This is a genomic window from Acinetobacter rongchengensis (assembly GCF_003611475.1).
GTDB lineage: Bacteria > Pseudomonadota > Gammaproteobacteria > Pseudomonadales > Moraxellaceae > Acinetobacter > Acinetobacter rongchengensis.
This window is the reverse complement of sequence record NZ_RAXT01000028.1, coordinates 1-42,375: the sequence shown is the minus strand read 5'-3', so window position 1 is coordinate 42,375 and position 42,375 is coordinate 1. Positions and strand designations below refer to the sequence as shown.

Here is a 42,375-nt window from a genome sequence, read left to right as displayed (position 1 = left end):
CGAAAATTAATCAAAAAACTTAATTAACAATGCTGATCAGGTATTACACCTTATTGCAAGATTTTTGTAAAGTGGCGCAGCGGACGGGGCTCGAACCCGCGACCCTCGGCGTGACAGGCCGATATTCTAACCAACTGAACTACCGCTGCACTTCTACAATAAGTATTGCAAACAAACGAAGAATGAATTTAAGTGGCGCAGCGGACGGGGCTCGAACCCGCGACCCTCGGCGTGACAGGCCGATATTCTAACCAACTGAACTACCGCTGCACTAAAATTCAACATTAAAGCTTGGTGGGCGCTGACGGGATCGAACCGCCGACATTCTGCTTGTAAGGCAGACGCTCTACCAACTGAGCTAAGCGCCCTAACGACTTCATCGTTTGTGAGGTGCATTATAGAGAATCTTGACTGTGTGTCAAACGCTTTTATCTATGTTTTAAGGATTTTACGTTTGAGTGATTAAAAAATAGATCATTTTCATTCAATATTGGTTTTTTTGTTTATTATTTATCTATTTATCAATATTTATATCTATTTTCATTTGTGATTTTTGTTTGATGATGAACATATTAACCATCACAGAATCTCAATCATCCTATGTAAAGCCAAACTAAGACCACAACTGGAATAACTTTTCTCAACTGGGATACTTTAGATATATTTATGACTGAGTCACGGGTTCAGGTCTTAACCACAACCAAATCGCAACAATTAACATGGTTAAATCTGTAAAAATTTTGACAGCAACTGGTGCATTGGTAAACAACATCATTACACCACTGACAAGCATCATAATCGTTGCAAACCATTTGGCCTTACGTGGCACAGTGCCATTTTCGCGCCATGCACGTAGCGTTACACCATACTTAGGATGGTTTAGTAACCAGTGATCGACTTCTGGCCATCCTTTTGAAGCTGCCCAAGCCGCTAGAATCAAGAAAACTGTTGTTGGCATTCCAGGTAATATTGCACCAATGATTCCAAGTACAATAAAAATAATCACCAAGGTTCGCCAAAACAAAACTTTCATAGAATAACTCAACTTTTCTCTTGAGGAAGTATAACGTTTTAAAATCAGGCATTCAGTATTGTTTTTGGAAATTTTGAATCCTTCACAATTTTTCTATCTTGTTTGTGTTTTTATCTTCATTTATTAGAACAAGAACTTGACTTACTTTTCGTTCTTGGATAACGATTTTAACTCACACAGATTCACTCAAAATGACCAAAATATGATTGAATAAATCGCATTCAAATATTTTAAGCCTAAATAATGCTGTATGGAGCGCTTAATGAATAACATCGCTTATTTTGAAATCCAATCATCAAATCCTAAAAGAGACGTAAAATTTTACCGTGAAGTCTTTGCTTGAACATTCGCCCAGAACAATCAAATTGCAATGGAAAAGTTCGCTATTCCAAATAAATGCTAACAAGGCGACTGTACTAATCTCAATTATTATACCTTTGGCTTAGTTCAAGTTGATCCAAATGCGCAGTGAGTGAAATCATTCGAACGACTAAACATGTCGCATCACCACACTCTTTATGATGCAACATTGTAAAATATGCTAATTTATACAGGGCATTTCAAACATTTGAGTTCACATGACTGTACGCTTTTTTCATACATCTGACTGGCATTTGGGACAATTTTTTTATCAGCATTCTCGCCAGTATGAACATGAACAATTTCTCGCGTGGTTATTGCAACAAATTCAACAGAAACAGCCTAATGCCCTACTGATCGCAGGTGATATTTTCGATGTCATCAACCCTGCATCATCCGCACAGAAACAGCTCTATCAATTTTTAGCCGATGCCCATGCTATTGCACCACAGATGCAAACTTTAATGATCGCGGGTAATCACGATTCGGGTTATCGCATTGAACAAATTGAACCCTTACTTGAAAAATATAACGCTAAAACAGTGGGTATCATTCACAAAAATAATGAAGGATCGATTGATTTAGAACGTTTACTGGTGCCGATTTATGATGAAAATAAAATCATTGTGGCATGGTGTTTAACTCTGCCGTTCTTACGCCCTGCCGAAATTACAGGTTTTAATGAACAAACTGCCACTAGTCAAAATGCAATTGCTTATTTACATCAACAACTTATTGCCGAAGCTAAAAAAAGAAAAACACCTGAGCAAGCGTTAATTCTGATGTCACATGCACATATGCAAGGTGGAGAAACTTCTGATTCCGAACGCCCGATCATTATTGGCAATGAAGAAGCCCTTTCAACGACACTTTTTGATGAAGTGATTGACTACGTAGCACTCGGGCATTTGCATAAACCGCAAAAGGTTCAAAACGCACATATCCGTTATAGTGGTTCACCGATCCCCTTATCATTTAGCGAAATCAATTATAAACACCAAATTGTTGAAGTGACTCTTGATCCCACACAAAGCAATGAATCAAGATTTCAGTTTGAAGCGATTGCGATACCACGTAGTGTGCAATTGCATAAAATTAAAGGAGAACTCACTGAAGTTTTCAAACAATTAAGCGCTTTGCCGAGTGGTGAAATCGACAATATTGAGCATCGAGAATATGTCGATATTGAATATCATACCCATATTCCACCGCAACCTAATTTACGGCAACAATTTGAAGAGGCGTTGCCTAAAAATCGTTACCGTTTAGTTCGCATCTCTCGACAATATTTAAGCACTGAAAAAAATGCAGATATCTCCACTGCAATCAGTCTAGAACCGCCGACACCTGAAAAACTATTTCAACAAATCTGGGAAAAGAATGGCTATTCGGAAGATGACGCGGTACTCAAAGATTTTTTAAGTTTGGTACAAGAAGCCGAAAAATCACTTGAAGAAGAACAAAGAATTTAAGGGTTTAGCATGAAAATTGTATCCATACGACTTAAAAATTTAGCCTCTCTTTCAGGGGAACACTTTATTGATTTTGCATCTGAACCGTTAGCTTCAGCAGGTTTAGTGGCGATTATCGGTAAAACAGGTGCAGGAAAATCCACGATTTTAGATGCAATGTGTTTGGCGCTGTTTAATAAAATCCCTCGTTTAAAAGACAGCGATGGCAAGCTTACCGATGTAGATGGTTCAGAACTATTGACCAATTCCCCACTAACCGTTTTACGTCGAGGTACAGCACATGGTTTTGCTGAACTTTGTTTTGTTGCACAAGATCAGAAGCATTATTTAGCCCGTTGGGAACTCAAACGTTCACGTGAAAAAGCAGATGGTAAACTACAAAGTGTGCAGCGCTATTTAACCTGTTTAACCGATGGTGTAGTGATTGCAGATAAAGCTAAAGCGGTTGATGCCAGTATTTTAAAAATCACACAGTTAAGCTTTGAACAATTCACTCGAGCAGTATTACTTGCTCAATCGGAAGTGACCGCATTTTTAAAAGCACGTGATAATGAGCGTGGTGAATTACTTGAATATTTAACCAATTCATCGATCTTTGGAAAGATTGGTCAGTTGGCTTTTGAAAAAACCAAATTAGCCGCCAACGCTCGTAAAGAACTCGAAAATTTGCTGGGTCATGTTGAAGTTTTATCTGACACAGAGCTTGCTGAGTTTACAACTCAATTTCAACAGGTTGATGCAGATTATAAAAAGCTTGAACTTGAAAAATCACAGCTAGAAAAACAGCAACAATGGTTTGACCGTAAACATAAATTTGATCGCGATATTATTCTCAAACAACACAATGTAGATCTGCAACTCAAATCTCAACAGAATCTAGCAGCTGAAAAAGCTCAATTAAAGCGATTGGAAATATTTGCAGATATTCGCCCAAATGTATTTCAGCAACAGCAGTTTGTTAAAACAGAACAGCAACTTAGACCTCAAATTCAGCAACAACAAAATTTATTTGATGATTTACACAAACAGTATGAAATTGAAAAATTACAATATCAACAGGCTGAGACTGCTTTAAATAGCATTCAGAACGTTGAAAATACACATCAAGCTGAATTCAATCAGGTTCGAAAATGCGTTCAAGAACGTGACTTTTTGGGTGCTGAATTTAAGAAAGTACAACTCAAATTACAGGATTTAGAACAATTACAGCGCCCTTTACTCACTCAAAAACAAGACGCTGAACAACAGATTCAACAGTTAAATCAGCAACAAGACAAGCTAAAGCAACAGCTTGAAACCAGCCAACAATTTAATCGTTTAGACAAAGGATTATCTGCACATCTGCATCAATTAGGTCAATTTATTCAACAATATCAGAATATTGACAATCAATCCAAAGATTTAAACCAGACAGCCCAACAGCTTGTTGAATACAAACAACAGTTACAACTCAGCGTCGAACAGCATGGCGCTTTTGAACAGATCGAAACTCAGCTTGAACAATTGCGCCAACAGCGTGAACAAAAAATTAAACAGTTGAACCAATTGGATTTTATTCAACAAAAATTAGTTCAATTTTTCCAAATAAAAGATGAATCAAATCAAATTGAGATTAAACTCAAACATTCAACTGAACAATTTTTGCAACTCGAAAAAACCACCTTACAAACGGAACAAGATTATTTAGCTGCACAAAAAGCACGTCAGCAAATACAACTTGTTTTACAGCAACAGCGCTTATTACATGCTGAAAATGTTGAACATTTACGTGCCGAACTCAAAGAGGGTGAAGCTTGCTTAGTCTGCGGAAGTACCACACATCCTTATAAAACTGATGATGCTGTTGTGTCTAAAGCACTATTTGAATTACAACAACAACAAGAACAGCAAGCAACTTTAAAGGAACAAGAAGGTTTTACACTGTGGCAAAATGCTCAAAAAAGTTTAACTCAATTAAATGCACAACTTGACCAATTTAAATCTGCACATCAATCACTTGTAGATAAGACATTCATTTTACAAGATGATTTGATTCAACAATTGAACCATGTGAATATCCAACTGGATTTAAATCAGCCTCAAGCTGAAATTCACTTAAAATTCAAGCAATTTGAGCAACAACAAAAAGGTGAAATTCAACAACTGGAAGCGCAACTGAATACTGCCCTTCAAGCCAATAAACAGCAACAGCAGCTTCAACAAAATATTCAACAGATTGAACACCTACTGCATACTGCTCAAAATTTGCATGGTCAGGTTCAGCACATTACTCAATGTTTATCTGACACAGAACAACAAAATTGGCAACAACACACCACTCAAACAGCGCAACATGTTTACTCAAAATTAAATCAACGTGTTCAGCACCTAGAACAACTTGAGCAACAGGCCAAACAGTTTGATCAAACCACGCAACGCTTGGCTTCTATTCAACTTAAACTTGAAAATGCAACGCAACACATCAGCAATACTCAGCAAGAACTCGAAAAAATTAAACAACAAGGTCAAGAAAATACCGAAATTGCGACCCAACTGATCCGCACGATCTCTGGTTTAAGCGATATAAAACCCAATGAATGGTTGGCTGAACACGATGCAAATCGCCAACATGTGCAAAACCAGTATCAACACCATAAACAAAGCTTTGATCAACAGCGTCATCAGTTTGAACAACAAAAAGGACAACTGGAACAACTCAAAGCACAATTGCAACAATGTCAAAATAATTTGAATCAGGTGAATATTGAAATCCAATATTGGCTCAAGCAACATCCTGATTTTCAACAGCAAGACCTAGATACGCTGTCTCAAATCAGTTCATCTCAAGAGCAACAGATTCGTCAACAACTACAAAATGCTGAACGTTTATTGAATGATGCGACGTCTGCGCTCAAAACTGTGCAAGAACAATTGACTGAACATCTGCATCATCAACCTGAGATTGATTTGGCTCAATTACAGCAATTGATCCTAGATCATGTGAATGCACTCAGAACACAACTTGAAATCAGAGATCAACTCAAACTCAAACTTGAAGTACATCAACAGAATATTGCCAAACAAAAACAGTACTTCGATAAAATTGAGCAAATACAACAAGAAGAACATCGCTGGAATAAGATTTCTAGTTTAATGGGAGACTCTACCGGTAAAAAATTCCGAGACTATGCACAACAGTATAATTTAGATATTTTACTGGAATATGCCAACCAACAACTTGCACTGTTATCTCAACGTTATACCTTGAAACGTCTAGAAAATTCGCTGAGTCTTGCGATTATCGATCATGATATGGATGGTGAAACACGTTCTGTCGCTTCACTTTCAGGGGGAGAATCTTTTTTAACAGCCCTTGCGCTATCTTTAGCGATTGCCAATATGGCTTCAGGCTCAATGAAAATAGAATCTTTATTTATTGATGAAGGCTTTGGCACATTGGATGCATCATCACTACACATGGTGATGAATGCTTTGGATCAATTGCAAAATCAAGGACGTAAAGTGGTTCTGATTTCGCATATCCAAGAAATGCATGAACGAATTCCTGTACAAATTCAGGTACGCCCTTTGGGTGCAGGTGCGAGTACAATTCAAATCGTCAGTTGATGCCGTTAAAAGGGAGGAAAATCCCTTTTACACAGCTTGCGACACTAACATTTAAATATCAATTAAATGGAAATATTTTGGAAATAATATCTTTTGCCTTCTTCACAAAGTTCTTCTTTGTCGCTCAATCCGTGGGTAGCATTGGCTAAAGTTTCATCAAATGTCGTGTTAAATTGCTTATAGTCTTCATCATAATCAGCTTTGAATTTTTGATTATTTTTCAAAGCTGTTATTGCACTTTGCATCGCTACACACATCGGATAAAGTTCAGCTTTATCTTGGGTACGATTTCCACGTTCAGCAATATCTTCAATTTCACCGAGAATAGTGTCAAAGTTTTTTTGAAATTCAGCATAGGTTGGTTGTGGTGCAATCAAAGTCTTAAATTGATCTTGTACTGGATCTGCAAATGTTTGCATGGACAATGTAGCAACAAATACGACTGTAGTTAATTTCAATAATTTCATCATCTGAATTCCGCCATATCCTTTATATTTCTACTGTTTAAATCAAAAAATGATTTACTTATGATCTGCTGGAAATGCATTGGGTGCAGCTGCATAAGTATCATCTGGCTTTTTCATTGGATAATATTTCGGTGCTTCCAATTCATAAACCACTGTACCAATCACGCCAGTATTTTGAATAGAACCACTTGAACTATTTGCAGCATAAGAATCTTGAGGTTTACTAAAAGTAAATGACGCCACCGATGAATTACTTTTTCTAAAACCTTCGATCGCAAATGAACTGTATGGACGAAGCACATAACCACTTTTCGATCTAGACGCTTGGCGACCATCTAGAACATCTAAACCATCTACACTTGCTACAATTTCAAACGTTTGTTGACTGGTGTTGGAATAACGCAATTGATAACTCTGTCCATCATTGGCGGCTAGAAAATAGCGTTGCCCGTCACGATACAACGGCAAAATTCGCCCTCGATCATCAACAATAGAAAAACTAATTTTCCCAGCAGCTAAAGAAATACTGTTGATACTCCGCCCTGAAAATTGCTTATTGGCATAGCGTATTTGAGTTTCATCAACTGGATTTTGACTTAAACGCTTTAAATCGATTTGTGTAACATGGGAACTAATATCATCGCCCCACTTGGTTCCTAAGCGCTCTTCTGAACGCACACGATTTTGAGCCGAAGTCGCTTGAGAGGATGCCATTTTGGCTGCTGGAGGTTCGGGTACAGGAGCTGGTGCATAATCTGCCTCAGAAGCTGTTGAAGAATCTTGTGTTGTATTTGTCGTACTACATGCTGTAAACAATCCACTGAGCAATAAGCATAATAAAATTTTAGACTTATTCATTCTCCAACCCTTGTTTTTGAATTATATTGCATCAGTATAGTAAATTCGGCACTAAGAATTGTTGAATAATGTTTAACCCGCTTACATTCAACATAAATAAAAATATCAGCAGATATACATCATGAAAATTTCACATTCATGATAACTGTCTCAGTGTCAAAATCTGTTCACTACGTCCAAATGGCCCATGCACATCATGTAAAACTGAACTTGATAACCCAATACCATCCATGCCGTACTGTTGTACAGCCTCAATACCGAGCCATTCACCTTGCGGCATACGGAATAAATGAATTTGCAAATCTAAGTTTGGAAAAGCCCATTCAAAAGGTCTAGGCTGTCTAGGAACAACACCATTCGCCATATCGGACATACAAACTAAACGAACAAAATCAGAAGTTTTTTGTCCTTCAACCATTTCGGTTTGCGTTCTAAGCCAAACAAGTCCCTTACCATGACGTTGAACATTTGATCTTGCTTCAATCGTTTGTGTAAAACCACCACGCCACTGATGGATACCATCAAAAATAGGCATATTTTCAGGGGTTTCTACGGTTAAATCCTCCAAACCCGCAATTGCAGAACTGTCCGAAATCATCATACGCCAAGTACGTGCGACAACTAAGGTTTTGCCTTGCCCTTTCATGGTCGATTCAATCAACTCAATGGTTTTTCCTGCACGTATGCTTTGTGTAGTAATTTCAATTTCACCCAGTGCGATCAAACCGTAAATATCTAGACTAATGCGGCCAATACGCATTGTTTCACGTGGAGAAAACTGTTCCAACTCAGCACAAATCACACCTGTTGCAGGTGCCATATGCTGTTCATTGGGATTCCATGCACCCTGAGCATGGATCGTAGATTGATAACGTGCAGTCACAGTGCCTTGCGCGTCAACCTGACGACTCAGCAATTGATAATAAGCAGACATAAACTTCCTTGTAACGATTTCTTGCTGAATTAAGTTCATTCATTGTTTTTATTTTTGTACTCAACTTTAGTGCGCAAGTCTATGTTTTGAATTAAAACTGACCTCATCAGTTTTAAAGTTTGCTTTTATTCGGCTTTTTCATCATTTGAATGAAAAGATCAGGCTTTGAAAATATTAGAAGCCTTAAAATCCAAGCATAGCTATTTATTGATGATAATCTCGAGCGCCAAAGAGTGCTGTTCCAACCCGAACCATGGTTGAGCCAGCCATAATCGCATGTGCCATATCATTCGACATGCCCATACTTAAAGTATCCCAATCTTCAGGATGAGCATGCTGCGCTTTTACATGATCAAATAAAGTTTTAGCATCAACAAAAGCCTGTGGATGATCTGGTGCAGGAATGACCATCAAACCACGCAATTTTAGATTGGGTAATTGGCTCACTTGTCGTACCAGTTCTGCAACTTCTTCAGGCTGACAACCATCTTTGCTGTCTTGTGCATCTATATTCACTTGCAAGCAAATATTCAACGGCGGTAATGTCGCCTCTCGTTGATTTGAAAGCCGTTCAGCAATAATTAAACGATCAACGCCATGAACCCATGCAAATTTCTCAGCAAGATGTTTGGTTTTATTACGTTGTACATGACCAATAAAATGCCATTCAATATCCAAATCTTGAAGTGCTTCAATTTTATCTAAAGCTTCTTGTAAATAATTTTCCCCAAAAGCATGCTGTCCTGTCATATACATTTCACTGAGCATTTCACTTGGATGTGTTTTTGAAACAGCCAATAACATCACTTGATTGACATCTCTATGTGCAGCAATGCAGGCTTGCTCAATCTGTTTTAATACATGATTTCGAGCGTGATTTAGATCATTCATCGACAAGTTTCTCATTTCTAAAAAATTTCAGCTTCCAAGCAATGAAATTGTTGGTTATGCTGAGTGAAAGGCATTATTATTCTACAAAATAATAAGGGTGTGTTAACAGTTCATATATAACTTACGTTGTGAGTTTAAATTGAGCAAACAAGGAATGAAAATATTGAAAATACTCAAAACTATTTTCAAAGTTTAAAAACTCGTTTGAAATCATTTTGACTACAGCCTGAGCAAAACATTGTGCATACAACTTTATGCATTGTTTACAATGTAAGCGCGAACAGGAACTAGAATATATGAATAATCAATATACCCTAGGCAAATAGGTTTTTATTCGGGGACATTATGGATATTACAGAATTATTGGCGTTTTCAGTCAAAAACGGTGCATCAGACTTACATCTTTCAGCAGGTATGCCACCGATGATTCGTGTCGATGGTGAAGTCCGTCGAATCAATTTACCAGCCATGGAACATAAAGAAGTACATCGACTTGTTTATGACATCATGAATGACAAACAACGTCGTGATTTTGAAGAACAATTAGAAACCGACTTTTCGTTTGAAGTCCCAGGGGTTGCTCGTTTTCGTGTAAACGCATTTAACCAAAACCGTGGCGCAGGTGCAGTATTTCGTACCATTCCTTCAAAAGTTTTAACCATGGAAGATCTGGGTTTAGGACAAACCTTTAAAGAGCTTTGTGAATTACCTCGTGGTTTAGTGTTGGTGACAGGTCCAACAGGTTCGGGTAAATCGACAACACTTGCCGCAATGATCGACTATATTAACGACAACCGTTATGACCATATTTTGACGGTTGAAGACCCAATCGAATTTGTACACCAATCTAAAAAATGTTTGATCAACCAACGTGAAGTGCATCGTGATACTCATGGTTTTAACGAAGCGCTTCGCTCTGCCCTTCGTGAAGACCCAGATATTATTCTGGTCGGGGAGATGCGTGACCTTGAGACTATTCGTTTGGCGCTAACAGCAGCAGAAACAGGTCACTTGGTTTTCGGTACACTACACACCACATCTGCAGCAAAAACCATTGACCGTGTGATTGACGTATTCCCTGCCGAAGAAAAAGACATGGTTCGTGCCATGTTATCTGAATCTCTTCAAGCCGTAATTTCACAAACACTCCTTAAGAAAAATGGTGGTGGTCGTGTTGCTGCACACGAAATTATGATTGGTATTCCTGCTATTCGTAACTTAATTCGTGAGAATAAGGTTGCCCAAATGTATTCTGCAATTCAAACTGGTGCAAACTATGGCATGACTACACTTGATCAAAGCCTTAAAGCTTTGGTTGCGAAAGGCGTCATTAGCCCTCAGGTTGCAAGAACGATGGCGAAACAACCAGAATCATTCTTATAAAAACGGATAATTGAGGCTTAAAGATGGACTTTAATGACTTGCTCAATATGATGATTGAGCAAAAAGCGTCCGACTTGTTTATTACTGCAGATGTTGAACCATCAATGAAAATTAATGGTCAAATTGTACCTGTAGTCAAAACCAAGTTAAACGGCGAAATTATTATGTCGTTGCTTAACTCAATTATGAGTGAAAAACAGCGTAAAGAATTTGCCGAAACACGTGAATGTAACTTTGCAATCACCAATCGTGATAAGACAGCACGCTTCCGTGTCAGTGCTTTTCAACAACGTGATATGCCTGGTATGGTCTTGCGTCGTATTGAAACTAAAATTCCAACGATGGATGAACTGAAGCTACCACCAATTTTGAAAGACTTAGCCATGACCAAGCGTGGCATTATTATCTTTGTAGGTGCGACAGGTACAGGTAAATCAACATCATTAGCTTCACTTATTGGTTATCGCAATCACAACTCTAAAGGTCATATCATTACCATTGAAGACCCAATTGAATTTGTACACGAACATGCGGGTTGTATTATCACGCAACGTGAAGTTGGGATTGACACAGATTCTTTCGAAATCGCATTAAAAAATACACTGCGTCAAGCACCAGATGTGATTTTGATTGGTGAGATTCGTTCACGTGAAACCATGGACTATGCGATTGCCTTTGCAGAAACAGGACACTTGGTTTTTGCTACGCTCCATGCCAACAACGCCAACCAAGCCATTGACCGTATTATTCACTTCTTTGAATCTGATCGACACAGTCAATTGTTCATGGACTTATCGCTGAACTTAAAGGCGATGATTGCTCAACAATTGATTCCGACACCAGATGGAAATTCACGTCGTGCAGCTATCGAAATTCTCATCAACTCACCTTTAATTGCCGACTTGATCCGTAAAGGTGATGTACATGAAATTAAAGATTTGATGAAACGCTCTCGTGAATTAGGCATGCAAACCTTTGACCAAGCTTTATTCGATCTCTACAAGGCAGGGCAAATTACCTATAAAGATGCGCTAAAACATGCTGACTCACCAAATGATTTACGTCTACAAATTAAATTAGATGAAGAAGGTGGTGCTCAATTGCTCAATGCACATAGCAAGCTAACCTTTGACGGACAGTAATTCATTTTCAAACGATATCTTAAAGATTAAAAAAGGGAGCTAAATTGATTTAGCTCCCTTTTAATTTGTTGTATTTATGTGATTTTATTTTTTACGATAAGCATCCTGACATTCAGTCGAATCACAAAAACCATATAAGTTTAATGAATGTCCTGTCAGTTTAAAGCCATGCTTATCCGCTACCGCATGTTGCTCATGTTCAATGGTATCATTTGTAAATTCAATGACTTTATTACAATTGAGACAAACAAGATGATCGTGATGATCTTCCTGCATAATTTCAAAAACAGAATGATTGTTTTCAAAATGATGACGCTGAATGATTCCAGCCGCCTCAAATTGCGTTAACACACGATATACGGTTGCAAGACCGACATCTTCACCTTGTTCGAGTAATGTTTTATAAATGTCTTCCGCGCTCAAGTGGTGTTGTCTTGAATTTTCTAATAATTCCAAAATCTTGATTCGTGGTAGGGTAACTTTAAGTCCAGCTTTGCGTAAATCTTGATTTGAAATAGGCATATAAAAAGGTCTCTCAACAAATTTTAAGTTGGAATATGCAACAGAGTTGAGATGCAGTATGATCTATCCGTGGATCAATTGCATCATAATTAATTTGGGATAGTGTAGCAAAATGCAAAAAATCATGCTGACGTTATTCGTCGCTTCTTTACTTGGTGGCTGTTCTGTATTTGGAGTATACAAAGTTGATATTCCTCAAGGAACACCGTTAACCCAAGCTCAAGCTTCAAAAATTCAAGTCGGTATGACTTACCAACAAGTACGTTTTTTGCTGGGTAGTCCAACGGTTACAGATCCATTGAATCCTGATCGATGGGACTACATTTACAATTATATCCCAGGAACTTACGCTAAAAAAGCCAAGATTCCCGTAGCACATGGCCAACACTTAAAGGTTTATTTTGATCAATCAGGTATTGTAAATAAAATTGAAGGTTTGGAAACCATTCCTGAATCTCAACCTGGTTTGCCTGCTTCAAAAGAAGCAATTTTGAATGCGCCCCCACTATAGACACTTTGTCATAAAAATAAACCCCTCTATGAGGGGTTTTTTATATTGATTCAATTGTTTAAAGCGATTGGTTTAAATAACGGACTATTTCGAAAGCAATTGGCGATAACGATTTCCTCGGCAATAACGTCCGACAGGATTGGCTTTTGCACGATTACGGCGAATATCTTTCGGATTAATGGTTAAAGCTCTATAAATTTCAACACGATCCCCTGCTTGTAAAAGCTGATTCATGTCTTTACATTTATTGCCAAAAATTCCAAAACTAAAACTTTCAGGCAATTTCACTTGTTCAGCTAACCCGCTTTGAGCAATTGCATCTGCAATACTCATGCCTTGAGAAAATTGTAACTCAATATGAAATTGCTGATTTTCAGTCGCATAAGCCACCCAAACCTTTTCACCTTTCGTCAAAGTTTCCATCACATCAATTGCCCAATGTAAGCTGCAATTGCCAAAAGAATCGCCAATGGTATAACGATCCGTACTGCTATACGCCAAATATTATAAAAAGCTTCTGAACTAAAATTCATCGCTTTACGTAAATGGCTAATCTTCATCATCCATCCTACAAAAATAGAATAGATTAAACAAATCACTAAGCCCCAAAGCATCAATAATGGATTAAAAACCAAACTGATATTCGGAATAGCCCAAATGAACAAAGCAACCAACAACACTACAAATTGAATCAGCATAGCGATTTGACGTTGTGCTAACTGTTCTTTTGCCAATTGTAATAATAGTGCTGCAGAAATAATCGCGGTAAATAACAGTGTATATGCTGGGATTTGCGCTGAAACAGCAAAAAATCCAAAAACAACCACAGCAACCAGTTGTGCAATCCAAATCGGTAAGGCTGTTTTTGAGGCTTCATTTTGCTGTTGGATGTGCGATAAGCCAGTTTGCCAATACAAGCCTAAACCTAAGCCAGTCGCGACTAAAGCAAGAATACTCGCACTCCCCCACTCATTAAACTCTACAGGAGTCACATGCCATGGTTGTAAGGCTGTACCAAAGACATTGGCAAGCAACAATGACAACAACACACCTACTGCAGTCAAACCAATCAGCAACGGACGAGGGGCAAAAGACAAAGCAAAGGCGAGAATTGCCGCTCCAGCAAACAAAATATTGGTCGCTACTGGAATTTGCGCAATCTGTGTAACACTCTGACTAATATTGAATAAGATGCCACCAGCCAAAAAAGGAATAAAAACAACAGCCAACCAACCTACGATACGCCAAGATTGAGAAGCATCAGCATCACGCGTTAAGCCAGACAAAGCATTTAATGCTGTCGTTTTAGAGCGCTTGGCTAAAGCAACTTCCAAATAAGTTATAGGTAATGCCAATACGAGCATTGACACTAACCACAATATCCAAAAATCAATTTGTCGATCAATTTGAATACCTAAACTTGGCGCCAAGCCTGCGATAATCATAAATGACAAACAAAATGCCATGAGCGGCGATAACCATCGTGACATAGAATAATCCTGCATGAGGTGTTTCGTAAAAAGTTCTGCTATTTTGCCTTTCTCGATTGTGAAAATCAAAGTTTAAAAGAAAAAAGCAAATCATCTTGTTCAGATGACTTGCTGCGCTAGATTTCTGTTCTATTTTTTTCTTTTTATTCCCTCTGAATTGTTTTAGTTAGAGAGCGGAGTATTTTTCATAGTTTCCAAACTCAAAAAGACGGATTATGAAAAAAATCTTGCAAACCAGTTCTTACCTTTTTTCTTTTCGTTGTCTTTTATAATTCCCATCATATTTAACTTCACTGCGCCCACATAGTCAGCATCATCATGTTGAATATGATTAATTAACCACTTAGACAAAACTTCGTGCAGTTCATGTTCTATCGAATGACCTTGTTCAAAACTCGTTCGATAACCTTCAATCCGTTTAATAAACAAATCATGTACCCGTTTATGCGGCACACGATATTTATAGCCGGCTTCTTCTTGCAAACTTTCTTCAAATGTAAAATGTGACTGGGTATAATCGATAATATTATCAAGAATATTCTTAATTTTTGCTCGATCGGCATTCACCCCAACTTCATTTATTTCGTTGATATAATCTAAAATTCTTTTATGTTGATCGTCAATCACATCGATACCAGTATTATATTCTGGAATCCACTTCATTTTCATACGATCACCTTTTAAATAACATTTTCACCTTTAGATTTATACTACCTTTTTAGATTGAAAATAAAAACGAAGCGCATTACTCTGAATTAATATAAAAAAATCAAATATTATTTAAACACATGTTTTTATTTAACTATTATTTTAAACTCAACCAAAAGAGTCAGATATTTTTTAACCATTAAAAATCAATTAACCAGTTTAAAGGCTAAATTAAATCCGTAAAAAAACCTTTAATAAAATTAAAGGTTTTTTTTAATGATTAAATATAAAATTAATACTGATCAGCTTTAGTTATTCTAATTAATGTAGGATTCTCTGCTTCACGTAATAACCGTTCAACTTGAGTGATTGCAGTTTTAATCACTCGACCATCTTTAAATAAAATCATCTCACCTGCTTTATAAGCAGTCCATGTCTCATTATGCGTTAATGGTTCGGTCGTAATCACAGCAACACGATCTTCAGCTGTGGTAAATTTACTAAAATCGATATCAACATCCAAATCGATTAGTCTGGCATATTGAAAAGGATACTCTCGTACAATCCAATGAAGCTTTGTGGTCGCATAACTAAATAATGCTTGCCCATTGGATAGACAAAAATTAAACGTACCATGCTCTGCAATTTGTGGTGAAATTTCTTCTAATAATGCAAAAATATCATTCAAACTTGGCTCATCGTATCCAAACTTTAACACCAATTGTTCGAGTAAATAACAAAATGCCAGTTCACTGTCCGTGCTACCGACAGGTGTAAAACGTCCAGATAGTCGTGGATTAAAGTCATGTAAATCACCATTATGCGCAAAAATCCACTGTCTCCCCCATAGCTCACGCATAAAGGGATGCGAATTTTCTAAAGTAATTTTACCTTGAGTGGCTTTGCGAATATGCGCAATCACATTACGTGATTTGATGGGATAATTACGTACCAATTCTGCAATCGGAGATTCAACTGCAGATTGATTATCAACAAATAAGCGACATGCCTTATCTTCAAAAAAAGCGATACCAAATCCGTCAGAATGATCAGATGTTATTCCTGCACGTTGTGAAAAACCACGAAAGGAAAAAGTAATATCTGTTGGTGTCGCGCAGTTCATTCCAAGCAATTGGCACATAGTTCATTCATACAACATTTTAGTTATACGAATATTGTGCATGAGTCAGTACCTGCTTGCAAATCAGAATCATCAATAAAGTTTGCAAACAAGTTTATATCTAACCAAAACTTAACAATCAATTTATAGCAACTGAGTATTATCTCAATGATATTGTTAACGATTGACCATTTTGTTGAGTACAAAATTTTTCACAATGTCATTCACTTCCAAGAACACAAAATAATCCAGACAATTAAATGTTTCATCGTGATAGGCTTGTTTAGACAATCGCGCATTCATTTTCAAATATACATCGAATAATTTAGGGATGCGTTCATCTTGTGGAAAACTATACTCAGGATGACTCGGCTCATAAGCAGGTTTTGCTTTTACGTCAATACATTGGTCTACGTTTAATTGTTTGAGATATTGATGTGTGTAGTAAGCACGTGCCTTATTATCTTCTAAACGTATGCTGACACAGCCCATGAGGTGCTTGGCTTTCATTTTCCACAATACCGTAGGTACAAGATTGAGCCATAACATCGATAATGCACGACCATTGCGATAACGTGGGTGTACACAAGTCCGCCCAATTTCAACAATATTACTCAGATTTGAAAATGGAGAAACATCAAACTCTTGTGAGCTATAACTCTGTTTTAATTCATGACCTTGGAATAATTTAAGCCGGGTATAAGCGACTATTTCATTGCTCCATTTATCACGTAATACCGCATGTTCACAATCAAGATCATACAAATCCTGATCTATACCATTTTCAAATTGAATTCCAAATTGATCTGCAAATTGAACTGCACGAAATTTCTGTACTTCTTTAAGTTGTTTAAGGTCTTCAACCCATTCAAATTTATACTGTGATTGTGCTTTTTTAGGTTTTGGTAAAGGTAAGCTCAAGTTTTGACGATATTGGTTTAGTTTTGCAAACATGTCTTCGGCTCCTAGTGCTTTTATTTACACTAGGCAATCTGCATGACAATGATATGACTAAATAATGAATGTTTTAAAACTGCTGATAAATGATGATTCCCATATCCTTAGATACAAAAAAGCCAGTGTTTCCACTGGCTCAATGCTGATATGAATTAATGTGTTGGTTTTACACGATTGGTAATTAATGTTCCAACACCATGATCGGTAAAAATTTCCAGCAAGGTTGCATGTGGTACACGACCATCGACAATATGAGCGCTCACAACACCGCCTTTTACAGCATCCAATGCACATCCAACTTTAGGAATCATGCCACCGTAAATCACACCTGTTTCAATCAGACGATCGACTTCTTGCGTGGTTAAACCCGTCAGCAGATTCTTATTTTCATCCAGCACACCTGAAATATTGGTCAGGAGGATGAGCTTTTCTGCACCTAAAGCTTCAGCAACTTTACCAGCAACCAAATCTGCATTGATATTATAGGTTTGACCATCTTCATCTACACCTAAAGGTGCAATCACTGGAATAAAATCACTTTGGGTAAACATTTCCAAAACGTCAGTTTTAACACCTGTCACTTCACCGACTAAACCTAAGTCGATTTGAGTTACTGTGCCATCATCCTGTATTTTTTCCATCAATAATTTTTTGGCACGTAGCAAATTACCATCTTTACCCGTCAAACCAATTGCACGACCACCATGCTTATTGATCAAATTGACGATCGATTTATTGACACTACCACCCAAGACCATCTCAACCACATCCATGGTTGCTGCATCAGTCACACGCATGCCATCGATACGATCAGACTCACGCCCCAACTGCTTGAGCAGTGAATCCACTTGTGGCCCACCACCATGCACAACAATTGGGTTTAAACCTACAGTTTTTAACAGTACGATATCACGAGCAAATGAGCTTTCCAAAGCTGGATCCGTCATTGCATTACCACCATATTTTACAACCAGTGTTTTTCCTGAAAAACGTTGGATGTATGGCAAAGCCTCAGTCAATATTTGTGCTTTGTCGATGCCAGCATGCTGATGTGACATTCGCCTCTCCTTAATGAACTGTATTGGTTAGACTGATGTATGCGGAGGACGCAAAAACAGTCAATGCGCTTGAAGAATATCTTGAGCGATCATAGGATAACGATCACTGAGCATAGACGCAAATGTCTGACGAATTTCATTGAGATGAATTGGACAATCTGCATCAAAACGCACAGTGAAATATTCACCCGTATTTGATGCTCGAATAATGCCAAAACCATATTCAAAATCAAGTCGAACACCATCAATTTTACTCAGTTGAGCTGCAAAATGTTGACTTAAATGTTCAATTTCATTCAACACAACTTTAGGGTCGGTTTGATGGGTACTGATGTAGGTATCTTCAGTGTAAAAACGATCTGGATAATGCGCTAATATTTCAGACAATGTTGCTTTTGGAAATAAGCATAAATACTCCATCACACGTAGTGCAGCGTATAACCCATCGTCATAGCCCATGCCACGACCATCATTAAATACATAATGCCCTGCATATTCTCCACCAAATACAGCACGTCCTTTCGATTGCGACATATATTTACGTAGAAAACTACTGCCCGTACGAATCATCTTGGCCTGACCACCTAATCGCTCAACCGCTTGGCGTACCATGGAAGAACATTTCACATCAAAAACGATTTCGTGTTGTGGATGTTCTTTGAGACACATTTGGGCAAATAAAGCCAATAAACGATCTGCCGAAATAATGTGTGCGGTTTCATCCAGTATCACGACACGATCACCATCTCCATCCAAGGCAATCCCAATATCTGCTTGATGGTTCAAAACATTTTGGCGTAATAATTCTAAATGCGTTGCTTGTGATGGGTCTGGCGCATGATCTGGAAAATGACCATCTGCATTACAACGAATTGCGATCACCTCACAACCCAGTTTTTTCAAGACTAAATTGGCACAATAACCTGCTGAACCATTTAAACCATCAATTACCACTTTTAACGGTTTAGATAGATGAATGTCTTTTAACATTGCGGTTTGATAAGGCACACAAAATTCAGATTTAATTTGATGAATAAGGCTCGGATGATGAGTTGATGCTTGAATAGCGTCAAATGGTTTATTTTGAAGATATTTTTCTTGATAAGCTTGAAAATAATGTTCCGCTTGAAGCCCTACTTCTTGAATCATTTCAGGTGAAGGCGGTTCACTTTGCATAATCCATTTGAAACCATTGTCTGTTTTAGGATTATGACTGGCTGTGACCATAATTCCGTTACCAGCTGTTTGTCGAGCAGCAAAGTACAATTGTGGAGTTGAACAGCATCCAATCTCAATCACTTGGATGTTTTTTTGTTGGAATACCTGTTGAATAATATGAGCAAAAGTAGGACTGGTTAAACGTGCGTCATAGCCTAAACTAATCTGAGATTGACCATTTTGTATAAATTGATTTGCCAAGGCACAGGCTATCGCCTCAACACATTCAGGTTTAAGCATATCAACTTTTCCACGGATATCATATGCACGGAAAATTTGGAGAGGAAAATCATTCATTTCAATCATAAGCAAAACTTCTAACTGCTTAACCCTATATATCTAAAGACACTCAATGACGCTTTAGTAACTTATTCAATTTTTTTATTCAAGGTTAGAGGCAAAATATATAAACTGACACTACTATATGCAAATTTGAAATATTATATATACATACTTTTTGTTACATATCTAAAATATATAAAAAAAGCCTGACAAATCAGGCTCTAATAATCAGTAAGACTTAGTTTTTACCCGTATGACCAAAGCCACCTGCACCACGCTCAGTAGCTTCAAATTCATTGACAACGTCAAACTGTGCTTGGATCACAGGAACAAGTACATACTGTGCTAAACGCTCACCTGGTTCTAAGATAAAGCTATTTTGACCACGGTTCCAAACTGAAACCATCAATTCGCCTTGATAATCTGAGTCAATTAAACCCACAAGATTGCCCAATACAATACCGTGTTTATGGCCTAAACCTGAACGCGGTAAAATTAGGCCTGCAAAGTTTGGATCTTCAATATAAATCGCCATCCCTGTTTTGACTAAAACAGTTTGACCTGGTTCAATGTGTATTGCCTCTTCAACACATGCACGTAAGTCTAAACCTGCTGAACCTGTTGTTGCATAGGTTGGCATTGGCCACTCTTGACCTAAGCGTGAATCAAGTACTTTTACTTGAACTTTCATATTGAAATCCTTTAGTGAAAAATTAAAAATTTATGTCTAACTTATTCAATATCATTGAATTTTTATCCATTTCAAAATTGCCGTATTTTTACAGCAAAAGTAGAAATCAATAGGATTTAAAATCATGCCTTTTACTCAAACCCGCCTCTCTATTTAGAATAAGGTTCAGTGAAATTAGACAATATTCAACGAATCGACTTGAGTTAAAAATCAACGTTTTAATAACGCTTTTAAATTTTGCAAATACTGTTGGGCTTGCTGTTTAGGATCGACATTTTCAGCCAACTTTTTCTTACGCCCTAACCAATCCAACTCATCTTGCGGCAACTCATCTAAGAAACGACTTGGTGTCATTTGCTTCATTTGTCCACCATTTTTACGCTGTTCAGCTAAAGTCAAAGTCAAACCTTGCTGAGCACGTGTAATGCCTACATACATCAAACGGCGTTCTTCTTCGATGGTTTCAGCAGCAATCGAGTTTTTATGCGGGAGTAATTCTTCCTCTAAGCCCATAATATAAACGAATGGAAATTCCAAACCTTTAGATGCATGTAAGGTCAATAGATTAACCTTATCGGTATCTTCTTCTTCCTGTTGCTGCTCAAGCATATCCAGCAACACCATTTTACGAATCACACTTTCAATGTTCTTTTCATCGACATCTTCTGCACGGTTAATCAAGCTTTGAATACTGGTATACAGCATTTCAACATTATCAATCTTGGTTTTTTCTTGTGCAGGTGTTGCTGCCGTTTCACGTAAATAATCGATATAACCTGCTTCATTCATCATCTGACGGATTTTAGGCACAGGTTCATCGTCGTCTAAAAGTTCACGGGTAAAATCATTGATAAACCCTGCAAACTCAGCCAATTGAGTCGTCGCTTTTTTTGGCATAACCATGGTTAAGCGTTGATCACTCGCTGCCGACAATAAAGATAGGTGGTTTTCTTGAGCGAATAAGCCCAATTTTTCCAAAGTTACAGGCCCAATTGCGCGTTTCGGTGTATTGATAATTCGTAAAAAGGCACTGTCATCTTCAGGATTGATAATGATGCGTAAATAACTCATCACATCTTTAATTTCTGCACGACCAAAGAAAGATTGACCACCTGAAAGTTTATATGGAATCTGCATTTGACGCAGCTGTGTTTCCAGTACACGTGCTTGGAAATTTCCACGATACAGCACCGCATAATCCTTCCAGTTTTTCCCATTCATTAATTTGTGTGTCAATAAATCCTTTACCACGCGTTCTGATTCATCATCATCATTACGACAAGTGATTACTCGAATCACTTCACCATGACCTTTATCACTCCACAATTTTTTATCAAATAAATGTGGGTTATTTTCAATCACGTGATTTGCCGCTTTTAAAATACGACTGGTCGAACGATAGTTTTGTTCTAATTTAATGACTTTTAGATTGTGAAAATCTTCTTTGAGCAATGCCATATTTTCAGGCTTAGCGCCACGCCATGCATAAATAGATTGGTCATCATCACCTACTGCGGTGAATTGTCCCATCACACCCACTAACAATTTTACAAGGATATACTGCGCGGTATTGGTATCTTGATATTCGTCCACTAAAAGATAACGCACACGATTTTGCCATCGATCCCGCACTTCTGCATTCTCTTGAAGTAATCGGGTTGGCATGACAATCAAATCATCAAAATCTACAGCGTTATATGCACGGAGATTACGCTCATAAAGTTGATATAAATGTGCAAGTTGCACATCATCATTTGTTTCGCAGGTGGTATGCGCTTGCTCTGGAAGAACAAGATCATTTTTCCAGTCTGAAATCTTCTTCATTGCTTTGGCAATGAGCTCTTTACTCTCTGCACCTGACATATTGTCACGGTGCATTAAGTCCATCAGAATCCGTTTACAATCATCTGCATCTAGAATAGAGAAGTTTGCTTTGAGAGGAGTATTTTTAAGTTCTAGACGTAATAAATTTAGACCGAAATTATGAAAGGTAGAAACCGATAAACCTTTACCTTCTTCTTTTCCCAAAAGTTTTCCCACACGCTCTTTCATTTCACGTGCAGCTTTATTGGTAAAGGTCATTGCAGTAATTCTATACGCAGGAATACCGCACTGCTGTACTAGATAAGCAATTTTTCTTGTAATTACAGAAGTCTTACCTGAACCGGCCCCTGCAAGTACTAACAAGGGTCCTTGAGTATATTTCATGGCTTCAAGTTGCTTGTCATTCAATTGACTTGCTTTAGACATCGTTCATCCTCAAAAAACTTCGAGCTCGATTATAGTCATCAAAACCACAGTTGCAAAATGCTTTATGTGAATGTGTCCGACTAAAAAATTGAGCGCATAAAAAACCACCCGAAGGTGGTTTTAACAATGCCATCATTCTCAAAAACTTAACGCTTTAGAGAAAAATTCAGCATTATTTTGTTTCATAAACGGTAATTTCAACACGGCGGTTTTGCTCACGCCCAGCAGCAGTTGAGTTATCTGCAATCGGAGAGCTAGAACCATAACCACGAGCCGTCATACGACTTGCAGAAATCCCTTGAGTTGAAAGGTAGTTCAATACAGATTGGGCACGGTTTTGTGACAATGGATTATTGATTGCATCGCTACCCGTATTATCGGTATGCCCATGAATCACCAATGCAAGCTTGCCAGCTGTACCACCTTCAGCCAATACACGTGCAACATCATTCAATGCTGACTGGAATTTTGGTTGAATAATCGCTGAATTTGTTGCAAAAGTTACGCTTGGCATAACCATGTTAATTGAACCATCTGGGTTACGGTTGACATCAACCCCTGTCCCCGCAAGTTCTTGGCGTAAACGCTTTTCTTTTTGGTCCAACAATAAACCTGCACCACCGCCAACAACGGCGCCAATAGCAGCAGCCTGCCCCATTTTATCTTTATCAGCATTTGAATATGCGATACCTGCGCCAATTAGAGCACCAATACCTGTACCTATAGCAGCTTTATCATATTCCATATTTTGGCAACCAGTCAGTGCCAAAGCGCCAACAACTGTAGAAATTACAAGTGCACGCATTTTGTTTTCCTCTTTTTCTTTGATATTTAAAAAAATCGAATCATAGCAAACTACAATTCGATTCCTGTGTATTTAATAAAAAATCGCTTTTATTTTATTACGATTTCTTAGCTTGCCGCATAAATACTAATTTCTACACGACGGTTTTGCTCACGACCAGCAGCAGTTGAGTTATCTGCGATTGGGTTTTGAGAACCATAACCTTGCGTGTCAATACGGCTTTGAACACCTTGAGTTTTCAAGTAGTTTGCTACAGAAGCAGCACGATTTTGTGACAATGGGATGTTGATCGCATCTGTACCCGTATTGTCTGTATAACCTGTCACAAGAATTACGCTCTTGTTATCTTCTTTCAATGTTTGAACAACTTTATTCAACGTACCGTAAAAGTTAGGTTTGATATTCGATTTATTGGTATCGAAAGTAATGCTACCTGGCATAACTAAAGCGACAGAACCATCTGGATTACGGCTTACATCAACACCAGTACCTTGCATTTGCTGGCGAAGCTTTTTCTCTTTATTGTCTAGATAAATACCTGCGCCTGCACCCAAAGCAGCACCAATCGCAGCGGCACGGTTATTTTGTGCAGAAGTGTTGGCATTACTACGAGACAGACCGTAACCTGCCGCTGCACCAATTAAACCACCCAAGGCAGCTTTGTCATACTCAACGCCACCAATGTTATTACCAGTTGTTTGACATCCTGATAATGCCAAAGCCCCTGCTGTTAAAGTTGTAATTAATAGTGCACGCATGGCATGCCTCCAAGTTGTGTTTTTTGTTGAATTTCATTTTGTTATAAATAATAAGCTGCAACCATTGGCATTTTGTTAAGAATCACTCTTTTTTTAACATTTTGTAATATATAGCGCAAAGTTTGCAAAAATGATCATCATAATTTGTACACAGTTTATAAATGTCTCTTTTTAATTGAACAACTAAGGTCTATATTGAAGACTTTCATTCGAATATGCAAAAATGATTAGGACTGTTCTATGTCATCTCAGCAACAGAAGCAACCTATTTTAAAAAAAATTACGAAAGGATTAACTGTTGGTACAGTGATCACTGGAAGCACCTTTTTTCATGGCCCTCCAGTCTTGGCACTTGGCTTAACCAAACTGCTCAGAAAATCCAAAAAAATCGATGAAACCAATATCAATATCACCAATAGCTGGTTAAGTATCAACAACTGGTTAATCGACCATGTTTTGCCTGAAACACAATGGGATATTAGCGTTGATGAAGGTTTAGACCTGAGTATGCAAGGTCGCTATCTCATGACTTGCAATCATCAAAGTTGGGTAGATACCACGGTAAATCAATACTTTGGTTTAACACGTATGCCACTTACTCGCTTTTTTACCAAGTGGGAACTGATTTTCATCCCTTTTGTCGGTCAAGCCTTTAAAATCCTAGGTTTTCCCATGATGAAACGGCATACCAAAGCCCAAATCTCAAAGAATCCTGAGCTCAAGTATCGTGACTTAGAAGAAGCACGTAAAGCCTGCGAACAATTATTGAGTCAGCCTTTTACCTTATTGAATTACTTGGAAGGGACTCGTTTTACAGTACAAAAACATCAACAGCAACAATCGCCATATACCAATTTACTCAAGCCCAAAGCAGGTGGTTTAGCTTTAGCACTCGATATATTAGGTGATAAGATTGACGCTCTAGTGGATATGACTATTGTTTATCCAGATGGTGCACCAGGTTATGGTGAGTTTTGGTTAGGTGAAGTACCGCGAATTGCAGTCAATATACGTAAGATTGAGATTCCTGAATGGGTATTGGGAGGAAATTACGAAGATGATGCTGAATATCGAGAACGTTTTCAAAAATGGGTTGATCATTTGTGGACTGAAAAAGACCAATTGATTAGTCAAATGAAAAATAAATACATAAGCTAAATAGATACGCTAAGTTGCAGGCTTCTTTCATCGTATTATTCAACGATCAGTATTTTTCAGTTTAAAACAACACCATGAAAGAAGTCCGCTTTAAAAAGGAATTGCAATGACAGAGCAAGAAATCAAACAAGAATCTAGCCAAAATACAAAAAATAAAAAAACAGGAATTCGTCAGCATATCCGTCACGATACAATCGGTTGGAAACTGTTTTTAGCTTATGACATCTTTATGATGTTCATTATTGTATTCAACTTATTTTGTTTGTGTGCCAATGCTTTATTGATGAGCAACTTTGGCAATTGGTTGTTTGAAACCATTCATTTACCTCAAATCCTACAATATTATAAAGATGCGCTGCACCCATGGGTGATTAAAACTGAAAGTTGGTTTATTACTTTTTTAATTGCAGAATTACTCATTCGTTGGTTTATTGCCATTATTTATAAACATCATACACGTTGGTTTTTCTTTCCTTTTATTCATTGGTATGAAGTTCTAGCGATTAGCCCTTACTTACGTTTTTTACGTCTTATTCGTGCTGGAATTATTGCCTATAGATTTCATGAAATGGGCTATAAAGTCGTTCCCGACAGTATTATGAAACGTGTTTTGTTCTATTATCGTGTGGTCATGGAAGAGTTATCTGATCGAGTTGTGATTACTGTGATTGATGGCGTAAAACAAGAGTTGGACACCAGCTCGAGTCATAAAAAAATTATTCATGACTTGGTTGATCATCATCGTGAAATATTTGCCAAAGCCATTGCAGAAGTTTTACAAGAATCCTTGGCCACCGAATTGAATGCACAACGTCATTTGATCACCAATAATGTGGGACAAATTGTTCGCCAAGCTATTGAAGACACACCGCAATTAACCCAGCTACTACGTATGATTCCAATTGCAGGGGGAATGATTGAAAATCAAATTCAAAATATTGGACAACAATTAGGTGAAAATATCACTCAAGGTCTGATTCAACCTTTTATTGAAGGCAATGTGCAGCATCCAAATGCAACTTACCAACTTATTTCAACAAAATTGAGCCAATTAAATATTGAAAATCAGTCTCTTGAAGAATTGGTTGAATCTGTAGTCTATGAGAGTTTAGAATCACTGAAGAAACAAGTTGCAATGAAACAATGGCAACTTGAATTGAATAAAAATGATCAAGCTGAAATATAAAACGCAAACGATTTATGAAATGAATACAATCTCTAGCACTTCATTGAAATTATTTGTATCTTTGCTAGAGAAATCATTCAATTTGTTCTAGCATTTGCACTATTTTACAAATTAACTTTAGATAGAAAATTTTAGGTCACAAGCCTTTTAAGGAATAATTATGGCTGATATACGGATTACAGGCAGAATGGTTAATTTTACACGATTAACCTTTGATACAAATGATCATGATGCCATCCGCCAGCAATTAAATTCGATGATGAGTGAAACTTCTTATCAAGGGGCTTTAGTCATTATCGATACAACAGTTGAACAAGAGCTGATTGCGCTGATTCAATTGATCATCAGTCTTGATTTACAACCTATGGCCGTTATTGATGGTTTATTGGGTGATCAGGCACGTGCGATTCAATTCCCTGTTTTGCCAGCTGATCGTCCCTTACAACGCATCAAACCAACCAAGGAACAGGTGGTTGAAACACCTGTAAAAGAACAAGGTTCATCTACTAAAGTTGCTGAAAATACTGCGCTTGCAAATGCTCATGCAGAAACACCAAAATCCTTTACTCATGTGACGTCTTATCACGATGAAATTTTAAGAACTGGACAATGCCTAGTTCAAGATCATGGTGATATTATTCTCAATGCAGGGATTAACAGTGGTTCTGAAGTAATTGCTTCAGGAAATATACATATCTATGGCAGTGTTCGTGGTAGAGTCATTGCAGGCGCAGGCGGGAATACCGCTGCAAGAATTTTTTGTCATTCATTAGAAGCCGAATTGGTTTCTATCGCAGGGACATATTGTGTAGCTGATGATATTCCACAAGATGTGGTCAAAAAAGCTGTACATATTCACCTGAATGATCAACAAGAGCTAGTCTTTGAAGCTCTTCAATTTTAATGTAAATTAAACACCATAAAAAATCCCAATTAAAGGGATGACCATAACAGGAGTGGATTCGGTGGCCAAAATTGTTGTCGTTACATCAGGCAAAGGCGGCGTAGGTAAAACTACGACAAGCGCATCTTTTGCAACAGGTTTAGCCCTACGTGGTCATAAAACTGTTGTTATCGATTTTGACGTAGGTTTACGTAACTTAGACTTGATCATGGGTTGCGAACGTCGTGTTGTTTATGATTTTGTGAATGTTTTAAATAATGAAGCACGTTTACAACAAGCTTTAATTCGCGATAAAGATATCGAAAACTTATATATTTTACCTGCTTCACAAACACGTGACAAAGATGCATTAACAGATGATGGTGTCGCTCGTGTTATGGAAGAACTTTCACAAGAGTTTGATTATATTATTTGTGACTCACCTGCGGGGATTGAACGTGGCGCTATTTTAGCCATGTACCATGCAGATGAAGCGATTATTGTAACCAATCCTGAGATTTCATCTGTACGAGATTCAGACCGAATTATTGGTATGCTCGACAGCAAAACTAAGAAAGTTGAAAATAACGAAGGACGTGTTCGTAAACACTTATGTATCACTCGTTTCAACCCTGAACGTGCTGATAAACAAGAAATGTTAACGATTGAAGATATTTCTAAAGATATTTTACGTGTTCCAACACTAGGTGTTATTCCTGAATGCCCAAGCGTGCTTCAAGCATCGAATGAAGGTAAACCTGTTATACTTTATCAAGAAGCATCTGCAGGTCAGGCTTATGATGACTTAGTTGCGCGTTTCTTAGGTGAAGAGCGTCCTTACCGTCACATTACGGTGAAACCTAAAGGTTGGTTAGCACGATTATTTGGAGCGTAAAAAATGGCAGGATTTTGGAGTAAACTTTTCAGCAACGATGACAAACCATCTAGCGCCCAAACTGCTAAAGATCGCTTAAAAGTTATTGTTGCTTCTGAAAATGGTTTAGGCAAACGCCTGAGCCAAGACAAGATTGATCAAATGAAGAAAGAAATCATGCAAGTGGTCAATCGTTATGTTCGTGGTGTAGATGAACAACATATTCAAATGCAAGTTCGTTCAGAAGCGAATATTGAAATGTTAGAAATGAATATCAATTTACCTGAAGAACGTTAATTCTATTATTGATTAGTCAAGTAGATTGAATCAGGGCAAAATGACGCAAGTTATTTTGCCCTTTTTAATTGGGTTATCAAATATTCATCAATGCTTTGCATTATTCCTTATTAAATAAAATTTAATAGGGGTTTATATAATGATGAATAAGCTCAATACGTTTTAAATTATTAAATTTGAGGAGATGCTGTTATGGCACTTTCACAGCCAGCAACGTTCAATGAAGAATGGTCAGACGAGCGTGTATTTGCCTATTTAACCCAACTTCCTCCTGAAGGTACCAACGCAGATTTTCACGTGCTTTATCATGCATTCAAACATATGCGTCCATTTGATTATGAGCGTTTATTGACTCAGTTCGTTGCTGATGGTCGTGATATCAATGCTACCAATCCAGAAGGTCAACGCATCCATGATGTGATTGCGCAATACCCACGTCAAAAAGATGGATTTTTAGAAGTTTTGGCTAAATTCGCTTAACATTTAAAAGCTGAAAATTAGAAGCTGAAAAATGAACTATAAAAACCTGCTTTCAAGCAGGTTTTTTCTTGGAATTAAACACATATCTAGACAAGAGCAAATGTATTAACGGTTTCCAATCAAGTATGCACCAAACAATGTAAATATTCCGCCTGAAATCCCATCAATCCATTTTGCAGCATTCTGATAAGCTGCTTTAAAACTGGGTAATGAAAATACAAAAGCCACAAAACTAAACCAAATCAATGTCTCTATAGACACAATGACAAAAAGTAGCGAGTGAACACCATCTAAATGAGGATTGGCAAGAAATATTGAAAATACACTACCAAAATAGATTACAGCTTTGGGATTGGATAAATTGGTTAAAAAGCCTTTAAGAAAAAAATGCAAATGACTTTGAGGCAATTCAAACTTTTGTTGCTCTGTCACAGGTTTTTGACTAAATGCAGACTTAAGCATTTGAAAACCAAGCCAACACAAATAAATTCCACCAATTACCAACATGACATGTTTTAACCAAGCCATTTTCTCAAAAATAATATTCAATCCTAATAAGGCTAAAAGTGCCCAGAACATCACCCCTGCAGTAATTCCAAGCACAACAAACATTGATTGCTTTCTTGAACGACTAATCGCCGTTTGCGAAACGAGGAAAAAATCAGGCCCAGGTGTGATTAAAGCGCAAAAATGGATAAAGATTAATGTACATAAAGCAATCAACATCTTAAATATCTCGTTGAATTTAGATAGTCATATTACTACATTCATGTGAAAAGTTGTGTTTAACTTAAATTGAGATAAGACATGATTAACCTTTTAAAAGCAGATCTACAATAAAAAAATGCCCCTTCATTTTGACGGGGCATTTTTATTATTTGATGAAAGATAGCGTACTAAACCAAAATATCACGCTTACCATTGGCCCCTTGTTCACTGACAATACCCTGCTCTTGCATTTGATCAACAATACGTGCCGCACGGTTATAGCCTAAACTAAACTTACGTTGTAACGATGAAACCGAAACCTTACGTGTTTCTAAAACAAAGGAAACACATTGATCATATAAAGCATCACGATTTGGATCACCATCACCTTCTTCAAAACCACGTGAACTCGGTTCTTCATCATAAGGTGTCAGAATTTCATCAATATAATCTGGATCACCACGCTCACGCCATGCATCACAGATACGGTTCACTTCATCGTCACTGATAAATGCACCATGTACACGCTCAGGATCGATTTTACCAGGCCCGAGGAACAACATATCACCATGGCCCAATAAGTCCTCTGCTCCACCACCATCAAGAATGGTACGTGAGTCAATCTTACTGTTTACACGTAAAGCAACACGGGTTGGAATATTCGCTTTGATCAAACCTGTGATCACATCAACAGATGGTCGTTGTGTTGCAAGTAATAAATGGATACCCGCAGCACGTGATTTCTGTGCAAGACGAGTAATCATTTCTTCGGCTTTCTTACCTACTTGCATGATCATATCTGCAAACTCATCGGCAACAATTACGATCGATGGCAAAGGTTGTAATCTTGGCGCGCGCTCTTGCATAACCGAATCACTCGGTTTCCACGTTGGATCAATTAAATCTTCACCATTGGCAATGGCTTCTTCAACCTTACGGTTATAGTCTGCCAATTTACGAATCTTTAAGAAAGACATCAGTTTATAGCGGCGTTCCATTTCATTGACACACCAATTCAATGCACTCACAGCATCTTTCATGTCCGTCACAACAGGTGTTAACAAATGAGGAATATCATTGTAGTTTGCCAATTCCAATTGCTTTGGATCGATCAAAATCAAACGTAATTGATCAGGTGTATATTTCAATAACATCGATAAAATCATCGAGTTCACTGCAACAGATTTACCTGAACCTGTGGTACCCGCAACGAGCATATGTGGCGCTTTACCCAAGTCAGTAATCACTGGATTACCTGAAATATCCTTACCCATTGCCATTGAAAGCATTCCAGATGGGTCTTTAAACATTGGGGTTTCAAGGAGTTCAATCAATCGTACCATTTCACGTGTGCTGTTTGGTACTTCAATCCCGATATAAGGTTTACCCGGAATAACTTCAACTACACGTACAGATGCCATCGACATTGAACGGGCTAAATCGCGTGAAATATTGGTTACTTTAGATGCTTTAACACCTGGTGCTAAATCAAGTTCAAATCGAGTCACGACTGGTCCAGGCTGTGCTTCAATTACTTTTGCTTTGACGTTAAATTCTTGAAGTTTGATTTCCAAAAGTTCTGATAAACGTGAAAGTTGCTCAGCAGTAAAATTGACTTTTTTATTTGGATCAACTTTATCTAATAGCTCTAAGCCAGGTAAGGTCGGCAAATCACGGCGCTTTTGTGCAACTTGCATTGCACGTGACATAGGACGTCCGTAAGCATCTGTAAGTGGTGCATCCAAATCAAAATCATCATCAATTTGTGTTTGATTTTCAATGTCGTCTTGGGGTTTACCAGCTGTTTCCTGCCATGCATCCCTAAAGGCATCTTTATCTGAAGATATTAAAGATTTCTCTTCTTCACTCACTAGAGATGTTGTTTGTAAATTGGTTTGAATCGCAGCACGTGCAAATGCCGTGGATTGTGCATAATTTGCAGTTGTTCTCTCAGCACCCTGATGCTCTGCTTGGTTGTTTTGATGATTATTCTGGAGTTGATCATTATCAACATCCATAAAATCATCATCTGCCAGCATTGCTAAATCATCTAACTCATTTGCAAGATTTACTGTTGCAGCTGAGGCCAATGTTGTTGCTGATGGATGATGGTTCAATTCGGCAAAAGTATGCTCAGAATGATTGCCCGATGTTTGATTTAGATGATCTTCAGTTTGAGCTGGAGTTTGAAGCGTTTCACGATTAAATGGACTATGCACATCTGTTGCAGTCTGAGTATTTGGAACAACTGCCAATAACTCATCAAAAACTTGATCATCATCCCAGTTTAAAGACTTTGCTTGATGATTTTGTTTTACTTCAACACTATCACGTGCAAAATGTTCAGGCTCATTAAAAGCGTACTGTTGTTTTGAATCTATGCGAATATCAGAATGATCGACTGAATCGTCCTCTGAAGCTTTTAGAAGTGCATCAATGTCTCGATTATGATCTTGATCCTGTTGTAGCGCTTTCCAAACTTCGCCTGATGAAACCGTACGTTTACTCTCTTGTTCTAAGCGATGGGCTTTTTCCAAGGTGCGTTCTAGTTCTAAATCATCAATATCACCAAAGTCATCTTGATCAAATTTTGAATGATGTTGAGTATCATGTTCCTGCTCAAGCATATCATCAAATAAACGTTCAGCTGTTTGAGAATGCTTAGTATTTTTAACCACTAAATGTTCTTTTGTCGCCGTTTGATCGTCAGATTCCACAAACTCTGCTTGAGCTATGATCGGCTCAGGTTTCTGAGTTGCTGAACGGCTTTTATTTCTTTGCGGTGTGGTTAAATCAAAAGCAGACTCACTTTCAGGAACATTTCTATAAAATAATTCCTGTAAATATGCAGGTGTGGCTTTTAATGTTGACCATGTTTTATTCCATTGAATCCCAAAGGCCAAAGTAAACAAAACACCCAATAAAATAATCAGTAATGCAACAGCACCATAAATGGTAATCAATTGGGTTAGACTTTCACCTAACTCATAGCCAATAATTCCACCAGATGCATTTGCCAAAGTATCTGCGGGTACATTCCAAATCAGATACAAAAGGCTTGCACTTGCGAGTAAAATAAAAAATTGTGCGGCATAACGAAATGGACGGCTTAAAAAACTTCTTGGCCACCACACTTGTACAGCTTCGACAAATATAAATACAGGGATAAGTAAACTTGCCCAACCTAAAAAACCAAACAATAAGTCTGCAATCCAAGCCCCTGCAACACCACTGGCATTCGAAACCTGTTGAGTATCACTGGACAGATGCATCCAACCTGGATCAAATGGTGTATATGTTACTGTTGCAAGGAACAGATATATCCCAAATGAAATCAAGAATATTGTTGTTAAAAAGCGCTGTGCATAAACATTTGACACCGCAGTCATATACTATCCTGTAACCAATTATTCAAATTACTCTTTTCTGAAGCTTTTAAAGGTTCTTCAAAGCAGAAATCTTTATATTATGCACCTGTTCAACAAAAAAAGATGCACTATTATTTACGTGTGTTGTAAGCGTTTTTAAGCGTTCCGTGATTTATTTTCTAACAGAATTCTTAAAGATATTTTATTACACTTCTCTTCTATATAGCTCATTTCGATTTAGATGATCAATATTATCCACATTGATGCCACACAACTTTGCTAGAGTTTCACGTATAATTCTAACAATTTCTATATTTTTTATAAAAAAAGGATGACTCATGAGCGCTCGTCACTCTCGGTTAATTATTTTAGGTTCTGGTCCTGCAGGTTATAGTGCGGCTGTTTATGCTGCACGTGCAAACCTCAAACCCACTCTAATTGCTGGTATGCAATTGGGCGGTCAACTGACAACGACAACTGAAGTGGATAACTGGCCGGGCGACCCTATCGGCTTAACTGGTCCTGCTTTAATGGAACGCATGCAAGCACATGCTGAACGTTTTGGTACTGAAATCCTTTATGATCATATCAATGAAGTTGATTTGAACGTTCGTCCATTCGTTTTAAAAGGCGATATGGAAGAGTACACCTGTGATGCTTTGATTATTGCAACAGGTGCAACTGCACAATACTTAGGTTTAGAATCTGAGCAAGCTTATATGGGGCAAGGTGTGAGTGCTTGTGCGACCTGTGATGGTTTCTTCTATAAAAACCAAAAAGTGATGGTGGTTGGTGGTGGTAACACTGCTGTTGAAGAAGCACTTTATCTATCAAATATCGCAGCGCATGTTACATTGGTACACCGCCGTGACAAGTTACGTTCTGAAAAAATCCTTCAAGATCACTTACATGAAAAGGTAAAAGAAGGAAAAATTTCAATTATCTGGAATCATCAGGTCGATGAAGTTTTAGGTGATAGCACATCTGGTGTGACCTCCGTACGTATTAAATCGACTCAAGATGATTCAACTCAAGATGTTGATGTTTCTGGTATGTTCGTAGCGATTGGTCACAAACCTAATACTTCGATGTTTGAAGGACAACTTGAATTACGTAACGGCTATATTCAAGTACATAGTGGCACTGCGGGTAATGCAACTGCAACGTCTGTTGCTGGTGTATTTGCGGCTGGTGATGTCGCAGATGATGTTTATCGTCAAGCAATTACTTCCGCGGGTTCAGGCTGTATGGCTGCTTTAGATGCTGACCGTTACTTAGATGGTTTAGAATAAATATACCCATCAATTTTTTTGTAAAAATAAACCGCCTATATGGCGGTTTATTTATTTTTAATTTATATATAGTTGAATCATTTTTTATAATTTTAATATGGGAATAATATTGTGACGACAGCATGGACAGATGGTTATCAAACTGAAGTAAATTACACCTATGGTTATTACAAAGATTTAAGCCCAAACTATCAAAAATTTTGTTTACTTTTAAATGGTGTAGATTGTTCTAGTACCGATTTAGAGCATATGCATTGTGAGTTAGGTTTTGGACAAGGGGTCAGCCTCAGTATTCACGCTGCTGCAAATATTGGTACATTTTATGGTACAGATTTTAATCCTGCACATGCAGCACATGCCAATCAATTGGCTGAACAATGCCTAGTCCCACATCATTTCTATGATGCAAGTTTTGAAGAGTTATTAAATAAAGATTTACCAATGTTTAATTCGATCAGTTTACATGGGATTTGGAGTTGGATTAGCCATGAAAATCAACACATTATTTTAAAATTCATTCGTAAATTTTTAAAACCGAATGGTATTGTCTACATCAGCTATAACTGTGTTACGGGTTGGGCAGCCAATATGCCTATTCGTGAGTTATTTCATAGTCATTTTAAATTTAACAGCACCAGTACCAATCCGATTCAAAAAGTCAAAGATTCTCTCGCATTCAGTGAATCACTGTTACAACAGAACCCAAATTTCGCAAAACGCAATCCAAATGCATTAAACAAAGTACAAGATTTACAAAGCCAAAATCCGAATTATTTGATTCATGAGTATTTAAACCAAGATTGGCAATGTTTTTCATTCCAACAAGTGGTTCGAATTTTAGAAGACGTTAAACTAACTTATGCAGGTTCGACCGACCTCAACACCAAACTGGATAATATTAATTTCACGCAAGAACACCAAACTTTTCTCAACCAAATTGAACATCCAATTTTTAAAGAGCAATGCCGTGACTATTTTGCAAATACGCAATTTAGAAAAGATTTATTTATTCGTGGAAAGAATAACTTAACTGCGTTACAAACACAGCATCGTCTTAGAAATACAGCTTTTGTGCTATTAACCGCACCAGAAAGCATGCCTAAAACCATTAATGGATATTTAGGTGAGTTTAATTTAATCCAAGATATTTACGAGCCTTTAGGTACACATTTCAAAAAACAAGACTACCAACCTCAAACCATTGCTGAATTAGAAAAAGCAATTCCTGCTTTAAATTATGCTCAGATTTTAAATGCCTTAGTGATTCTATGCCATTTAGGTTTAGCTTTACCTTGTTCGCAAAATCCAGTGACTGAGGAACAGTTACAATATTCACAAAAGCTGAATCACTATATCTTAGAACAAGCCAGCTATCATCAAAACTATCAAGTGTTAGCATGTGCAATTACTGGCATTGGTATTCCTGCAGATCAATTTAGCCAATTGTACTATCGTGCCCATTTTGTCGATGGATTGAAAACCGCAAAACAGTTTGCGGAGTACATTCAAAATGTGCTTGATCAATTGGATTGGAAAGTCTTAGATCATGAAGGCAATGCAGTTGCTGATCGCAAAAAGAGTTTGGAAGTGCTTCAAGAAAAAGCGCAAAAGTTTATTCAAAGCGACAAATTAAAGATTGCCAAGCAACTGAAACTTTTTGCATAACATCTAATACGACATAACCCATAAAGATCAGCTAATATAAAGCTGATCTTTTTTATTTGATGATGAAACGTGAATCAACTTCCTCTTTCACAATTTATATTTCCAGATCCAGTTGAAGCTGATCCAGATGAACAAGGTCTTATTTGCATTGGTGCAGATTTAACGGCGCCCACGCTTTATGAAGCATATACCCATGGATTATTTCCCTGGTTTTCAGAAGGTGAACCGATCTGTTGGTGGAGTCCTGAACCACGCTGTATTATCCGTCCGAATGACTACCAACCCAGTAAATCATTGCTACGCAATATGAAGAAGTTTGACTATGCGATTACCGTCAATCGTAACTTTGAAACAGTGATTCGTTCTTGCGCGATGCCACGTAGCTATGCAGATGAAACATGGATTTCTGAAGATATTATCCAAGGATATTGCGATTTATTTGACGCAGGTTATGCATACAGTGTTGAAGTTTGGAACCAAAACACCATTGTTGGTGGTCTGTACGGTGTCACCATTGGGCATGGTTGTTTTGGCGAATCTATGTTTAGCACTCAAACAGATGTATCTAAAATGGCTTTTTATACACTCATGCTGATTGGTCGAGAAAATCATTTACCTTGGATTGATTGTCAATTGGTCAATGATCACCTTATTAGCCTTGGCGCTTGTACACTTTCTCGGCAGGAATACCTTAAATCGTTACAAGATGTAATAAAACAGCCCCCTATAGATTGGAAAAGTTATCAAGAGCGTGTATTTTCAAGTAAAACAATAGCGAATTTTTCGCATTTAATGGAATGAAAATAAAGGAGGGACATGATTTATGAATTCGTATCATCCCAAGTCCCTGTTGAACGACTTACAGTACTACATTACACCACCCCATGATTGTAGTTATTTGGAAAATAAATCTGCAAGAATGGTCTTTCTTGATCCAATTCAACGAATAGACGTGGTCACGCTTTCCGAACTGTCTAGAGTGGGCTTTAGGCGCAGTGGTGATTTTATTTATCGCCCAGAATGTCATCTTTGCCGACAGTGCCTCTCCTGCCGTGTGCCTGTTGCCGAATTTAAAATGAGTAGCGCACAAAAAAAAGCATGGAAGCGCAATCAAGACTTAACCGTTAAAATTATTCCAACCCAACACGCAACTCAAACCCATTATCAGCTTTATGAACGCTATATTCTTGAACGACATGCAGACGGAGATATGTTCCCGCCTAGCTATGATCAATTTGAGAAATTTTTAATCCACAGTTGTACCGATAGTTTCTTTTTAGAATTGTGGAAAGATGACCGACTGATTAGTGTTTCAACCTGTGATCAGTTAGACGATGGTGTGTCTGCTGTTTATACGTTTTTCGATCCAGATGAAAACAAACGCTCACTGGGCGTTTTTGCCGTTTTAAAACAAATCGAATATGTGCAATCACTCAACTTGGATTATGTGTATTTGGGCTATTGGGTTCCACACTCCAATAAAATGAATTACAAATCCCAATATGCCCCATTCGAATTATTATTGGATGGTCAATGGCGACGTATTAACCGCCATTTAGAAGCGCAAGAGATCCAACAATTGGGAGACATGCTGATGACTACACTGCCTTCTGAATGGAACGAGCCGATTATCAAATAATCGGCTTTTTTAGCTTTAAACTTACTTTTGAATTTTGATTCTAATTTAAATACAATTACTTAAATAACTGAGAAAAATCATCACCACAGGTTTTAACCATGATAATGGCATGTTCACGACCACCCTCTTTTTTAGGATAATAATTTTTTCTCAAATCAATTTGATGAAATGCAGATTTTTCATACAAAGCAATTGCAGCTTGATTGGATTCACGTACTTCAAGAAAAATTTGCACAGGATTATTTTTAAGTAATGCAATCGATTCATCTAAAAGCTTAAAACCCAAACCTTTGCCTTGTTGACTTGGATGAATGGCCATCAGCAATAGATTCGCTTCATCTAAAACAGGCTGTAAAATACAAAAGCCAACAACTTGATGATCTTGCTCAATCACTGTCGCTAAATAACCATCGATTGATTCTTCAAATTGCTTTTTTGTCCACGGATGACTTTGCACCAAGTTTTCAATTTCAACGACAACCTGCACATCGGAAGCTTGCATTAAACGAATCATCTTCGTTCATCAACTTAAAATAAAAAATGAATTATAAGAAATTATCAAAAGATGTCTAATAAAAAGAGCAACCATTGTTGCTCTCTTCAGAAATCGACTCATGAAAATCTATCGATGAAAACGATTAAATGCCCAGTTTGGCTTTCCATTTTTCCAATAAAGCGACCGTGTCTAAATCATTTGGATGAAAACCAGGTCTAAAATATGCCAACATTTCTCGAGTCATCCCCGTGATAATCCCTTTTGATGGACTATAAGCATATTTATAGATCATACCCAATTCTTTTAGATTTAATTTCCCATCTTCTTTCAATAAACGGATCACAAAAGACGATTGAGCCATAAAAATCAGTACCATCGCAACAACCAGTGCTGTAGTACGTAAGCCATAGGCTTTGATTCCCTTACCAAACACAGCCTCATAAACATCATAAGCAACTGCTTTATGCTCATTTTCTTCAATCGCATGCCAATACCACATATATGACATGGTTGGATCTGTCATCAATTCCTGAATATGCTCATTCATCAATAATTGAGATGCAATCGTTGCAGTGAAGTGTTCAAGTGCTGTCGTAGCCGTCAAATCGACCATTTCCTGAGTCATACCAAATGGTCGAACTGCACGAGCAAACCATTTACGTGCACCTTGAATTAACTGACCTGTTTCACGTTCATATTTAGCAACATCATGCCCATACTTTTGTGCTGAAGCATTAAACCCAACATGCTCTTGTGTATGCATTGCTTCTTGACCAATAAAAGCACTAATTTCTTTTTGTAACACTTCATTGTCTTTAATCGCTGGGTGATAACGTACTGCACGTACAGAATCGATAAATAGCTTCTCTCCATCGGGAAATAAAGCTGACAATGCTGTCATGAAATGGGTAATTCCAGCAGAATCTTTAGCCCAGTATTCAGGCACATCATCAAAATCAAAATTCATTCTGCGTACAGGGAATGATGCGCCTGCACGATTGGAAATATTCACTTTAGCATTCATTGCTGTCGCTCCTTAGCGTACATTTAAGTACACAAAACTTTATGTTTGTTTTTCTTAATTGTTATATTACGTCTTTATTCAAATGTAATAAGTGCAATTTAGGTCATACAAATATCAGTTAAGGACAGCTTTAGAGTAAAATTGTCGAACAATTTTATTGATGTTTAAAAATCATAACTTAAGCATCATATTGAGCATCTTACTGTTCAAATTGATAAAAAAATTGAGGCAAATTTGCCTCAATTCAGATTATGCTACAGCCTTGTTCATCTTGTTTAGAGAAAAAATTTGCTCTAAAAAATGAAGTTGAAGCGCAATATTTTTCTCAAATATTGAGCCAATACATAATTCAAAATGATTGCTTTCTAACATGAAATATTGTGCATTTGGCATTTTTTGTGCAGCACCACGGATTGCACTTTCAGGAATAATGCTATCGTTCTTTCCTGAAATAACGAGAGTCGGCATACGCAATTTATGTGCATAACGGATTGGATTATAAAGTGGTAATTCTAGAAAAATTCTGGCACGTGTTTTATTTTGCCAATTTTCTAAAGCTGGAGCTAAAGATAAATATCCATCCCAAGCCTCAGCCGTAGCCAGTGCAGCAACATCATTTACACGACCAAAAATTGGACGATAAACGGGTTTATTCACAAATCCACCCAATAAATCCATCATGCCTGAAGCGCTTAATTTTGCCAGTGTCGTGAATGGCACACCTTTTAAACTCGATATGCCACTGACATGAGGTGCTTGTAGAATGACAGCACTCACATCAGCATCCTGAGCAGCCGTTTGAATTGCATGACCACCTGAAAATGAATATCCCCACAAAACAATACGTTGTGTATCCACTGAGGCTAAGGTTCTTACAAATGCTAATGCCGCTTTCCAGTCTTCCAAATGTCGCTTAGGACTTACCCAATGCCGTGGTTGCCCTTCACTTTCACCGAAACAGCGATAATCAAAACTAAAAACAGCATAACCTGCCTTTACAAAACGTTTAGCAAATTCTGGTAATCCCACATCCTTAATTAAACCAAAACCATGCGCCATGATAATAACCGGAGCCTGCTTAACATGCTCGGGTAATAATAATGTACCTGTGCAAAGGATGCCTTGGCTCATAAAATTCAATTGCGTACTTAACATCATCCTGACCTATTATATTTTTGTTGAACAAGGTCCATATGTGTATATGGACCTACTCCCCATCAAACTTATGCTACTTTTATCTTTGCTTTCACTTTTGGCTGTTGTGTTGCCGCAGACCAAACCAAATGATGATTCTCTATAGACTGGCTGTATATTTCAGTATCTTTTTCTAAATTATGGCTGACAAACCATTCAGCAGACTTGCCTTGACGAGGTAATACCCAATCTCCACGCTGTATATAACCAGACTGCATACCGTGAACAATACTATGACCTGTGCTCTCATTCGCTGGAGCAACAGCTTTAACAAAAGTCATTTGACGAATAACCATTTCATTCAATAAACGGCAAATATAGTCACAAGCAAGATCAATTTTTAGCGTCCAAGGCGCATTGGTATAACCGAATAAGTAAGCAAAATTTGGAACATCTTCAATCAATACACCCTTATAGCTCATCTTCTCATTAGGTTTGATTTGTACACCATCTACTGCTATTTCGATCCCACCTAGCATTTGTAATTCAAGCCCTGTTGCCGTTACGATAATATCGGCTTCAAGGATTTGACCGGATTTAAGCAAAATACCTGTTTCAGTAAATCGCTCAATTTGATCCGTCACAACAGATGCTTTCCCTTCACGAATGACTTTGAATAAATCATTATCTGGAATAGCACATAAACGCTCATCCCAAGGCATATAGCTCGGTGTAAAATGTGTCATATCACATTGAGTACCTAACTCTTTCTGCGCACCTGAAAGTAAGAATGAACGCATTTGTTTAGGGAAACGACGAGATAATTTATAAATGCCTCGCTGCATAAAGATATTACGTTTACGGAAAATTTTATAAACCAATTCTTCTGATAATACACGTCTGCAAGCATCTACCAACTTATCTGTATTGGGTACATTAATCACATAGCTTGGAGAACGCTGAAGCATGGTGATATGTGCTGTATCATTCGCCATTGCAGGAATCAAAGTAACAGCCGTTGCACCACTTCCAATCACAACAACTTTTTTATTCTTATAATCTAAATTTTCAGGCCAGTGCTGTGGATGAATAAAGAGCCCCTTATAATTTTCCACACCTTCAAATTTCGGTGTATAACCCTGATCATGATTATAATAACCTGTTGCAGTGATTAGAAAATTACACGTAAATTGACACGCTTGACCATTAGACTCATCAATTGCATCTACAGTCCAACGATTTGTTTCCGTTGAAAAATTTGCAGAGATGATTTTAATGCCATAACGAATTTTTTTGTCTACACCAAATTTTTGCGCAGTTTCTTGCAGATATTGCTTGATCGACTCACCTGCTGCCAGCACTTTATCGCTATTCCACGGACTAAATTTAAAACCAAAACTAATCACATCTGAATCTGAACGAATCCCAGGATAACGGAATAAATCCCACGTACCACCTAAAGATTGTCTACGTTCTAGAATCGTAAAAGATTGGTTAGGATTCTGTTGTGAAAGTTGACATCCCATGCCAATTCCAGACAGCCCTGCACCAATAATCACAACATCATATTCCATATTCATTTTAAATATCCCTATCTTTGTTTTTTGGATAACTTAGATCTTATCGATAATCCAAGTTTAAACTTGACTTTGTGAGACAGATATTTAACTTTATGAGACATGCTAATTCTTAACCAATTCATGCTTAATGAGATC

General features: G+C 37.6%; 38 protein-coding genes, 3 tRNA genes and 1 pseudogene. 16 read left to right on the top strand and 26 right to left on the bottom strand.

Annotation, left to right across the window (positions count from 1 at the left end; translation table 11 throughout):
- Nucleotides 1-72: 72 nt before the first annotated feature.
- The 4 genes from D7V20_RS12415 to D7V20_RS12400 form a co-directional block, all read right to left on the bottom strand.
- Nucleotides 73-149, bottom strand: a tRNA-Asp gene (locus D7V20_RS12415).
- A gap of 44 nt (nt 150-193) precedes the next feature.
- A tRNA-Asp gene (locus D7V20_RS12410) sits at nt 194-270 on the bottom strand.
- 22 nt (nt 271-292) lie between these two features.
- Nucleotides 293-368: transfer RNA gene (locus D7V20_RS12405), tRNA-Val, on the bottom strand.
- 296 nt (nt 369-664) lie between these two features.
- On the bottom strand, nt 665-1,033 hold the full coding sequence (locus D7V20_RS12400) for a YbaN family protein (RefSeq protein ID WP_120384565.1): 369 nt from the start codon (nt 1,031-1,033) through the stop codon (nt 665-667).
- Nucleotides 1,034-1,295: 262 nt separating this feature from the next.
- On the opposite strand from D7V20_RS12400, the pseudogene D7V20_RS20405 reads away from it, so the two are divergent.
- The 3 genes and pseudogenes from D7V20_RS20405 to D7V20_RS12385 form a co-directional block, all read left to right on the top strand.
- Nucleotides 1,296-1,370 (top strand): annotated as a pseudogene (locus D7V20_RS20405) (VOC family protein); the annotation flags it as partial.
- A 241-nt stretch (nt 1,371-1,611) separates the two neighbouring features.
- Nucleotides 1,612-2,865, top strand: coding sequence for an exonuclease SbcCD subunit D C-terminal domain-containing protein (locus D7V20_RS12390; protein WP_120384564.1), 1,254 nt, complete (start codon nt 1,612-1,614; stop codon nt 2,863-2,865).
- Between the two features lie 9 nt (nt 2,866-2,874).
- Nucleotides 2,875-6,471 (top strand): SbcC/MukB-like Walker B domain-containing protein, encoded by a 3,597-nt coding sequence (locus D7V20_RS12385; RefSeq protein WP_120384563.1) that lies wholly within the window; start codon nt 2,875-2,877, stop codon nt 6,469-6,471.
- A 62-nt stretch (nt 6,472-6,533) separates the two neighbouring features.
- Here D7V20_RS12385 and D7V20_RS12380 read toward each other — a convergent pair whose 3' ends face one another.
- The 4 genes from D7V20_RS12380 to D7V20_RS12365 form a co-directional block, all read right to left on the bottom strand.
- Nucleotides 6,534-6,941: a hypothetical protein gene (locus tag D7V20_RS12380; RefSeq protein ID WP_235831640.1), complete on the bottom strand. Its 408-nt coding sequence runs from the start codon at nt 6,939-6,941 to the stop codon at nt 6,534-6,536.
- Nucleotides 6,942-6,992: 51 nt separating this feature from the next.
- Nucleotides 6,993-7,796: a hypothetical protein gene (locus tag D7V20_RS12375; protein ID WP_120384562.1), complete on the bottom strand. Its 804-nt coding sequence runs from the start codon at nt 7,794-7,796 to the stop codon at nt 6,993-6,995.
- 136 nt (nt 7,797-7,932) lie between these two features.
- On the bottom strand, nt 7,933-8,730 hold the full coding sequence (locus tag D7V20_RS12370) for a thioesterase family protein (protein ID WP_120384561.1): 798 nt from the start codon (nt 8,728-8,730) through the stop codon (nt 7,933-7,935).
- Nucleotides 8,731-8,934: 204 nt separating this feature from the next.
- Entirely contained in the window at nt 8,935-9,621 is a 687-nt protein-coding gene (locus D7V20_RS12365) for a YggS family pyridoxal phosphate-dependent enzyme (protein WP_120384560.1), read from the bottom strand.
- Nucleotides 9,622-9,966: 345 nt separating this feature from the next.
- Here D7V20_RS12365 and D7V20_RS12360 point away from each other — a divergent pair, with 345 nt between their 5' ends.
- Together D7V20_RS12360 and D7V20_RS12355 are read left to right on the top strand one after the other, a co-directional pair.
- Nucleotides 9,967-11,004, top strand: coding sequence for a type IV pilus twitching motility protein PilT (locus D7V20_RS12360; protein ID WP_120384559.1), 1,038 nt, complete (start codon nt 9,967-9,969; stop codon nt 11,002-11,004).
- A 23-nt stretch (nt 11,005-11,027) separates the two neighbouring features.
- Nucleotides 11,028-12,146, top strand: a complete 1,119-nt coding sequence (locus D7V20_RS12355; protein WP_120384558.1) for a PilT/PilU family type 4a pilus ATPase — start codon at nt 11,028-11,030, stop codon at nt 12,144-12,146.
- Nucleotides 12,147-12,230: 84 nt separating this feature from the next.
- Here the strand turns inward: D7V20_RS12355 and fur are convergent, their stop codons facing one another.
- Nucleotides 12,231-12,668: a ferric iron uptake transcriptional regulator gene (fur, locus tag D7V20_RS12350; protein WP_120384557.1), complete on the bottom strand. Its 438-nt coding sequence runs from the start codon at nt 12,666-12,668 to the stop codon at nt 12,231-12,233.
- Nucleotides 12,669-12,780: 112 nt separating this feature from the next.
- On the opposite strand from fur, the gene D7V20_RS12345 reads away from it, so the two are divergent.
- On the top strand, nt 12,781-13,179 hold the full coding sequence (locus tag D7V20_RS12345) for an outer membrane protein assembly factor BamE (RefSeq protein WP_120384556.1): 399 nt from the start codon (nt 12,781-12,783) through the stop codon (nt 13,177-13,179).
- An 84-nt stretch (nt 13,180-13,263) separates the two neighbouring features.
- Here the strand turns inward: D7V20_RS12345 and D7V20_RS12340 are convergent, their stop codons facing one another.
- From D7V20_RS12340 to D7V20_RS12290, 11 genes are all read right to left on the bottom strand, one after another.
- The gene (locus D7V20_RS12340; RefSeq protein ID WP_120384555.1) at nt 13,264-13,602 is read right to left on the bottom strand and encodes an RnfH family protein; all 339 of its coding nucleotides are present in this window, start codon (nt 13,600-13,602) and stop codon (nt 13,264-13,266) included.
- A complete protein-coding gene (locus D7V20_RS12335; protein ID WP_213072513.1) occupies nt 13,602-14,684 on the bottom strand; it encodes a hypothetical protein in 1,083 nt (360 codons plus the stop codon). The genes D7V20_RS12340 and D7V20_RS12335 overlap by 1 nt, the downstream gene beginning before the upstream one ends.
- A gap of 198 nt (nt 14,685-14,882) precedes the next feature.
- On the bottom strand, nt 14,883-15,338 hold the full coding sequence (locus D7V20_RS12330; protein WP_120384553.1) for a bacteriohemerythrin: 456 nt from the start codon (nt 15,336-15,338) through the stop codon (nt 14,883-14,885).
- A gap of 271 nt (nt 15,339-15,609) precedes the next feature.
- Nucleotides 15,610-16,458 (bottom strand): class II glutamine amidotransferase, encoded by an 849-nt coding sequence (locus D7V20_RS12325; protein ID WP_120384552.1) that lies wholly within the window; start codon nt 16,456-16,458, stop codon nt 15,610-15,612.
- Between the two features lie 156 nt (nt 16,459-16,614).
- Nucleotides 16,615-17,391 (bottom strand): GNAT family N-acetyltransferase, encoded by a 777-nt coding sequence (locus D7V20_RS12320; protein ID WP_120384551.1) that lies wholly within the window; start codon nt 17,389-17,391, stop codon nt 16,615-16,617.
- A 155-nt stretch (nt 17,392-17,546) separates the two neighbouring features.
- A complete protein-coding gene (gene argB / locus D7V20_RS12315; protein ID WP_120384550.1) occupies nt 17,547-18,452 on the bottom strand; it encodes an acetylglutamate kinase in 906 nt (301 codons plus the stop codon).
- 60 nt (nt 18,453-18,512) lie between these two features.
- On the bottom strand, nt 18,513-19,976 hold the full coding sequence (locus D7V20_RS12310) for a phosphomannomutase/phosphoglucomutase (protein ID WP_120384549.1): 1,464 nt from the start codon (nt 19,974-19,976) through the stop codon (nt 18,513-18,515).
- Nucleotides 19,977-20,190: 214 nt separating this feature from the next.
- Nucleotides 20,191-20,643, bottom strand: a complete 453-nt coding sequence (dut, locus tag D7V20_RS12305; protein ID WP_120384548.1) for a dUTP diphosphatase — start codon at nt 20,641-20,643, stop codon at nt 20,191-20,193.
- 210 nt (nt 20,644-20,853) lie between these two features.
- Nucleotides 20,854-22,893 carry a UvrD-helicase domain-containing protein gene (locus tag D7V20_RS12300; protein ID WP_120384547.1) on the bottom strand — a complete coding sequence of 680 codons (2,040 nt, stop codon included), beginning with the start codon at nt 22,891-22,893 and terminating at the stop codon, nt 20,854-20,856.
- A gap of 172 nt (nt 22,894-23,065) precedes the next feature.
- A complete protein-coding gene (locus tag D7V20_RS12295; RefSeq protein WP_120384546.1) occupies nt 23,066-23,698 on the bottom strand; it encodes an OmpA family protein in 633 nt (210 codons plus the stop codon).
- A gap of 107 nt (nt 23,699-23,805) precedes the next feature.
- The gene (locus D7V20_RS12290; protein WP_120384545.1) at nt 23,806-24,456 is read right to left on the bottom strand and encodes an OmpA family protein; all 651 of its coding nucleotides are present in this window, start codon (nt 24,454-24,456) and stop codon (nt 23,806-23,808) included.
- Between the two features lie 240 nt (nt 24,457-24,696).
- Between D7V20_RS12290 and D7V20_RS12285 the strand changes: the two genes are divergently transcribed.
- The 6 genes from D7V20_RS12285 to D7V20_RS12260 all read left to right on the top strand — a co-directional run bounded on the left by D7V20_RS12285 (nt 24,697) and on the right by D7V20_RS12260 (nt 29,334).
- The gene (locus D7V20_RS12285) at nt 24,697-25,614 is read left to right on the top strand and encodes an acyltransferase (RefSeq protein ID WP_120384544.1); all 918 of its coding nucleotides are present in this window, start codon (nt 24,697-24,699) and stop codon (nt 25,612-25,614) included.
- A gap of 106 nt (nt 25,615-25,720) precedes the next feature.
- Nucleotides 25,721-26,800 (top strand): preprotein translocase subunit SecA, encoded by a 1,080-nt coding sequence (locus D7V20_RS12280; protein ID WP_235831639.1) that lies wholly within the window; start codon nt 25,721-25,723, stop codon nt 26,798-26,800.
- A gap of 160 nt (nt 26,801-26,960) precedes the next feature.
- The gene (gene minC / locus D7V20_RS12275; protein ID WP_120384543.1) at nt 26,961-27,704 is read left to right on the top strand and encodes a septum site-determining protein MinC; all 744 of its coding nucleotides are present in this window, start codon (nt 26,961-26,963) and stop codon (nt 27,702-27,704) included.
- Between the two features lie 61 nt (nt 27,705-27,765).
- A complete protein-coding gene (minD, locus tag D7V20_RS12270; RefSeq protein WP_010115379.1) occupies nt 27,766-28,578 on the top strand; it encodes a septum site-determining protein MinD in 813 nt (270 codons plus the stop codon).
- A 3-nt stretch (nt 28,579-28,581) separates the two neighbouring features.
- Nucleotides 28,582-28,854, top strand: coding sequence for a cell division topological specificity factor MinE (gene minE / locus D7V20_RS12265; RefSeq protein ID WP_004722763.1), 273 nt, complete (start codon nt 28,582-28,584; stop codon nt 28,852-28,854).
- Nucleotides 28,855-29,046: 192 nt separating this feature from the next.
- Nucleotides 29,047-29,334, top strand: coding sequence for a PA4642 family protein (locus tag D7V20_RS12260; protein WP_010115377.1), 288 nt, complete (start codon nt 29,047-29,049; stop codon nt 29,332-29,334).
- A gap of 105 nt (nt 29,335-29,439) precedes the next feature.
- On the opposite strand, the gene rhtC is transcribed toward D7V20_RS12260, so the two are convergent.
- On the bottom strand, nt 29,440-30,060 hold the full coding sequence (gene rhtC / locus D7V20_RS12255; protein ID WP_120384542.1) for a threonine export protein RhtC: 621 nt from the start codon (nt 30,058-30,060) through the stop codon (nt 29,440-29,442).
- 170 nt (nt 30,061-30,230) lie between these two features.
- Nucleotides 30,231-33,431 carry a DNA translocase FtsK gene (locus tag D7V20_RS12250; protein WP_120384541.1) on the bottom strand — a complete coding sequence of 1,067 codons (3,201 nt, stop codon included), beginning with the start codon at nt 33,429-33,431 and terminating at the stop codon, nt 30,231-30,233.
- 317 nt (nt 33,432-33,748) lie between these two features.
- On the opposite strand from D7V20_RS12250, the gene trxB reads away from it, so the two are divergent.
- The 4 genes from trxB to D7V20_RS12230 all read left to right on the top strand — a co-directional run bounded on the left by trxB (nt 33,749) and on the right by D7V20_RS12230 (nt 38,006).
- Entirely contained in the window at nt 33,749-34,702 is a 954-nt protein-coding gene (gene trxB, locus D7V20_RS12245) for a thioredoxin-disulfide reductase (RefSeq protein ID WP_120384540.1), read from the top strand.
- Between the two features lie 111 nt (nt 34,703-34,813).
- Nucleotides 34,814-36,367, top strand: coding sequence for a class I SAM-dependent methyltransferase (locus D7V20_RS12240; RefSeq protein WP_120384539.1), 1,554 nt, complete (start codon nt 34,814-34,816; stop codon nt 36,365-36,367).
- 69 nt (nt 36,368-36,436) lie between these two features.
- On the top strand, nt 36,437-37,168 hold the full coding sequence (aat, locus tag D7V20_RS12235; protein ID WP_120384538.1) for a leucyl/phenylalanyl-tRNA--protein transferase: 732 nt from the start codon (nt 36,437-36,439) through the stop codon (nt 37,166-37,168).
- Nucleotides 37,169-37,190: 22 nt separating this feature from the next.
- Nucleotides 37,191-38,006, top strand: a complete 816-nt coding sequence (locus D7V20_RS12230) for an arginyltransferase (protein WP_120384537.1) — start codon at nt 37,191-37,193, stop codon at nt 38,004-38,006.
- Nucleotides 38,007-38,061: 55 nt separating this feature from the next.
- Here the strand turns inward: D7V20_RS12230 and rimI are convergent, their stop codons facing one another.
- The 4 genes from rimI to D7V20_RS12210 form a co-directional block, all read right to left on the bottom strand.
- Nucleotides 38,062-38,520 (bottom strand): ribosomal protein S18-alanine N-acetyltransferase, encoded by a 459-nt coding sequence (gene rimI / locus D7V20_RS12225; protein WP_120384536.1) that lies wholly within the window; start codon nt 38,518-38,520, stop codon nt 38,062-38,064.
- Between the two features lie 124 nt (nt 38,521-38,644).
- Nucleotides 38,645-39,526: a metal-dependent hydrolase gene (locus tag D7V20_RS12220; RefSeq protein WP_120384535.1), complete on the bottom strand. Its 882-nt coding sequence runs from the start codon at nt 39,524-39,526 to the stop codon at nt 38,645-38,647.
- Nucleotides 39,527-39,775: 249 nt separating this feature from the next.
- A complete protein-coding gene (locus D7V20_RS12215) occupies nt 39,776-40,681 on the bottom strand; it encodes an alpha/beta hydrolase (protein ID WP_120384534.1) in 906 nt (301 codons plus the stop codon).
- Between the two features lie 68 nt (nt 40,682-40,749).
- Nucleotides 40,750-42,240, bottom strand: a complete 1,491-nt coding sequence (locus tag D7V20_RS12210; protein ID WP_120384533.1) for a flavin-containing monooxygenase — start codon at nt 42,238-42,240, stop codon at nt 40,750-40,752.
- Between the last annotated feature and the right edge of the window lie 135 nt (nt 42,241-42,375).

What these genes read in the sequence shown, in the direction of transcription:
- D7V20_RS12400 (WP_120384565.1), bottom strand. Translation starts at nt 1,033, where the DNA reads ATGAAAGTTTTGTTTTGGCGAACCTTGGTGATTATTTTTATTGTACTT.
- D7V20_RS12390 (WP_120384564.1), top strand. Translation starts at nt 1,612, where the DNA reads ATGACTGTACGCTTTTTTCATACATCTGACTGGCATTTGGGACAATTT.
- D7V20_RS12385 (WP_120384563.1), top strand. Translation starts at nt 2,875, where the DNA reads ATGAAAATTGTATCCATACGACTTAAAAATTTAGCCTCTCTTTCAGGG.
- D7V20_RS12380 (WP_235831640.1), bottom strand. Translation starts at nt 6,941, where the DNA reads ATGATGAAATTATTGAAATTAACTACAGTCGTATTTGTTGCTACATTG.
- D7V20_RS12375 (WP_120384562.1), bottom strand. Translation starts at nt 7,796, where the DNA reads ATGAATAAGTCTAAAATTTTATTATGCTTATTGCTCAGTGGATTGTTT.
- D7V20_RS12370 (WP_120384561.1), bottom strand. Translation starts at nt 8,730, where the DNA reads ATGTCTGCTTATTATCAATTGCTGAGTCGTCAGGTTGACGCGCAAGGC.
- D7V20_RS12365 (WP_120384560.1), bottom strand. Translation starts at nt 9,621, where the DNA reads ATGAATGATCTAAATCACGCTCGAAATCATGTATTAAAACAGATTGAG.
- D7V20_RS12360 (WP_120384559.1), top strand. Translation starts at nt 9,967, where the DNA reads ATGGATATTACAGAATTATTGGCGTTTTCAGTCAAAAACGGTGCATCA.
- D7V20_RS12355 (WP_120384558.1), top strand. Translation starts at nt 11,028, where the DNA reads ATGGACTTTAATGACTTGCTCAATATGATGATTGAGCAAAAAGCGTCC.
- fur (WP_120384557.1), bottom strand. Translation starts at nt 12,668, where the DNA reads ATGCCTATTTCAAATCAAGATTTACGCAAAGCTGGACTTAAAGTTACC.
- D7V20_RS12345 (WP_120384556.1), top strand. Translation starts at nt 12,781, where the DNA reads ATGCAAAAAATCATGCTGACGTTATTCGTCGCTTCTTTACTTGGTGGC.
- D7V20_RS12340 (WP_120384555.1), bottom strand. Translation starts at nt 13,602, where the DNA reads ATGGAAACTTTGACGAAAGGTGAAAAGGTTTGGGTGGCTTATGCGACT.
- D7V20_RS12335 (WP_213072513.1), bottom strand. Translation starts at nt 14,684, where the DNA reads ATGCAGGATTATTCTATGTCACGATGGTTATCGCCGCTCATGGCATTT.
- D7V20_RS12330 (WP_120384553.1), bottom strand. Translation starts at nt 15,338, where the DNA reads ATGAAAATGAAGTGGATTCCAGAATATAATACTGGTATCGATGTGATT.
- D7V20_RS12325 (WP_120384552.1), bottom strand. Translation starts at nt 16,458, where the DNA reads ATGTGCCAATTGCTTGGAATGAACTGCGCGACACCAACAGATATTACT.
- D7V20_RS12320 (WP_120384551.1), bottom strand. Translation starts at nt 17,391, where the DNA reads ATGTTTGCAAAACTAAACCAATATCGTCAAAACTTGAGCTTACCTTTA.
- argB (WP_120384550.1), bottom strand. Translation starts at nt 18,452, where the DNA reads ATGTCACATCAGCATGCTGGCATCGACAAAGCACAAATATTGACTGAG.
- D7V20_RS12310 (WP_120384549.1), bottom strand. Translation starts at nt 19,976, where the DNA reads ATGATTGAAATGAATGATTTTCCTCTCCAAATTTTCCGTGCATATGAT.
- dut (WP_120384548.1), bottom strand. Translation starts at nt 20,643, where the DNA reads ATGAAAGTTCAAGTAAAAGTACTTGATTCACGCTTAGGTCAAGAGTGG.
- D7V20_RS12300 (WP_120384547.1), bottom strand. Translation starts at nt 22,893, where the DNA reads ATGTCTAAAGCAAGTCAATTGAATGACAAGCAACTTGAAGCCATGAAA.
- D7V20_RS12295 (WP_120384546.1), bottom strand. Translation starts at nt 23,698, where the DNA reads ATGCGTGCACTTGTAATTTCTACAGTTGTTGGCGCTTTGGCACTGACT.
- D7V20_RS12290 (WP_120384545.1), bottom strand. Translation starts at nt 24,456, where the DNA reads ATGCGTGCACTATTAATTACAACTTTAACAGCAGGGGCTTTGGCATTA.
- D7V20_RS12285 (WP_120384544.1), top strand. Translation starts at nt 24,697, where the DNA reads ATGTCATCTCAGCAACAGAAGCAACCTATTTTAAAAAAAATTACGAAA.
- D7V20_RS12280 (WP_235831639.1), top strand. Translation starts at nt 25,721, where the DNA reads ATGACAGAGCAAGAAATCAAACAAGAATCTAGCCAAAATACAAAAAAT.
- minC (WP_120384543.1), top strand. Translation starts at nt 26,961, where the DNA reads ATGGCTGATATACGGATTACAGGCAGAATGGTTAATTTTACACGATTA.
- minE (WP_004722763.1), top strand. Translation starts at nt 28,582, where the DNA reads ATGGCAGGATTTTGGAGTAAACTTTTCAGCAACGATGACAAACCATCT.
- D7V20_RS12260 (WP_010115377.1), top strand. Translation starts at nt 29,047, where the DNA reads ATGGCACTTTCACAGCCAGCAACGTTCAATGAAGAATGGTCAGACGAG.
- rhtC (WP_120384542.1), bottom strand. Translation starts at nt 30,060, where the DNA reads ATGTTGATTGCTTTATGTACATTAATCTTTATCCATTTTTGCGCTTTA.
- D7V20_RS12250 (WP_120384541.1), bottom strand. Translation starts at nt 33,431, where the DNA reads ATGACTGCGGTGTCAAATGTTTATGCACAGCGCTTTTTAACAACAATA.
- trxB (WP_120384540.1), top strand. Translation starts at nt 33,749, where the DNA reads ATGAGCGCTCGTCACTCTCGGTTAATTATTTTAGGTTCTGGTCCTGCA.
- D7V20_RS12230 (WP_120384537.1), top strand. Translation starts at nt 37,191, where the DNA reads ATGAATTCGTATCATCCCAAGTCCCTGTTGAACGACTTACAGTACTAC.
- rimI (WP_120384536.1), bottom strand. Translation starts at nt 38,520, where the DNA reads ATGATTCGTTTAATGCAAGCTTCCGATGTGCAGGTTGTCGTTGAAATT.
- D7V20_RS12220 (WP_120384535.1), bottom strand. Translation starts at nt 39,526, where the DNA reads ATGAATGCTAAAGTGAATATTTCCAATCGTGCAGGCGCATCATTCCCT.
- D7V20_RS12215 (WP_120384534.1), bottom strand. Translation starts at nt 40,681, where the DNA reads ATGTTAAGTACGCAATTGAATTTTATGAGCCAAGGCATCCTTTGCACA.
- D7V20_RS12210 (WP_120384533.1), bottom strand. Translation starts at nt 42,240, where the DNA reads ATGAATATGGAATATGATGTTGTGATTATTGGTGCAGGGCTGTCTGGA.